Genomic DNA, 57,671 nt, shown 5'->3' on the forward strand with positions numbered 1-57,671 from the left:
ACTATTTCCTCACATTTGTCGGAGCTTGACTCCCTGAGCGCCGACACCACCGCAGGCAAGATCGCTGAACTGAAGAGGCGTCGCGAAGCAGCGGCGCAGCCCATGGGCGAACAGGCCCACGAAAAAGTCCGCGCCCAGGGCCGCCTCACCGCCCGGGATCGCTTGGACTACCTCCTCGATGAAGGTTCCTTCGTCGAGACTGACATGCTCGCCGTGCACCGCACCACGGACTTCGGTATGGGCAAGAAGCGCCCGGTCACTGACGGCATCGTCACCGGCTGGGGCACCATCGACGGCCGCGAGGTCTGCATCTTCTCCCAGGACGGAACCGTCTTCGGAGGCGCCCTCGGCGAGGTCTACGGCGAGAAGATGATCAAGATCATGGAGCTGTCCATCACTACCGGTCGTCCACTCATCGGCCTGTACGAAGGTGCCGGCGCCCGAATCCAGGACGGTGCCGTCTCCCTGGACTGGATTGCCAAGACCTTCTACCAAAACGTCAAGGCCTCCGGCGTCGTCCCGCAGATCTCCGTCATCATGGGCGCCTGCGCCGGCGGCAACGCCTACTCCCCTGCGCTGACCGACTTCGTCGTGATGGTGGATGAGAAGTCCAAGATGTTCGTCACCGGGCCCGACGTCATCAAGACCGTCACCGGCGAGGAGATCTCCCAAGAGGAACTCGGCGGCGCCGGAGTCCACATGCACAAGTCGGGCACCTCGCACTACACCGCTTCTAGCGACGAGGAAGCACTGGATTGGGTCCACGACCTGCTGACCTACCTGCCTTCCAATAACCGCCAGCTGACACCGGCTGAGCCCTACGAGGAGCTGGGCGAAGAGACTGCCAATGACCTCCTGCTGGATGAAATCATCCCGGACTCCCCGAACCAGCCCTATGACGTCAAGGAAGTCATCGAAACCCTCACCGATGACGGCGATTACCTGGAGATCCAGGCTGATCGCGCCGATAACGTGGTGACCGCCTTCGGCCGCATCGAGGGCCAGACCGTGGGCTTTGTGGCCAACCAACCGCAGGTTTTCGCCGGCTGCCTCGACATTGATTCCTCCGAGAAAGCCGCCCGCTTCGTGCGCACCTGCGATGCCTTTAACATCCCGATCATCATGCTGGTCGACGTTCCCGGCTTCCTCCCCGGCGCCGATCAGGAACACGATGGCATCCTGCGCCGCGGCGCCAAGCTTCTCTACGCCTACGCCGAGGCCACGGTTCCGAAGATCACCGTCACCCTGCGCAAGGCCTACGGTGGTGCCTACTGCGTGATGGGTTCCAAGGGCCTCGGCGCGGACGTCAACCTGGCGTGGCCCACCGCCCAGATCGCCGTCATGGGCGCAGCCGGCGCCGTCGGCTTCATCTACCGCAAGGAGATCAAGGCAGCCCACGAAAAGGGCCTCGACGTGGCTGAGCTGACCAAGTCCTTCGAGCGCGAGTATGAAGACCACATGCTCAACCCGTATAAGGCAGCGGAGCGCGGGCTTATCGACGCCGTCATTCTCCCCTCCGAAACCCGCAGTGCAATTGCCAAAAACTTGCGCTTCTTCGCCGACAAGAACGTCGCGCGCCCGGCGCGTAAGCACGGCAACATCCCGCTCTAACGCGCACTCGGATCGGCACAGATTAGTACAGAAGACGCACTGTATTACACTAGTGTCCCATGACTGACTTGAAGACGACCGCTGGCAAGATCGAGGACCTCAGCGCCAAGCTCACCGAGTCCCGTGCGCCGCAGGGAGAGGTCCCTGCGGCTCGCAGCGCCATCGAGGCGCTCTTCGATGCCGGATCCTTCGTAGAGACCGACGCGCTTGCTCGCCACCGCTCCACCGAGTTCGGCCGCGAGCACGTCCGGCCCTACACCGACGGTGTCGTCACCGGTTTCGGCACCGTGGACGGCCGCAAGGTCTGCGCTTATGCGCAGGACGCCTCGCTGTTCGACGGCACCATGGGCGAGGTCTACGGCGAAAAGGTCACCAAGCTCTACGACCTCGCCATTAAGACCGGCGTGCCCATCGTCGCACTCGTCGCCAGCGACAAGCCCCGCGCCCAGGAAGGCATTGTCTCCTCCGCCATGCAGGCCCGCATCCTTGCCCGCGCCACCACTGCTTCCGGCCTCATCCCGCAGGTCACAGCGGTCTACGCGGACTCGAAGGAGGCCTCGCTCGTGGCTGCGTTGTCCGATGTCGTTATCGCTCCGGACGGTGACCTGCAGGCGGATGGGGAGCACGAGGTGAGCGTCGCCAAGCGCGTGCTCTCCTACCTGCCCTCGAATAACCGTGCCGCCGCTCCCCGCACCGAGGCCACCATCGTTGCGGGCTCTGTGGAGGAGAACATCACCGACGCCGACCATGTCCTCGATACCCTCGTGGGCGATGACGGCGCCGTCGATCTCGCCGACGTGGTCACCGCCACCTGTGAGGATGTCTTTGAACTCGGCGCCCAGGTGCGCGGTGTCTTCACTGGTTTCGGTCGCGTCGAGGGACGCACGGTGGGCATCATCGCCAACCGCGACACCCTCGATGCGGAAGCTGCCGCTAAGGCCGCGCGTTTCATCCGACTGTGCGATGCCTTCAATACTCCCATCATCGAGTTCGTCGATACTCCGGCACTGGACGTGGAGAAGGCGGCGCTGGCCAAGCTGGTGCACGCCTACTCCGCGGCGAGCGTGGGCAAGATCAGCGTCATCGTCCGCCGCGCGCACGGTACCGGATACATCGCCTTCGGCTCCAAGGAGCTCGGCGCGGATCTGTCCTATGCGTGGCCGACGGCCGAGATCGCCGTGGCCGATGCCCCCGCACTGGCCTCCGAGCTAGAGCTGAGCGAGGAGGAGGCCGCCGCCTACCTGACCCCGTACCAGGCCGCTGAGCGCGGTCTCGTCGATTCCGTTATTACCCCGGCAGCCACGCGTGGCTCCCTCATTGAGGGCCTGCGCCTGCTGGATCGCAAGATTATTCCGACCCTGCCGAAGAAGCACGGCAATATCGTTTTGTAGAGGTGTCCAATGACCGCTTCCCTGTTTACCGTTCTGCGCGGCAACCCCACCGACGCTGAGGTGGCGGCCCTATCCACGGTGCTCAGCCAGCTCGACTCTGAGGCGCGCGCCAAGGCCGCCGATACCCGCTCTGAGCGCGACCTGTGGGGACAGCCGGGTGACGTATTCAACCCGTCCGCCTTCCGCAACGTCCGCTACTACTAAGCGCATGCGCCTGGTTCTGGCCTCCCAGTCCCCCTCCCGCCTGTCCATCCTGCGGGGTGCGGGCGTGGAACCCGTCATCGCCCCGGCTCACGTGGACGAGCGCGCCATCGAGGAGCGCCTGGCGGGTGCTGAGCCCGCCGAGATCGTCTGCGCCTTGGCTGCTGCGAAGGCGGAGGCCATTGCTGCCGACTATCCCGAGGACGTCGTGGTGGGTGGGGATTCAATGCTGCTTCTCGACGGCTCCCTCCAAGGCAAACCCCACACCCCCGAGGCCACCGTGGAGCGCTGGCACGCGCAGGCCGGCCGCGCTGCGGAGCTCATCACCGGTCACTGCGTGCTCTACGGCGAGGAGCGCTTCGTTGAAGCCTCGCGCACGACGGTGCACTTTGCCCAGGCCTCGGACGCCGATATCGAGGCCTACGCCCGCACCGGCGAGCCGCTGGAATGCGCCGGCGCCTTTACCTTGGAAGCCCTCGGCGGCTGGTTCATCGACCGCATTGAGGGCGATCCTTCCTCCGTCATCGGGCTTTCGCTGCCGGTGCTGCGCCGCGCGCTGTATTCCTTTGGGCTCAACGTTTCCGGCTTCTGGGTTTAATCAAACCTATTGACTGGATTTTTAATCACCGATATTATGTGATTCACATTTCACTGCATGCGAGAGAGCGGAATTAGATCCTGCAATCTGCAGGTTTTAAATCGCTTCAGGAACTCGCACAGAGCTTAAGTAAGGAACTTGGAGCACACCATGTCCTCATTGCTGCATCAGTAATTTCTATTTGACACACCGCTGCTTTCGACGGGTCAATATTTCACCGCCGAAAGAATTGTCTACCCCGAAAATCCGACGCTGGGTTCATGCTGCGCGCATGAGTTTCCAGTCGCGGTTGTCAAAACATAGAGAGAACCGATGCAAGATCACAATACTACTGGTGGAAATTTTTGGACTATTGTACGCAAGCGTCATCCCGATTACTTACGGTGGTTCTTCGCCGACACAACAAGCGCTTTGGGTTCATCCCTCATTGCCATCCCCGTTTCGCTTGCGAGCTTCCACCTCACTGGAAGTCTAAGCCAAGCAGGTCTCATCGGAGCAGCAAGCTCAGCTGGCTCCTTGATCATGACCATCCCAGCCGGAATGATCATTGATCGCGTCGATAAGAAGAATCTGCTTCTCCTTTACGGCCTGAGTCAGATTGCTATCTGGTCTTCCTTTTCCCTACTCCTCTGCCTGGGTAAATTCGCCTTCATCTCCTTATTCTTCTTCAGCGTTTTTGCTGGGATGATTACAGGCACCTTCGGAGGGCTAACCAATGCCATTCTGAGATTCATCATCCCAGAGAATTTACTTGTCCAAGCACAAGGCCGTAACCAAACTCGAGACAACATTATCTGGATGGTTGGATTACCCTTAGGAGGCCTACTTTACGGACTGGCGCCGGTTATTCCTTTTATCGCACAATCCCTGTCAGGGCTTGGTCCCGTATATGCTTCAAGGAGCATCAATGCAAACCTAGGTGAAACAATCAGTGACCAGAAGTATTCATTTACAGAGTTCTGGTCCGATACCAAATATTCTTTGGCTTGGATTTGGAAATATCCGGTGCTCCGGGCAATTTTCAGCATCGATTTATGCTCGAATTTTGCCAATTTTTTCCTCATCGCGTCCATAGATCTATGGTTGGCCTATCTTAAAGTTGATGGCTGGATAATCGGCTTAACTTCAACCATGTTTACCCTAGGCATGATTGTTGGAGGATTTTTTCAGGACCACCTCATCAAGCGATTACCTGGAAGAAACATAATCCGAGCAACCATGCTCTGGGAATTAATGTGGTACATATTTCTTCTCGTGTTTTCCCATTATTGGCCGCTTATCGCAGTCGCAGCATTTTTCATCGTCATTCCCTCGATCGCATGTAACTCGTACTCTGGTGGACTACTTGCGTTATCTGCACCCCCTGAAAAGATAGGTAAGTGCTCGGCAGGAGCACGCCTAATGATGGGACTACTTCCAATCATCGCCTCCACCAGCGCAGGCGTTCTTCTTTCTGCAATTGGTTTTCAGGCAAGCATGGCACTATGTGTTCTGTGCTCGGTTATCTCTTGCTTGATAGTGGCGGGTTCAGTCTTACGCGCACTACCTAAAGCAGCCGAGTTCAATTCCCTCCCAGTTCTCGAGTAACCCTTATGACGTATACGAACGCTTCAAAGCCTTCGCGGCGCCAGTCGGACCTCAGCCTTAGCCTCGACTAGTCGTATCCAAGCTCGCCCCCTCTGGTGGCCTCACTGCCACATGGCTAGAGTGGGGCGGCATGGAAATGAAAGACATGCTCGCTCCCCCACCCATCAATCTGCCCGCCGATCCGGGTGCTGACAGCACCGCTGATCTCACCGCGGGAATTGTCGCCCACCCGGATTCCCCGCTGCTGTGGGCGCTGCTGGCGGAGCAGGAGCTGAAGAAGCACGCGGGCGCTGAGCCCACCGCCTTCATCACCGCCTACGCCTACGCGCGCACCGGCTACCACCGCAGCCTCGACCGCCTGCGCGGCAATGGTTGGAAGGGCTGGGGCCCTGTCCCCTTCTCCCACGAACCCAACCAGGGCGTTCTGCGCGCCATTGCCGCGCTTGGCCACGCCGCGAAGGCCATCGGTGAGGACGCGGAGTATGACCGCATCCGCCAGATGCTCTCCGACGCCGACCCCGAGTGCGTCGCTACGCTACTAGATTAAGCACATGGTTCTAGTCACCTGGTTCTACTCAAAAGGTTTAGTTGGGGGAAAGTAAACCACCTAGGAGGCCACAGATGGTTTGTTTGGGGCACATGAACCATCTGACCTGAACCATATGACTGAAACCAACTGTGGTGGCTACCGGAATTCTCAGACAGGCAGCCCCTCCTCCATGTAAAAATCCCGCGGACCTCACATTTGAGGCCGCGGGATTAGCGTGTCTGCGAAAAGCGCAGCTCGTGAGACTACCTATTCCTTATCGCTATCGCTATCCGCCTGAGAGACAAGGTCTCCGGTGTTCTGCGCGGTGCGGATGTTCGCCACGAAGAACTCCAAGATCAAGCGGAACTGAATGACGTAGAAAAGGAACGCGATTCCGCCACCGATGACAGCGCCAAGGAACGTCAAGAATCCGATGAGAAAGCTGTCCGCGAAAGCAAAGAAGGAGAAGAGGATCATTCCCGCCCATGCTGCCCCTGCCACGATGACGAGCAGCAGGTAGATGAAGGAGGAGAACTTCAGGGTGACGAAGTCATTGAAGGAGAAGTCAAACAACGCCTTGAAGAAGCCAGCGCCCTTGGAGGGGCTGCCGCCCTGTGAATTCTGCTGTGGGTAGTCCTGCTGCGGGGAGGCGGCAAAGGGCGAGTTGTTTTGCTGACCAAAGCCCTGCTGATCCTGCGTGCCGAAAGCCTGCTGCTCTTGGGCGCCGAAACCTTGCTGGCCTTGTGCCCCAAAGCCTTGGTTCTGTTGGGGGTAACCACCAAAGCCGGAGTTGGAGTGGGAAGCCGGGGTTCCAAAGCCCTCTCCCGACTGCTGCCCAAAGCCATGGTCTTGGTGCGACTCCGACGGGGTGCCGTAGCCATAACCCTGGTTAGAAAATCCCTGACTGCCATAACCTTGGTTGTCGCCATACCCTTGGTTGTCATAGCCCTGATTACCGTAGTTCTGGCCGCCATAGCTCTGGTTCGAGTTCACGGAGTCCGCAGCGTGATCAGCGCCAGCGTTGTGATCGGTGCCAGCATTGTGATCGGCCCCAGAGTTATGCTCGGCGCTGGAGTTCTGCGCACCCGCGTCGCTGTCGGCATTGTAGGAGCCGTAGGAAGCGCCAAAGGTACCGTGAGAGGCTTGGGAATCTTGCCCGCCGAAGGTTTCGGAAGCAGGGACAGAGGAGCTGGAAGGGTGCTCGGTGCCAGACTCCGTGCTGTTCTTCGCCGAATCATAGGCCGAGTCCGCGGCGGAATCGGAGGACGCATTAAAGCCCGAACCGGACGCGTCAAAGCCGCGATTCTCAGCATCCGGCTGCGCACCCTGGGGAGCGGAATAACCGAATCCAGACGAGTCGGCGGAGCCCTCGGAGTAGTCGCCATATCCTGCCTGGCCACCCCAGCCGAAACCGGAGTTCGATGCCTGGCTACCCCACGCGGACGCAGCGTCATCGTTGCCTGACTGGGAGCTATCGTAACCGCCGAAGCTGCTGTAACCGTTGTTCCCGGCGTTCTCACCGTTGGACCCGTTGACGTGGTTATCGCTGTTATCGCCGTTCTCACCAAACTGGTTGGGGTTCGTCATTTTTTCGTTAGACCTTTCGGAGAATCATCGAAATTCGCAGCGCGCTACAGCACTACAATGGCGTAATTTTTACCCCTCCGAACGTACCTGAGATCTCGCTCACCGGCAGCGCGGCTTGGGGAACACGCCCCAGAAAACGACAGTTCCCCCGCCGCAGGCGGGGGAACAATCACAAGCTTGTGCTCAAAGGCTAGTGCACAGCAACACGCTTAGGCGTGCTTGGCCTCCACGCGCTTGATGGCCTCAGCAGCCACCTTCTCCTGGATGCCCATGTCCAGCTCAGAGGTGAAGCCCACGCAGGAGCAGTTAATCTCACCAAGGACGTAGGTGTCCTCACCATTCTCACCATCAGCCAGCATGAAGTCCGCAGTCCAGATCAGCGGGATGTTGTCGCCACCGAGCTTCTCAGCGATGACCGGGCGGACGTCAGCGAACATGTCGACCAGCTCCTGCCACTCCTCCGGCTTCTGGTAGGTGTACTTGGCACCGGAGAACAGGGTGGCGGAGAAGGCGTCGCCGCCCTCGGCCGGCTTCTTGTGCACCACGAAGACCGGATCTGGGCCCACGAGAAGAATGCGGATCTCGCCTTCGACGATGCGCGGCATGAAGCGCATGTCCACGAGCATGCCGTTGTCACCCACGATGTACTGGTCGCAGAAGTCCATGAACTCGCCGAGCTCGCGCTCCTCAGTGTGGTTGTCCACAGCCTCGGTGCACTTGATCTTGGTGTCGAGCGGCAGTGCGGTGCCCGGCTCGACGGACTCGGCCAGTTTCTCGTCGGCAAGGCGCACGCGCCAGATGCCGGAGCCGGTGGAGCCACGGTTCTGCTTGAGCACGCGCTCGCCGTAGGACAGCGAGGTCGGGAAGGTCTTGTGGAAGGACTCGACGTCGTAGTAGGCGGCGGTGTCAGCCGGAACCAGGTCCGTGTCATTGAGCTTGACCAGGGCGTCCTTGGCACCATAGGCCATCATCTCGTACGGGGTGGACATGCCGACCAGTCCGGCCTCGGACAGCTTGGTGAGCAGATCGAAGTAGCCCTTCTCACCGCCCGGGATGTTGCCCGGGTTCACGCGGGAGATGTAGGCATCGAAGTTCTCCGATACATACTCGAAGAGCTTCTCGGACCACTCAGGGCGGTAGAACACGACCTCGGCGTGCCAACCTGCATCCTTGATGCAGTCGACGATCGGCATGGTGTCCTTACGGTGTCCGTTGATCTGCTTATCGGATCCGCCCTCAACCTCGAAGACGACGATTGCTTTGTGCACAGTGATTCCCTTCCACTAGGGGGTTAGTGAGTGTCACTTCTTAAAATAACCCAGGTTGGACCCTCGCGCTCACCTAGAAAAGCACCCCCGAAAAGGCATAAAAAGCAAGCGTACCGCACTTTTTGGCCGCTGACCTGCACGCTTGTTATAACCAGTGAACGTGCAGCAGCGCTAACTGCAGAAGAAATGTATCCAACACCACAAATACGCCTCCCCCGTGACCACATGTCCGCCCAGCACGCTAGAGTTGAACCGAACGTTCCCCCTCAACGAGAAAGGCAGGTGGACCGTGGCCGAATTCGACCCGAATCCCCCTTTCCAGGAATACGCGCACCCTGAGCGCCTCGTGTCCGCACCGTGGCTGTCCGCGCGACTGGGCATCAACGGCCTCCACGTCATCGAGGTTGATGAGGACTCACTCCTCTACGACATCGGCCACATCCCCACCGCGATCCGCATCAACGTCCAAACTGAGCTGCTCGACAGCACAGCGAGGGACATTATCAGCGCAGAGGATTTCACCGCACTCCTCCGCTCCAAGGGTATTGAGCGCGACGACACCGTCGTCCTCTACGGCGACAAGTCCAACTGGTGGGCTGCTTTCGCGCTGTGGGTCTTCGAGCTCTACGGCCACGAGGACGTGCGGCTTCTCGACGGTGGACGGGACGCCTGGATGTCCGAAGAACGCGACACCTCCTTCATGGTCCCCGAGCCTTCTGCTTCCTCCTACCCGGAGGTTTCCCGCGAGGAATCCTCGCGCATTTTCGTCGACGAGCTGCGTGACTCCTCCGCCACGGTGGTTGACACCCGCAGCCCAGAGGAGTTCTGTGGCGAGGCCGCCCACAAGGCTGGAGCCGGCGAGTCCGCCTACGGCACCACAATGACCCACGGCCACATTCCCGGCGCCATCAACCTCGAGTGGGACCGCGCGATTTACCCGAACGGCTGCTTCCGCGCGCTCAGCGAGCTGAAGGTCAACTACGGCGAGCTCGAACCGGCAACGGAAACCGTCCTCTACTCCCACGTCGGAGCCCAAGCCGCGCACACATGGTTCGTCCTCAAGTACCTGCTCGGATTCGAGGCACCCCGTGTCTACGACGGCTCGTGGGCAGAATGGGGCAACATGGTTCGCATGCCCGTTGAGCGCTAGCAACACGCCGATATAAGCCCGCATCCGCGCTGGTGCGGGTTTATTTTTTGACACGAAACCAAGATGTGAAGGTATCCTCATGTTTTGGTGTGCAAGAATAGTACGCAGTCCTATCACAAATCATGGAGGAGGGTTCCTGCCGTGGCAGTTGAAACCAAGAACATCACCAAGGTCCTCGTGGCCAACCGCGGTGAGATTGCGGTCCGCGTTATCCGCGCGGCTCGCGACGCCAACATTGCATCCGTAGCGGTCTACGCCGAGCCCGATGCCGATGCCCCATTCGTCACGCTTGCCGACGAAGCCTTTGCACTCGGCGGCCAGACTTCCGCGGAGTCATACCTCGACTTCGGCAAGATTCTCGACGCCGCCTCCAAATCCGGCGCCGACGCCATCCACCCCGGCTACGGCTTCCTCTCCGAGAACGCCGAGTTTGCTCAGGCCGTCATCGACGCCGGCCTGATCTGGATCGGCCCATCCCCGGAATCCATCGCGGAACTGGGTGACAAGGTCACCGCCCGCCACATCGCCGAGCGCGCTGACGCTCCTATGGCACCGGGCACCAAGGATCCCGTCGCCAGCGCAGAAGAAGTCGAAGCCTTCGCCGATGAGCACGGCCTCCCCGTTGCCATCAAGGCCGCCTTCGGCGGCGGTGGCCGCGGCATGAAGGTCGCGCACACCCGCGAGGAGATCAAGGACCTCTTCGAATCCGCCACCCGCGAGGCCGTTACCGCTTTCGGCCGCGGAGAGTGCTTCGTCGAGCGCTACCTGGATAAGGCCCGCCACGTCGAGGCCCAGGTCCTCGCCGACCAGCACGGCAACGTCGTCGTCATGGGCACCCGTGACTGCTCCCTGCAGCGCCGCTTCCAGAAGCTCGTCGAGGAGGCCCCTGCCCCCTTCCTTACCGATGAGCAGCGCGCCTCCATCCACGAGTCGGCCAAGCGCATCTGCCGCGAGGCCGGCTACTACGGTGCCGGCACCGTGGAATACCTCGTCGGTTCTGACGGACTCATCTCCTTCCTCGAGGTCAACACCCGCCTCCAGGTGGAGCACCCCGTTACCGAGGAGACCACCGGCTTCGACCTGGTGCGCGAGCAGTTCCGCATTGCTGAGGGCCGTGAGCTCTCTATCTCCGAGGATCCCGCCCCGCGCGGCCACGCCATCGAGTTCCGCATCAACGGCGAAGACGCCGCCGCGGGCTTCATGCCGGCGCCCGGCACGGTTGTCACCTACTCCGAGCCTTCCGGCCCGGGCGTGCGCATGGACTCCGGTGTACGTGAAGGCTCCGTCATCGGCGGCCAGTTCGACTCCATGCTGGCCAAGCTCATCGTCTGGGGTCCGGATCGTGCCACCGCCATCGCGCGCGCACGCCGCGCCCTGGCCGAGTACCGCATCGAGGGTCTTCCCACCGTTATCCCCTTCCACCAGGCCATCCTCACCGATCCCGCTTTCACCGCCGAGGACGGCAACTTCACGGTCTACACCAAGTGGATCGAGGAAGAGTGGGTTAACGAGCTCCCCGCATACGTCGACCCCGCCGAAGCGCCCGAGGACGAAGAGCAGGAGGCTGCCCAGAAGTTCGTCGTCGAGGTGGGCGGCCGCCGCATCGAGGTGGCCCTGCCGGGCAACCTGCTCTTGGGCGGTGGTAGCAAGCGCAAGAAGTCGAAGAAGCGTCGTGGCAAGGGGGCGTCGGCAAGCGTGTCCGGTGACACCGTGACCGCACCGATGCAGGGCAGCGTCATCAAGGTCGCCGTCGAGGAAGGCCAGGAAGTGGAAGAGGGCGAGGTCGTCGTCGTCCTCGAAGCCATGAAGATGGAGAACCCCGTCAAGGCCCACAAGTCCGGCACCGTGACCGACCTCAAGGTATCCACCGGCACGCAGATCAACAAGGGCGAGCCGATTCTGGAGATCAAGTAATTTGCCGGTGCTTCCTTGCGGCCAGGGAGCACTGCAATAACCTTGCTTCAGTCAGCAACGTTACGTACTCTCTGTCCGTGATACCCCGGTGGAGCTCTGCTCCGGGTCACTGGCCCGCTGAGTACTACTTACCGGGGTGCTGACTTGTCGCTCTGGGGGGGATGCAACAGTGGCGCATCAGGATAGCGCCACCCACGCCCCCTCGAGTCACTCTGTGAGTAGCTAAATTCAGAGATCAAGTAGCCTCGAAAGGCATGAGCGTTAACGATTCCGAGTTCGGCGTACGGTTGGCCAAGGAGCACGACCGTACCTACCTCTCCCGCCTTCTTTTCCTCGCCGATGTCCTCGGTGACGAGGACGCCCATATCGGGGATTTCCACACACCTGACGTAGGGCTGTACATCGATGAATGGTCTCCCCATGTCGACGGCGGCGTCATCGCAGTCTCCAGCCACCGCGTTCCCGTCGGTGGTGCGTGGCTGCGCTACTACACCACTGAAGCGAAGGGTGCCGCCTACACCGGCAACCCCGAGGCAGATCCTTTTGATGAGTCCCAGTGGGCCACCGACCTAGATCCGGAGGAAATCCCCGAGCTCTTCATTGCTGTGGAGTCCCGCTACAGGGGCCTCGGCGCTGGACGACGCCTCCTGCGCAACACCTGCGACCTGGCCGAAGCCCAAGAGGCTCCTGCGGTATCGCTGTGGATTGAGCCGGAGAACAGCGGTGCCCGCAAGCTATATGAATCCGAAGGCTTCGTCGACATCGACATCCCGGGCCGCCCGGATGCCCACGTGATGCTCAAGCGCTTCTAGTACCGCAAGCCGACAAAGGGTGTCGACTATACTCGACACCTTCGTCGGCGCGCCGACGGCAGCGCCAAGAGCGACGTTGCTCACCCGCCTATAACCTAGGTCGGGTCACAACGACCGTTTCCGTAGAACGCTGCACGTATCTTCGCGAAACGCGACTAGCTTCTTCGCTCCCCTAACAACGCGCAACGTCTGCATGCCTCCATCGAGATGCTGGAGACATCTGACAAAAGGCGCCTGGCAAAAGGCATCAGTCAAAAGGCGTTTTCACGGTTAAAAACGCCTTTCACTCAGGGCAGATGGCGTTTTTAGACCCAAAGATGCCTTCTACCAGATGCCTTTTGCGAGACACTCTCCTGACTTAGGCCAATGCAGTGCGGAAAAATCCCACCCCACCGCAGAAACCACCGGTGAGCAGCGCCAAGAATGACGCTGCTCACCCATCCACGACCTAAGTCGACTTTTAGTTGATAACGGCGATGAGGTCGCCGCCCTCAACCTTGGTGGCGGCGCCGATGGCGACGCGCTCGATGGTGCCATCCTTGGTGGCGGAGATGGAGGCTTCCATCTTCATGGCCTCGATGACGGCGATCTGGTCGCCGGCCTTGACCTCGTCGCCAGGCTTGGCGGTCGGGTTCACCACGCCGGCAAACGGTGCGGCCACGTGGCCTTCGTTGGACGGGTCAGCCTTTTCCACGGTGGCGACGGTGGACTCGACGTTGTTGTCGCGCACCTTGAGCGGGCGGATCTGGCCGTTGACGTTGAGCACGACGTTGCGGATGCCCTTCTCGTCCGGCTCACCCATTGCGTCAAGACGCAAGGTGATGGGCTTGAGGTCCGCGCGGTCGTTGGAGCCCTCCGGGAAGTGGTGAACAATGTAGTCCTTACCTTCTTCCAGACCGTAGAAGAAGACGGTGTCCGTCAGTGCCTCGGTGTTGCCGTAGGTGCGGCGGAACTCGTTGAACTCCTCGAACTGCTTCGGGAAGAGCAGACGGTTGAGGGAAGCGCGGCGCTCAGTGGAATCATCCGAAGTCAGGTGTGCCTTCTCCTCTTCGGGGACGGGCTTGACGGTGACGTCGCCAGGCGCACGGCCTTCCAGGACCTTGTCGCGCAGCGGCGGCCAACCACCCGGAGGCGTACCGAGCTCACCGCGCAGGAAGGCGATGACGGAATCCGGGATGTCGTACTTGGTGGGGTTGGCCTCGAAGTCAGCCGGGTCTACGCCAGCGCCCACAAGGTGCAGGGCGAGGTCACCGACCACCTTGGAGGACGGGGTCACCTTGGTCGGGCGGCCGAGCATCTCATTCACCGCAGCGTAGGTGTCCTCGATGATCTCGAAGCGGTCCTCCAAGCCCAGGGCGGTAGCCTGCGCGCGCAGGTTGGACAGCTGGCCACCTGGAATCTCGTGGCGGTAGACGCGGCCGGTCGGTCCAGGAATACCCTTCTCGAAGGGCTGGTAGAGCTGGCGGACGGCCTCCCAGTACGGCTCCAGATCGGAGACTGCCTTGAGGGAGATGCCGGTATCACGCGAGGAGTTCGAGAACGCCGCGATGATGGCGGACAGCGAAGGCTGGGAGGTAGTTCCCGCCAGCGGTGCGGAGGCACCATCCACGATGTCGGCGCCAGACAGCGCTGCCGCGTAGTAGGTAGCCAGCTGGCCGCCTGCGGTATCGTGCGTGTGCACGTGAACCGGCAGGTCGAACTCCTTGCGCAGAGCCATAACCAGCTTGGATGCAGACTCCGGACGCAGCAGGCCCGCCATGTCCTTAATCGCCAGGACGTGGGCACCGGTGTTGACGATCTCTTCGGCCAGCTTGAGGTAGTAATCCAGCGTGTAGAGCTTCTCATCCGGGGAGCACATGTCACCGGAGTAGGCCATGGCAACCTCGGCCACGGTGGTGTTGGTCTCCAGGACGGCGTCGATAGCCGGGCGCATCTGGCTGACGTCGTTCAGCGCGTCAAAGATGCGGAAGACATCCACGCCGGACTTGGCAGCCTCCTGCACGAAGCCGGTGCACACGTCGTTAGAGTACGGCGAGTAGCCCACGGTGTTGCGGCCGCGCAGCAGCATCTGGATGTTCTGGTTCGGCATGGCCTCACGCAGCAGATCCAGGCGGACCCAGGGGTCCTCCTTGAGGAAGCGCATGGCCACGTCGTAGGTGGCGCCACCCCATGCCTCCACGGAATAGAGCTCAGGGGTCATGCGGGCCACGGCTTCCGCCGCGGTGACCAGAGCAGTGCCGCGTACGCGGGTGGCCAGCAGGGACTGGTGAGCATCGCGGAAAGTGGTATCGGTGACCGCCAGAGCGTCCTGCTTGCGGATCTTCTCCGCCCACTTCTTCGGGCCCAGCTCCAGCAAGTCGTCGCGGGAACCGCGCGGCAGATCGGAGTTAAAGTCCAGATCCGGCAGCTTATCGAAGGGGCGCAGGGTGGTCGGGCGCTCGCCATTCGGCTTGTTGACGGTCACGTCAGCGATGTAATCGATGATGCGGCCAGATTCGTCCACGGCCGGCGGGGCCTTCAGCAGGTCCGGGTGCTCCGGAATGAAGCTGGTGTCCACGCGGGTGTTGACGAAGTCCGGCTCGCGCAGCAGAGCGCGCAAGAAACCGATGTTGGTGGCCACGCCGGCCACGGTGAACTCGTTGAGCGCGCGCTGCGCACGGGCCACGGCTTGTTCAAAGTTGACACCGCGGCAGGTCATCTTCACCAGCAGGGAGTCGAAGTTCGGCGAGATCTCCGCACCGACGGCCGTTGCACCGTCGAGACGCACGCCCGCGCCGCCCGGCGAGCGGTACTGGGTCAGCGTGCCGGTATCCGGGCGGAAGCCGTTGGAGGGGTCCTCAGTGGTGATACGGCACTGCAGCGCCGCACCGGTGATGTGGATATCCTCCTGCTTGAGGCCCAGCTCCTCTAGGGAGAGGCCCGCGGCAATCTGCATCTGGGACTTCACGATGTCAACGCCCGTGACCTCCTCGGTCACGGTGTGCTCGACCTGCACGCGCGGGTTCATCTCGATGAAGACGTGGTTGCCCTTTTCATCGACGAGGAACTCGACGGTACCGGCGCCTTCGTAGTTAATGTGCTCGCAGAACTTCACGGCGTCGGCGCAGATGCGGTCACGCAGCTCCGGGTCCAGCGTCGGCGCCGGAGCGATCTCCACGACCTTCTGGTGGCGGCGCTGCACGGAGCAGTCGCGCTCATACAGGTGCATGACGTTGCCCTGGGAGTCAGCCAGAATCTGCACCTCGATGTGCTGCGGGCGAATGACCGCGGTCTCAAGGTAGACGTGGCCGTCACCGAAGGCGGCCTCTGCCTCGCGCGACGCCTCAGCGCACTTGGTCTTCAGCTCGGCCTCGTTCTCGATGAAGCGCATGCCGCGGCCACCGCCGCCGGCCACTGCCTTCACGAAGACGGGGAACTCAAAGTCCTTGGCGTATTCCGCCAGTTCGTCGACGTCCGTCGAGGGCTTCGAGTCCTTCAGAGTCGGCAAACCCGCCTCCTCGGCCGCAGCCACTGCCGCGGCCTTATCACCGGTCAGGTCCAAGGTCTCCGCAGTGGGGCCGATGAATTTAATGCCGTTGTCACGGCACGCGCGGGCCAAATCAGCGCGCTCCGAGAGGAAGCCATAACCCGGGTAAATGGCATCCGCACCGGACTTCTTGGCGGCGCGAATAACCTCGTCGATATCGAGATAAGCCTTAACCGGCTGCCCCTCAGTACCAATGCGCACGGCCTCGTCCGCGAAGGCGCGGTGGAAGGAGTTGCGGTCTTCCTTGGGGTAAATTGCAACGGTCTTGGAACCGACCTCAAAGGCGGCGCGGAAGGCACGCACGGCAATCTCACCGCGGTTGGCCACCAAGATCTTAGAGAAGGACTTGTGGGCGGTATCAGACACTAGGAGTGATCCTTTCAGATAGGAACAATACGAAGACAAGGATAGTGTCCGAGGCGACAACGCGGGCGGAAATCGACATATCGGTCAACAGATTTCGAATAGGTTCTCGCCAGACTCCTAGGCACACCCCTAGAAGACTCACCCCTTCATGAACAGCTCCCCTCCCCCCTTTAAACATGCAGCGGCCAAATAGGAGAAGAGTTACTTCGCTTTTAAAAAAATATAAACCTATTGACATGTTCTACCCTCCGTTTCTATCCTTCAATCAGGTTCATAAGAACCAACTTCATCCTTCACTTCCAAAGACCGCACGGTGAAGACAGAAAAGAGCTTATGAACTCAGTCACCATTTCTAACGTCCACAAGTATTTAGGCGAAGGCGCCCAGCGCACGCATGTTCTCAAAGGCGCAAGCCTAGAAGCTGGTGAAGGCGAGTTTCTCGGCATTTCAGGAAAGAGCGGCTCCGGTAAAACAACTCTCCTGCGCGCGGTTGCAGGTCTTCTACCTATCGATGAAGGCTCAATCTCGGTCTTCGATACCTGTGTATCCACCGCTGCTCCCAAGGAACTACTCGCCTTGCGCCGCAACACAATCGGCTTCGTCTATCAAGACGACCTGTTGATGAATGAACTCACAGCGCTCGAAAATGTCATGCTTGTGCTTGCTGCAGCGGGATTCGATGAGACGACGGCACACGACAAGGCTTGCGAGGCCTTAACCCAGGTAGGACTTGCAGAACTCGCTCAACGATTTCCCGCAGAGATGTCGCGCGGCCAATGCCAAAGAGTAGGAATCGCCCGAGCACTGTCTGGGAAACGGCGAATTCTCTTGGCTGATGAGCCGTCTGCTGCGCTCGATTCTGAAAACTCGCACGGCATTTTTCGACTCTTCAAGAAGCTGGCATCAACTGGCACAACCGTGATAGCGACCAGTCACGATCCCATCATGCTCGACTATTGCAGCACGGCCTACACGCTGATCGACGGCCAGCTTGGGAAAGCAGCCCCGAATGCTCAATGAACTAATCACGAAAGTCGTGCATTCTTCGAAACGGTATCGTTTCGGCGCAGCGGCAATCGCAGTGTGCTTAGGATTATTCGCATTTGCTGTCTCGGCTGATCTCTTCATGATGTTGTCCCCGCAGCAGAAGGCGCAGTCAGAATTGGGAAACAACGCCGTGCGGGTGGACGTGCCTGTGTACACGCGGGCGGGCGTGGTTGAACAGACGCTGCCGCAACTTGATTCCCCAGAGAGGGGCTTTACTACCCAACTCGAGACTTACGATCTCTATGTCGATAGCAATCCATCAGCTTCCCTTGTCTACAAGGAGTCTCACTGGGAAGAGCAAGCTCCCGATTTTGGGTTGGCATTGGTTCAGGGCCATTGGCCAAGCGCCCCCGGGGAAGTAATCGTCACTGAGGACGTTAACCTTAGCCTCGGAGAGAACACAACTGCATTCAACGGCACGCTACCGCTCCGCATCGTTGGCGTTGTATCGAATTCCTTCCACAGCCAGGAGAAAGCGGTGTACGGCGCATCGGGAACATGGAACACCATCGACGCCGACGCTTATTCCATGACCTCCGCTTCGGTCCGGCCGATTGTGTTCGGTTCCGAAGGAACGACTCCTGCCGAGCTCACCGACTTCATTAGCAGTCAGCTCGAAACTACAAACCTCGTCGATCACGCCGCGCTTGACGACGCCTTTTCGACCTCACTCCTCACCCGCGAAAGCCTGCTCGCAACGCCGCCTTCAGGATTCGCCGATAGCTATTCCTTCTTCTTCGGCCTGTTTGCCGTTGTCATACCGTGTGCTTTGATCCTCTTTTTGTGGCGAGTCACGTACCTAGTTCTTCACCCGTTGAACCGGCGGTTCTTCGAGCTAGGGATCTCCCCCTTCCTGTTGTGGAAGTCCAGCACATCCACCCTGCTTCGTTCAGCCCTGATGTACTCCGTCTTAGGCCTCGTTGTAGGTGCAGGCCTGGCGCAATGCGTGCGCCCTTTCATTTCGGGACTTGCAGGGTTGCCTGATCCTGGAGTCCTCATTCCGTGGAAATGGTTAGTGCTTCTTCTCGCTAGCTCGCTAGCAGCACTCCTGATTGGCGGTATTGCCACCGCGCCGTCGACCCAGCCGCATCCGTTCTGGAAAGACATCCCGCTGCCGGCCTTATCGGCATCATTCTTGCGTTGGAGTGCGATTGCTATTGTCCTTGTGGCCGCACTCTTCACGGTCGCTTCAGCACTGCTGGGGCCCGACGTGTTCGAAACCTGGGCGCCATTGCCAACCGTGGCATTGTGCATCGTCTTTTCCCTTCTTCTCGCACAATGTCCGCGAACCAGTCGGCCCTACACTCCAGCAGGCGTGGCTCTTAGATTTGCCGAGAAACACCGTCAACTCATTGGTACGGGTCTGGCGTTGTTGGTCCTGTGCATGGGAACCGCAGTGTTCAGTAGTTCAATGTCGGCCAGTTTTACAGCCAGTGAAAACGACAGCTTGACGTCAACAATCGCCCCAAACCAGGCACATGTTCTAGAAAAAACAGATGACGGCCTAGCCACAAACGCTGATTCCGTTCAGCACGTGGCCCACGCGTTGGGCGTTCCCGCCCCAGTTCGAGTCTCTTATGTCCAGGCCACGCTAGACATGCCCACAGAGATGTCGGGAACCTTTGGCGTACTGACCGTCGAATCCGTTCATGACGTAGAGCAGCTCTTAGGCCGAGAGCTCACGGACCATGAAAAAGATGTTCTTAAGACCGGAGCTTTGGTCCGCGATAACCGATTCATCAACCATGAGCACGTTTCAATCGGCACAAGCGGAAACTCGGACCCTACATCACTTCCAGCGCTGAGCACGGATTTCGGACCTCACTGGGAGAAACTAGCTGGAGGGTTTATCCTCGAATCCACGGCGCAGAAACTCAACGCACCGGCACGTGGGACACAGTGGGTCTTTACGGGGCTCAAAGAAGACGAAGAAAAGCGCTTTCTTGATAGCGCTGCACGAGCCCATATCCCCCACGAGCTCGTACTACTGCCACTGGTTCAAACCTCTTCGACACCGCGGGCATTCTACATCAGCTTGGCGGCCGCGCTGCTCAGCGCGTTAGCCGTAACCTTTGTTTTCTCGCGGCAACTTGCTCGCGCTACCGAAGCAATCGAGACCACCTTCAAAGTACTAGGCCTCGATTCTTCCTGGCACCTAAGAATCGTTGTACTCACGACGGCCACACTGACATGTGTTGCGATCATTTCTGGCTGTCTCGCTGGAATCCTCCCACTCGCCGGAATGGTTTACGCAATGGGAGATGGCCTCACATTCGCCATCGATTGGAAGGCTCTTCTTGTTGCCGCAGGCGCAATAACACTGGGCGCTGCAAGTGGCGTTGGCATGACATGCCTTCGCTACGTGCAGCGCCCAGCGTCAAGCGCAACCGCTAATTAAATCTGCTTCGGCGGAACGGAGCGCTGCTCCTTGCCGTTGTAGGCAGACAGCGGGCGAATGAGGGAGTTGCTCTCATTCTGCTCCACGATGTGTGCGGTCCAGCCGGTGATGCGGGCCATCACGAAGATCGGGGTGAAGAACTCGATGTCGAAGCCCAGGATGTGGTAGGCGGGGCCAGCCGGGAAGTCCAAGTTCGGCTGGATCTTGATGGAGGTGTTCTCATACATGGTTTTAGCCATCTTCTCGTACATCTCCACCCACTGCTCCTGGCCGTGGTCCTTGGCGAGCTCGCGGAAGGCGGCCTCCATGGTCGGAACGCGGGAGTCGCCGTTCTTGTACACGCGGTGGCCGAAGCCCATGACGAGCTCCTTGTTCTTGAGCTTGTTCAGCGTCCACTCCTCTACCTTGGCGGGGTCACCGACCTCGAGGAAGTTCTTCATCACGGCCTCGTTCGCACCACCGTGCAGCGGGCCCTTGAGCGCGCCGATAGCCGCGGTAACAGCGGAGTAAGTATCCGACATCGTGGAGGTCACCACGCGGGCAGCGAAGGTGGAGGCATTGAAGGAGTGCTCGGCGTAGAGGATGAGGGACTTATCAAAGGCCTCGATATCGGAGCGCGACAGGGCCGGCGAGCCTTCCTCTTCGCCAAAGACCATCCACAGGAAGTTCTCCGCAAAGCCCTTCTTGCGGGAAGGCTCGATGTACCCCTCACCGCGGCGACGGCGGATGTCGAGTGCAACGATGGTCGGCAGCTTCGCCATGAGCTCCAGCGCGGTGCGACGGATGTGCTCGGAATCCTTGGTGTACTCCTCCGGGTCCTGGGAGCCGATGAAGGAGACCGCGGTGCGCAGAACGTCCATCGGGTGGCAGGACTTCGGCATGGAGGTGATCAGGTCGATGAGGTGGCGGTCCAGGTGGCGCAGCGCCTTCTCACGAGCGGAGAAGCGGACCAGCTCATCCTGGGTCGGCAGCTCGCCGTTCCACAGCAGGTAAGCAACCTCCTCGAAGGAGCAGTAGCGGGCCAGCTCCTGCACCGGGTAGCCACGGTAGGTCAGGGAGTTGGTCTCCGGGACAACCTTGGACACGGCGGTCTCGTCGACGACAACGCCGTACAGGCCCTTGCGGATCTCTGGGGTTTCAGACATGGTGTTTTTCTCCTTTTATAGGGGTCTAGATTGAGTTCTAGGCCGTGGGGTTTAGTCAAAGGTGGGCTTGTAGCTGTCCTTGGAGTACGTGAACACGCTCTGGTCGAAGGCGTTGTACTCGTCGTAGCGCACCAGCTCATAGAGGCGGGAGCGGTGCTGCATGCGCTCGAGCCACTCTTCGGATTGCAGTCCGGTTTCCTGCATGTCGCGCAGGAATTCCTCAGTAGCGCCCATGGCCACGCGCAGGGTGGACACCGGCCAGATGACGGCGTTATAGCCCAAGTCTTCAATGCGCTTAGCCGACAGCAGCTCGGTCTTGCCGAACTCGGTCATGTTGGCCAGCAGTGGGGTATCCACGGCGGCGCGGAACTTTTCGAAGTCCTCGGGCGAGTACAGGGCCTCGGTGAAGATGAGGTCTGCACCGGCGTCGGCGTAGGCCTTGGCGCGCTCGATGGCCTCATCGATGCCGTGGATGCCGGCGGCATCGGTGCGGGCACAGATGATGAAGTTCTCATCGCGGCGCTCGTTGACCGCGGCAGTGATGCGGCGGACCATGAGATCCGTCGGCACCACTTCCTTGCCATCGAGGTGGCCGCAGCGCTTCGGGTTGACCTGGTCTTCGAGGTGACAGCCGGCCAGGCCGGCATCCTCCAGTGCGGCGACGGTGCGGGCGGCGGACATGGGTTCGCCGAAGCCGGTGTCAGCGTCGACAAGCACCGGCAAGTCCGTGGCGCGAGCGATGTGCCCGGCGCGCTGCGCTACCTCGGTGAGCGTGGTCAGGCCGATGTCGGGCAGGCCCAGGTCATTGGCCAGCACCGCGCCGGAGACGTAGACGCCGCCGAAGCCACCGATGTCCTGAATAAGGCGCGCAGTCAGCGGGTTGAAAGCACCCGGCAGCGTGGTGATTTCCGGTGCGTTCAGCGCCTCGCGGAAGCTCTTGCGCTTGTCGGCATTGCTGATAGTGGAGCCAAATAGGCCAGCCATTTAGAACAGTCCCTTCGGGGTCTCGGGTGCGGTGGAGATGGCCTCGACGGTGAGGCGAACGTTGAGCTCGCTCAGGTCGGTGAGGTTTTCCAGGTTCTGGGCGGCAGCGAGGAAGCGCTCCTGCTCCTCCTCCGACACCTTGCCGGCGGCGAGCTTCTTGAACTTGTTGATGTACTCCTCGCGGCCGAAGGGGCGGGCGCCGAGCGGGTGGGCGTCGGCCACCGCGCGCTCATCCTCAATTACGGTGCCGTCCTTGAAGGTGATGACGGCCTTGCCGCCGAAAGCCTTCTCCTCCAGGTCGTTGGAGTGGTAGCGGCGGGTCCATTCCGGGTCCTCGACGGTGGAAATCTTGTGCCACAGGTCGATGGTGTCCTGGCGGTGCTTGCGCTCGTCAGAGTAGGAGGTCTCGTAGTCCCACTCGCCGTCCTGGAGGGCCACGGCGAAGATGTACATGATGGAGTGGTCCAGGGTCTCGCGGGAGGCGTTCGGATCCATCTTCTGCGGGTCGTTGGCGCCGGTACCGATGACGTAGTGGGTGTGGTGCGAGGTGTGGAGGACGATGGACTCGATGTCCTCCGTCTTCAGGCCCTTCTCTGCGAGGGTCTTCTTGAGGGCAAAGGCCATGTCGATCGGGGCCTGCGCCTGGTATTCCGCGGAGTGCTCCTTGGTGTAGGTGTCCAGGATGGCGCGCTTTTCCTCACCCTCCGCCGGCAGCGGGACGGTGTAGGTGCGCTCCGGGGAGTGCAGCATCCACGCAATGAAGCCGTCCTCACCTTCCCAAATCGGGGCCGGGGCGCCCTCGCCGCGCATGGAGCGATCCACTGCCTCGATGCCCATCTTGCCGGCAAAGGCCGGTGCATAAGCCTTCCAGGAGGAGATGAGGCCCTTGCGGGACTGGCGGGTAGCGGTGGTGGTGTGCAGCGCCTGGCCGATGGCCTGGTAGATGGTCTCGACGTCGAGGTTCAGCATGGTGCCGAGGCCCGCGGCGACGGAGGGGCCGAGGTGCGCCACGTGGTCGATCTTCCACTCGTGGAGGCAGATGCCCTTAACCAGGTTGACCTGGATTTCATAGCCGGTAGCCAGGCCGCGGATGAGGTCCTTGCCGGTCAGCCCCTTGTGCTGTGCCACGGCCAGAATCGGCGGGATGTTATCGCCCGGGTGGGAGTAATCGGCGGCGAGGAAAGTGTCATGGTAGTCCAGCTCGCGCACGGCAGTGCCGTTGGCTAGGGCTGCCCACTCTGCGGAATAAGCGCCGTCCACACCGAAGATGGTGGCGCCGCCTTCCTGCACCGGGTGAGCCTGCGCAATGACGCGGGCGGAGGTAACCGGGCGGCGGGTGGCGGAAGCGACGGCCACGGAGGCGTTATCGATGATGCGGTTGATGATCATCTCGGTGGTCTCGGCCGGAACCTCGACGGGATCGGCGGCTACCTTGGCGATCTTGTAGGCGAGGTGCTCTTCGATGGGGAAGTTCTCGGCTGACTTGTGGGTACGTACTTCGTGGTTAATCAAAGGGGTTCTCCTCCTAGACAAGAACAACGATTGCGATAGGCATCACACTAACCCCAGCCCATGCGCCCTGCCACATGTGTAAACTGTGACTATCTGTTGCAGGGATTTGCGTTACTTGCAAAACTTGTGGAATCCCCAGGCAGGAAGGCTTTTTAGGAGGAAACAGACGGTGACCAAGCACTACGCGGGGGCGAGAATCCACGCATTACGCAAGGAACGCCACCTCACGCAAGCCGCCATGGCGAAGCAGCTGGGGCTATCCACCAGCTATCTCAATCAGTTGGAAAATGACCAGCGCCCGCTCACCGTCACCGTCCTCATGCAGCTGACCCAACGCTTCGGCGTTGATGCCACCTACTTCGCTGGGGACCGTGACCTGCGTGCGCTCGCCGAGCTGCGCCAACTCTTCCCCGAAGCATCTGAGGCAACTCTTACCGATCTCAGCGGGCGCTTCCCCGAACTTCTGCCCCGGCTTGTCGACGCCGCCGCGCACACCCCCGCCGAACCCGGCCCTTTCGAAGCGGTCCGCGACTTCTTTTACGACGCGCACAACTACGTCCACAGTCTCGACATCGCTGCCGAGGAGCTTTCCGATTCGCTCGGGGACCGAGTTCTGCGCCGCGGGCGCTTGGCTTCCGTCCTGCAAGACGAGTTCGGTGTTACGACGCGATTTTCCTCCTCGTCCCCGCGCCGACGCACCTTCCACAACCGGGAGCTGCACCTGCGCGCGGGCCTTACGGAATCCCAGCTGGTTTTTGAGATGGCGCTCCAGTACTGCCTGCTGGCCTACTCGGAGCACTGCGGGGAACTCGTCGCAGAATTGCCGGGCGAGGAAGCGCAGACCATTGGCACTCTGGGCCTCGCGCAGTATTTTGCCGCCGCCGTGACCATGCCTTATACCCAGTTCCTCGCCACCGCAGAGGAAACGCGCTATGACATCGACGTCATCGCGACGGCCTTTGGCACTGGTTTCGAAACCACCGCGCAGCGCTTGGCGACGTTACAGCGACCCGGCCACCAAGGTGTTCCCTTCTCCTTCATCCGCACCGACCGCGCGGGCAATATCTCCAAGCGCCAGTCCTCCACCGCTTTCCACTTCGCCCGCAGCGGCGGCTCCTGCCCATTGTGGGTGGTGCACCGCGCGTTTGAAACGCCCAACCGCATCACGCGCCAGGTGGCCTCGATGCCCGATGACCACACCTACTTATGGATCGCGCGCTTCGTCCAAGGACAAGCTCAGGCTTGGGGCACGCCGCGCAAGGAATTCGTCGTGGGTTTAGGCTGCGATATCGCACAAGCGGATCGCGTGGTCTACGCGGACGCGCTCAACCTCTCCCCTTCCGAGGCGACCCCCATCGGCCCCGGCTGCGCCGCCTGCCCGCGCCCGGCGTGCCCGCAGCGCGCCTTCCCGCAGGCGGGCCGGCCCGTCAGCCTCGACCTCAATGCCACGCCGGTGACGGCATACGCCACCTCGTAGTTCTCTCATTTTCGCCTAGGCTTTCGAATCTCTTGCGGCGATGTCCGGTGGGCTTGCCACTATAGGACGTGTTCGGCACCACGCCGAGTTCTCTTCACTCACCTATGCAGGAGGTTCTCTCTCATGTCCAACCCTTATGCAGCTCCCCAGTTCTCTCCGGAACCAACCTCAGGGCAGGCAGCACCGAAGAAAAAGAAGAAAGGCGGCTGCCTCAAGTGGGGCGCGGGGGCAATCGCGGTATTGGTGCTCGGCAGCGTCGCCCTCAATGCGGGTTCTGACGGCGATGACCCGACCAACACCGCCGCACCGGAGCCAAGCACAAGCATCACGGCCGTCGATATCAACAATGCCGCAGCTGACGTGGAATCCACTGCAAGCGATACTGGCAGCGATGACAACGCCGTACCCACAGAGCACAAGAATGCTCTGCGCGCGGCGAAGCGCTATGTGGACTTTTCTGCCTTCTCTGAGGCTAAGCTCTATGACCAGCTCACGAGCGAATACGGCTCGCAATTCTCCCCGGAGGCGGCGCAGTACGCCATGGATCAGCTCGATGTGGATTGGAATGCCGAGGCTCTCGAGTCCGCCGAACACTACGTGGATTTCGCCGCCTTTTCCAAGGCCAAGCTCTATGACCAGCTGACCTCCGAGTACGGAGAGAAGTTCACACCGGAACAGGCACAGTACGCCGTGGACACGGCAAATGCTGATTGGATGGCCGAAGCCGTCGAGGCAGCGGAAAACTACCAAGAGATGATGCCGATGTCCGGCCCGGCGCTGCTCGATCAGCTCACCAGCGAGTACGGCGAGAAGTTCACCATGGAAGAAGCCCAGCATGCCGTGAGCACACTGGGCTTATAAATCCGAGCCGAAGCTAAACCAGAGCCAGGTCTGATTTACTCGCGGTCGCTATTCAAGGTCGTCGTGGGCGACAAGGCGGCGGGCCGCCTCCGTGATGGTGCCCGACAGGGACGGGTAGACCGCGAAGGAATCCGCCAGCTGGTTCACCGTGAGCTGGTTGGTCACCGCCACGGCGATGGGCAGGATGAGTTCGGAGGCGGTCGGCGCGACGATAACGCCGCCGATGACACGGCCGGAGGTAGCGCGGCAGAAGAGCTTAACGAAGCCATGCTGCAGGGAGCGCATCTTGGCACGTGGGTTGGTGTTCAGCGGCATCATGACGGTGCGGGCAGCGACCTCACCGGCCTCAATCTCTGCCTGGGTGAAGCCCACGGCAGCGATCTCTGGGCGGGTAAACACGGCGGTTGCCACAGTCTTCAAGCGCAGCGGGGACACACCCTCACCCAGGGAGTGGTACATGGCGATGCGGCCCTGCATCGCAGCAACGGAAGCCAACGGGAACAGATCGGAGCAATCGCCGGCGGCATAGATGCCGGCCACGTTGGTGCGGGAGACGCGGTCAACCTCAATGTGACCGGACGGCGTGGTGGCCACACCAACGTGCTCCAAGCCGAGGTTTTTGGTGTTCGGGATGGAACCAATGGACATGATGACGTGGGAACCGTGGATCTCGCGGCCATCCTGAGTCTTGACCACGACGTTGCCGTCTTCTGTGCGGGAGACCGTCTCCACGCGGCAGTTCTTCTCCAGCTCCACGCCACGCTCAGCCAGGACGGTCTCGAGGACGTCGGCAGCGTCAGCATCATCGTGCGGCAGAATGCGGTCGCGGGACGCCACCATGGTCACGCGCACTCCCATCTCCGCGAAAGCAGAAACGAACTCCGCACCGGTCACACCGGAACCCACCACGATGAGGTGCTCCGGCTCCTCCTTGAGGTCATAGACCTGCTGCCAGGTGAGGATGCGCTCGCCGTCCGGCTGCGCGCCCGGCAGGATGCGCGGGGTGGCACCGGTAGCAACGAGGACGAGGTCCGCGTCGAGGATCTCAGTGGTGCCATCTTTGTGGGTGACGTCGATCTTGTGCGCTGCCCCCTTCACACCGTGCTGATCCTCGGAGAAGGCAGCGCGCCCATCGATGACCTTGACGCCGATCTTCTCTAGGCCCGCACGGACGTCACGGGACTGGTTAGCAGCCAGCGCCTGCACGCGGCCGTTGAGGGCCTCCAGGCTCAGCTGCAGCGAGCCGAGCTGGTGGTTCAGACCCATATCATCCGCGCGGCGGAAGTCGGTGCGAATGTTGGCGCCAGCGATGAAAGACTTCGAGGGCACGCAGTCCAAGAGAACGGAGGAGCCACCCGGGCCCTGTTCCTCAACCAACGTAATGTGCGCGCCGTACTTGGCGCCGGCGGTCGCAGCCTCGTAGCCTGCGGGGCCACCGCCGATAATTACGATGCGGGGGGCTTCCTGTGACACTGTCGCTCCTTTTTTAAAATTCTGCCTATAAGAACTCTGGGAAATCCTTGTCACAGTGTAGTGCTTAGGCGCTTAATCCTCCACGTTGGCGAACTGTTCTGCTACGGAACCAAAGAGTTTGACACCCACGCCGATAGCCCGCTCATCAGGCGCCAAATCCCCCATGTGGAGATCGTGCTGCTCTCCTTCACCAGACCAGCAGCCCAAACGGGCCATGGAGCCGGGGACCTTCTCTAGGTACCACGAGAAGTCTTCGCCGCCCGAGGACTGCGGGGCCTGAACCACGGCTTGCGGGTCGATGGCCTGGGCAGCGCTGGCGAGGAGGGCGGTGGAGACGTCGTCGTTAAGCACGGGCGGAACCCCACGGTGATAGACCATCTCGTGCTCGACCCCCAAGGGAGCGAGAACCTGCTCGACGAGCTCGGAGAAGAGCTGCTGCATGTCGCGCCAAATGCCAATGTCCGCCGTGCGCATCGTGCCGGACACAGAACCGGTCTCGGGAATCGCGTTCGGGGCATAACCCGAATTCACCTGGCCAAACACCAAAACGGTGCCGGTGCGCGGATCGACGCGGCGCGAGAGCAAGCCCGGCAGATCCGTCAGCAGCTTGCCCAGGGCATAGACGACGTCTGCCGACAAGTGCGGGCGTGACGTGTGCCCGCCCGGGCCAGAGACGTTAATTTCCACAACATCGGTGGCCGAGGTGATCGCCCCGGCGCGGACGCCGATGCGCCCGACGCGCAGCTTCGGTTCCACGTGGACGGCAAAGATAGAGTTCACCCCGTCGAGCGCACCCCATTCAATGACGTCGGTGGCACCGCCCACCCACACCTCTTCAGCGGGCTGGAAGATGACGCGGACGCCGAAGTCCAGTGGGTGCTCGCGGTTGAGGTCCGCCAAGGCGCAGGCCGTAGCAAGGGCGATGGTGGTGTGCATGTCGTGCCCACACGCATGCATGACGCCGGGCACCTCGGAGGTGTATTCGAGGCCGGTGACCTCGGTGACAGGAAGCGCGTCGATGTCGGCGCGGAAGGCCAGGCGCCCGAGTTCCGTATCGGGACCGATGTCCACCATGAGGCCGGTTTCGGGGAAAAGCTGCGGCTCCAAACCGTACTCGCGCAGGGTGCGGGACAGGAAGCGGGTGGTTTCCACCTCGTTATTGGAGGTCTCCGGGTGGCGGTGGATATGGCGGCGCCACGCGATGACCTCCGCGCGGTGGTTACTGAACCACTCACTGACGTAGTCCGAGATCACTGCTTCCTCCTCCGTGGTTTCCTACTGGGAAGAGTCTACAACTAGACCATGCGGTTCAGTTAGTCGGGCAGGTCACGCGCCAGATATACTGAGCGGTCTGCCCTGTCCGACGGTTTCGCTACAGGTCGATATTGCGGGGACCGTAAAGGCGATCGCCGGCATCGCCAAGGCCCGGGACGATGTAGGCGTCCTCGTTGAGGGAGGGATCAATCGCTGCGGTGACCAAGCGGACTGGCAGCCCCGAGTTGGCCAGCGCATCAACGCCCGGCTGCGCGGAGACCATGCAGATTGCCGTGATGTCGGTAGCGCCGCGATCTGCCAGGAGCTTCAGGGAGTGCAGGAGGGAACCACCCGTGGCCAGCATTGGATCAACCACGAAGACACTCCGACCGCTGAGATCCTCCGGCAGGGCTTCCAGGTAAGGCACCGGCTCGTGGGTTTCTTCATCGCGCGCCATGCCAATGAAGCCCACCTGGGCATCCGGGATCATGGACAGTGCCGGATCAATCATGCCCAGGCCAGCGCGGATAATGGGCACGATGATCGGCGGATCCTGCAGGCGAGTACCGTCGGCCGTGGCGACGGGTGTGACGCACTCAAAGTGTTCAACGGGCAGGTCGCGCGCCGCCTCATAAACAAGCATGGTGCCCAGATCTCGCAAGGCAGCGCGGAAGGCGGCGTTGTCGCTGCGGGCATCGCGCATGAGGGTCAGCCGGGACGTGGCGAGGGGGTGGTCTACTACGTGGATATCCATGTCCTTCACTGTATAAGAATTGGTCGGGAACCGATCAGCGGGCGGTGAAGTCTAATAAGGCATGACTAGCTTCGATACTTTCACCATTGATACTGAACACACTCGCCGCTTAGCCCACGAACTTGCCACTGTCTCTCAGGCCTCTCCCGCTCCTTCTCCCGAGCTACCGATAGAGCCGGTCGTGGACGGCTTTAGCAGTGCGTTCAACGCCGCCATGGAGAATCTCACAGCACGCCTTGCCCAGGTCAGAGCCGATGCCGGGGCGGTGGCAGAGTCCAGCTTCCGCATGGCGCGGGAAGCCGAGGAGACCGATAGTGCCCTCGCGAGCGCGTGTGGAGGTCTGTGATGTTGGAATCAGCGATAGCTCAGATTGCGCGGATGCAGCCGGCGCAGCTTCCCGACGTCTCCCTGCCCACTGTGCCCGATCTCACTGCCGCGGGACCCCTCGCGGAGATAGCGCACGGTGATCCGCGAGCGCTGTTGGACACCGCCCGCCAAGCCACTGAGGATCTTTCCACGGCCCGCTCAGCTCTGGCTTCCGCGCGCGGGCTGATTTCAGCGGCCGTCAGGGAACTCATCGGACTGGGCTTCGAGCTACTCCAGCGCGGGTTACCTATAGCTCTGGGGCTGCTCATTCCGAACCCGGCGGCACAGGCCGCGGCACGCTCAGCTTTGCAGGCTCTCGCTATGGAGTACGTTGGCAAGGCACTGCAGCGCTTGAAGCACTTAGCCGGCGAACTCCTGCAGGCGGCGGCTCCCCTCGTTCCCATCGGCCAGCGCGCGGTCCAACCTTCGGTGCGCGGCCCCCAGGAGGAAAGCACGGCGCGCCACGCGCTCGTCGCCCCGGCGGCGGAGAACGGGGCAACCACGCAGGGACAGGCCGCAGCACAAGCAGCGCTATCCCAGGTGGGGACTCCTTATGGCTGGGGCGGAACCGGCAACGGTAGTTTCGACTGCTCAGGACTCACCCAATGGGCCTGGCGCCAGGCCGGCGTGGAACTGCCGCGCACCGCTGAAAGCCAGACCGTGGGCCGACAGGTCAGCGCGGAGGAGCTGCAACCCGGTGACCTCATCGTGTGGGATGGGCACGTGGCTATGTACTCCGGCGACGGGCAGATGGTGGAGGCCGGAAGCCCCGTGCAAACCAATCCATTGCGCACCAACAACATGGGGATGGCTTTCAAAGGCTTCTGGAGGCCCACAGGGTAGACTGTTTCCCCATGAACACCCGCGCTATTGTCCCTATCCAACTCTCCCTTTCCGAGGGCGATTTTTATACCCTATGGGCGCCAAAGTGGCGCCAGAACGGCTCCGAGTGGCAGGCCTTTCTCGGTGATGACGAGTCTGTCCTGCTCTTTAAAACGGAAGCCGAGATGCTGTGCTTCCTCGAGTCGGGGACGAAGCATGACTTGCTCGATCACCCCAAGTGGGAAGTGTTCAACTCCCAAGCGGCGGACCGCGTGGTTCCTGAAAAGAAGCACGTGTACGACCTCGTCGGCATGCCGAAGTACCTCGCTGGCCGCCCGAGCCACGAGAACGTCTCCACGGTCGCGCGTTGCTTGGAGATTGCGCACTCGCTGGCAGAGGTCAGCGGCGCCGAGCACACCGTCATCTTCTTCGCTTCGCACTCCATCCTGCGCAACCCTGCCCGCGGTGCAGATCACTACGCCGGCGACCAGGGCATGAGCGAGTGGTCCGGCGTGGGCCGCGTTATCCACAGCAACTGGCGCGCAGTGATCGAAGACCTCGACAAGGTGGTCAAGGTCGTTCCTTCTTCTGATTTCACCCAGGATGCAACCACGAGCGCCGCCACCCGCATTTCCTCCGCCACCGAAGCGGCGGAGGAAGCACGCAAAAAGGCCGAAGAAGAGCGCAAGGCCGCCGCACAATCGGCAGATCCTTATGACAGCTCCCCGTGGGCAGCCGCAGGCATCGACCCGGTAAAGATCACCGCCGACCAAAGGACTGTCTACACCCTGCGCACCTACCTCGACGGCAAGCCAGTGTTCCTGGGCAAGTGGGGCGAGATCTTCACCTTCCCCAGCTCCAAGGTGCTCGTGCGCTGGATCATGGAAAATGACGACCACGACTTGGCCAAGGTCTCCACCTGGGAGGAGGTCGTTGCCGCAGCGAACGCCGGTGAGCTGGAGGTCACGGTTCACCCGGATAACCAGTACAACTTCAACGGCATCGTGCGTGACATTGAGAAGGGCCCGGAGGCGGTCGATACGGATCAGATGGGTCGCTGCTACGAAGTCTGCGCCGATGCTGCCGACTGGTCCGGGGATGACTCCATCAACTCCTACATGCTGCAGAACCCGCGATTCCAGGACTACCTGGGCTACATGCTCGGCTCCACCGAGCACGCAGGCTACGTTCCCTCCAAGCCCTACACCGAGCACGCGGAGTCCTGGAAGGGCCTGGAGGAGATGCTGACGAAGCGCTTCTCCCGCTTTTAGTTTCTAGTCGGAGGACTCAGTCTCTTCTTCCGCTTCTTCTGTCTCGGAAGCGTCCTCCGCGAATTCCGGATCCGCCAGCTCCTCGTACGCGGGCAGAATCTTCTGCTCGATGAGGCGCTGGCGGTCCTCTTCGCTGGCAAAAGAGTTCTCAATCGCCTTGATGGTGAGGTCGAAGAACTCCTCCAGCCCATAGCCAAAGGTCTCGCTCAGGGCCAAGAAGACGTCGCTGAGCTTCTCCCCCGCCACCGTGCAGGTAAAGCCGAGCTGCTGCAGCAGCGGCAGAGGGTGATCAGCCAACTCCTCTGCGGGCAGCTCCTCCAGCGGCGCGAAGGTCAGCGCGATGCGGCGATCCCGCACCCACGCAGAGGCCTTGCCTGGGCGAACGCCGTCGAGATCCGCGCTGAAGTCATCGACAAGATCAGTAGCGTGCACCAAGCGCGTGGCACCCGCCTGCACTGCAGCCACGGCATCCTCATAAGAATCGACATCGCGCTCCCACGGGATGAAATCCGCGCGGAGCTTCTCAGCCGCGGACAGCTCGGTCAGCGCCACGCCAACCGCGGCCTCGCTGGCATCGTCCTCGACGATAAGCCGGGCATCGATTCCAGGAACGTCCAGTCCTTCCTGCACGGCGGCGAGGGCCTCGGCCGCGTCGAAGGGGAAGACGCTGGGGCGCAGGCGGAGCTCGGCGTAGACCACGTGGTCGTCGGCAAGCGCCTGCACAACAGCGTGCGTGGCCGCGCGGAGCTCCTCTGGGGTGGAAGCATCCGTGGGCAACGGCGCGAAGAGAGTCACCTTGGGCAGGCCGACGAAAATCTCGGCGCCGGAGTCTTTATTTTCGGGGCTAATCAGAGGTGCGTCATGCATGACGATCATCCTAGGACGCGGTCTAGGATTAAGCACGCTATGAAACATGTCCCCGCGATCCTCACTGCCCTCGCCCTAGCCGCCACCCCGCCGGCGTTCGCAGAGGAGGAAGAGTCAACGTCGCCCACGCGCACCACCGCGCCGGATACCGACTCCTGCCCGCACTCCCTCGTTCCCGAGGAACCGACGACCACCTCGGAGCGGTTGGCTCCCGGCCAGGCAGCACCCACTCCCCTTCCCGCGGTTGAGGGTGCTGCGTGCGGCGTGACCGCTCCGCGCGGTTTTCGGGTCAATAAGGACGTGGTGGCGTCGGCGTGGATGGTCAGTGACCTGGACACCGGCGAAATCATCGCCATGAAGGATCCCAATGGGCGCTACCGCCCGGCCTCCATCATCAAGGCGCTGCTAGCGCTCGTGGTCATCGAGGAGCTACCCCTCGACCAGCGCATCACCGCCACGCTTGACGACGCCTCCGTCGAAGGCTCCGCCGTCGGCCTTGGCCCCGATGGGGTCTACACCGTGAAGCAGCTTCTGCAGGGTTTGCTCATGGCTTCCGGCAACGACGCCGCGCATGCCCTCGCGCAGGCTGTTGGCGGGGATGAGGAGGCGCTGGAGAAGGTCAACGCGAAGGCACAGGAGATTGGCACGCGCTCGACGGTGGCGGCGAGCTACTCGGGGCTGGACGCGGCAGGCATGTCGACGTCCGCGGCGGATATCTCGCTGATTTACCGCACGGCTTTTGCCAACGACACCTTCGCGCGCATCGTCGACACCGAGCACGTGGAGTTTCCCGGCTGGGGTGACATGCCCGGCTATGAGCTGTGGAACGACAATGGGCTGTTCCTCAACGACCCGGATGGCATCGGCGGCAAGACGGGCTATACCGAGGACGCACACCATACCTTCGTCGGCGCTATCGACCGCGATGGGCGCCGCCTCCAGGCGGTTCTCCTCGATACGACCGTCGAGCATGGGTTCCGCGCCTGGGAGCAGGCGCAGATGCTTCTCGACGAAGCCTCCGACGTCCGCGCCGGCGATGGCGTCGGGCACCTAGATGACTTCGCAGCCGGAAAGGAAGAGCCCGCGGAGTCTGCGGTTACGAGCCCGGCTCCCACCACCCCGGCTGCGCCCGCCACCGCGGAGGTGGCTGCGGAGTCTTCGTCCTTCGAAGGCTCGCAGGGCTGGATTGGCTGGATGGTGGCGGGGCTCGTCGCGCTCCTCGTCGTAGTGGTTGCTACTTTTTCACTACTTCGGCGTTAGCCATGATGTCGTGCTGGCCGCGCAGCTGGTTCTTGGCCCCAATCGTGGTCACCACGTAGAGGGCACCAAAAAAGGCGATCAGCGGCCCAATGAGCGGCACGAGGGAGGCCACGCGCCACCAGTTGCGCCTAATGCTCTGCTGCCAGGTGAGCTTCTCGTGCGTCGTGACATCACGCACGGTGTACCCGCCGATGAGCTTCGCGGGTGTTGCGCCAGCGAGGACCTCGAAACAGATGTAGTAAGCCACCGTGAAGATGCTGGAGATGCTGACGATCCACACCGAATTATCATCCGGGTTGGTAAAGCCAAAGCCGACGATGAAGGACACCACGAGGGCCGCGAGAAAGTAGTCAATGACGGCCATAAGCACGCGGTTGCCAGGAGAGGCGCGCCGCGCATCATCGCGGGGCGGAGTTGACGTTGGGGCGTGCGCGCTCTCACCCCACCGGCCGGTAGTCGCGTAATCCTCCAGCTGCGCCCACGTGAGCTGGGCGCCGGACTCGACCTTTTGGTCATAGCTGGCGCGGGAGGAAGGCTCGCATAGAATGCGGGAGGCAACGGCAAGCTCCTCGCGCTCTGGGGCTTCGGGGAGGTAGCCGAGGCCTTCGAGGTGAGCGTCGGCAGCCGCCAACTGCACGCCCAGTTCTCGTGAGGTCGCGCGTGAATCGAGGCTGAAGTGCTCGTACAGGTTCGGGGCAAAAGACGCTGGTAGCATCCCCACCCTACTTTCGGCGCAGCAGGGCCCAGGCACCAGCTGCGGCTGCGCCCAGGGCGGCACCGGCGCCCAGGGTCACGCCCGGGTTCGGGCCCTGGCGGATCTCGTTGCGGACGCGGATGACAGCCTGGTCTGGGACGGGCGGCACGAGCAGCTCGAGGGATTCCTCGGTGGTGGCCGTCCATGCGGAGACGTACAGGACGACGCGCCAGACCAAGTACATGACCACCATGAGGACGATTACGGGGCCGAACACGGCGCCTGCCGGGTTGCCCGCCGCGGAGGACATGATGACGGTGGACAGCTGCTTGATTACCTCAAAGAGCACCGCACCAATGGCCGCGCCCATCAGTCCCGACTTGGTGGGAACCTTCGTGCGCGGCAGGAAGGCCACCATCCACCAGAAGACGAGGAAGTTGGCGATAAGGCCGATGACGATACCGGCCACAACCAGCACTGCGCCCATGCCAGGGAAAGACTCAATACCGACCCACTCGAAAATCTTTTGGGTCAGTCCGGAAGAACCCGCCGCCGTCACGCCGAAGGCGATAACCATGGCCACGAGCAGGCCGATGAGCCCCAGCAGATCGCTGAGCTTCTTGGTCACAAAGTTGCCCGGGGCGTCAGTCGGATCCTGCATCCACATCGCCGAAATGCCAATGCGCAGGTTGTTCATCCAGCCCAGCCCGGACCACAGGGTAGTCAGGCCACCGATGCCGTACATCGCGCCGCGCTGTTCAATCGCGGTATGCAGAATCTGCGTAATCGAATCCCCCAGATCGCCAGACACGGAGTTCGCGATCTGCTCCTCCAGTTGCTGCATGAGATCGGGGCGATTGGCCAACACGGTGGCGATGGCTGCCACCGTGAGCATGAAGATGGGGAAGATAGCCAGAACCGAGAAATACGTAATTCCGGCCGCGAACTGGTTTCCGCCCTGGCTGCCGTAGCGGTCCAGCATCTTCATGATGTGGTCGATAAAACCGGACTTCTCGCGGACTTTATCTACCGCGCCCGGCTCATCGGCATTAGCACGCTCGATGCCGTAGTCATCGGTCTTCTTCTCATCGGGTTGAGTCGTTGGCGCCACAGGCTTTCCCCTTTTTATGAAATACAGAAATAAGTTACAGAGTCCTCTACACAGTCTTCATCATGCTAACCAACTCAGCCGCGGCGCGCGGGGAGGAAGCCCACCGCCTCGTAGACCTTGTCCACGAGCGGGGAGGCGATCTCCGTGGCGCGCTCGGCGCCCTGGGCCAAGATGCGCTCGAGCTCGCCGCGGTCTTCCATGAGCTCGTCGTAGCGTGCCTTCAGCGGAGTGGTGAAGGCCTCCAGCGCTTCTGCTGTGTCCACCTTCAGGTGGCCATAGCCCTGGCCCGCGTACTTGTCCACGAGGTTCGGGATGCTCTCACCGGTCAGCGCAGACTGGATAGCCAGCAGGTTGGACACGCCGGGCTGCTTCTCGCGGTCGAAGGCCACCACGCCGAGGTCATCGGTCACCGCGGACTTAATGCGCTTAGCGGAGGTCTTAGGAGCATCGAGCAGGTTCACGATGCCCTTCGGGTTAGCGCCCGACTTCGACATCTTGGACGTCGGCTCCTGCAGGTCATAAATCTTGGCTGAGCCCTCCGGAATGAAGGCCTCTGGCACGCGGAAGACCTCGCCGTATTTGTTGTTGAAGCGCTCCGCCAGGTTGCGAGTGAGCTCGAGGTGCTGGCGCTGGTCCTCCCCCACCGGCACATAGTGCGGGGAATACAGGAGGATGTCCGCGGCCATCAGGACGGGGTAGGTAAACAGTCCCACGGACGTGCGGTCCTGGCCTTGCTTGAGGGACTTGTCCTTGAACTGGGTCATGCGGGAGGCCTCACCGAAGCCGGTCAGGCACTGCAAAACCCACGTCAGCTCCGCGTGCGCGGGGACGTGGGATTGTACGAAGAGGGTCGATTTCGCCGGATCGATGCCCAATGCGATGAGCTGCGCGGCGCCCGCCACGGTGCGGTGGCGCAGCTCCTCCGGGTTCTGCTCCACCGTGATGGCGTGCAGGTCCGGGATGAAGTAAAAGGCCTCGTGCGAGTCTTGCAGGTCAATCCACTGCTTGAGCGCACCGAGGTAGTTACCGAGGTGGTAGGAGTCCGCCGTGGGTTGAATACCAGAGAGGACTCGAGAAGCGGAGGTCGATGCAGAAGTGGAGTCAGTCATGGTTGACTACTCTACTCTGCCGCCTCCGGCGGGGAGGCGGTGCGTCGATTAAATCTTGCGGGAGGTCGGGCTAATGACGTCCATCATGACGGCGAAACCGGCCACCATGAACGCGCCGCCAACGCCCTGGAGGACGATCGGGCCAAGGAAGGCAAAGGACGGTCCGACGATGGTCCACCACCAGATACCCAGGGCAAGCAGAATAGCGCCGAGGACAAAGTAGATGATTGCGCGGGTCATGAGCATCTCCTGCGAAATAGAAAAGGACGTTAAGACGGGATTATCGTACCACTACTTGGATTCGGCTACTTGTACTCCACCAGAAGAGGAGAGTGATCGGACCAGCGCTCCTCCACCGTCGGCGCCTTCTCCACCCACGTGCGCTGCGCGCGCTCCAGCATAGACTTCGTGGCCGCTTGATAATCGATGCGCCACCCAGCGTCGTTATTGAAAGCCTGGCCGCGGTAGGTCCACCAGGTATAGGGCCCCTCAGCCTCCGGGTGCAGGCGCCTGGCGACGTCAAACCACTGCGGGTCCGCGGCCGCTTCCCAGGCGGTCTTGGTCTCATAATCCACCACGCCGAGCCAATCCCCGAACCCCTTCTTCTCCTGCGGCTGCGCATCCGGGAAGGAGCCAAAGACGCGATCCATGAAAGCGCGCTCCTCCGGCAGGTGGCCGGACTTCTTCTCGTTGGGCTTGTTGTTCTTCAAGTCCTGGGCGCGGTGGCAAATATTCCAGTCACCACCGATAACAGCCTCCGGGTAGGTCGCAGCCATCTCATCCAAGACTGAAGAAAACTCGTCCAGGAAGAGGTACTTCTCATCCTGCTTCGGCGAATCCACATCGCCGGAGGGCAGATACAAAGAGGCCACGCGCACGCCTTCCACGGTGGCGGCAATGAAGCGGCCGGATTCGGCGAAGGAGCCGAAGCCCACGGAGACGTCGCCAAGCGCATGCTTCGATAAGATGCCCACGCCCGCGCGGCCCTTGGCGGCGGATTCGGCCTGCACCAGGTTCCATCCGGCCTCCAGAGCCGGGGCCAGGGCCTTCTGGGTCTGCTCGGGATTGGCGCGCACCTCCTGCATGAGGACGACATCGGCCGGCGTGGTATCCAACCACGCGTTCATCCCCGGGTTGTTCTCATTGCGCTGTTTGCAGGCCGCGCGGATGCCATTGACGTTGACAGAGGCGATGGTGAAACTCATGCCGGTCAGTCTAACTGCGTTCAATAATCTTCACGGAAGGGCCCCGGCGGCGCTTGTCCCACATGGTGATAACCCAGGTGATGCAGCCGGCCACCGCCAGGCCCGCACCGGCCAGCGCGGTGGAATTATAGGAGTAGCCCGCGCCCACGACTGCGCCGCCGATGGCCGCGCCCGCCGCATTGGCGATGTTGAGGGCCGACTGATTCAAGGCCGCCGCGAGGCTCTGCGCATCCCCCGCCACGTTGACCAGGCGAAGCTGCAGGGAGGGCACGAGAATGGAGCCGAAGAAGGCCAAGACACCAAAGGCAATCGTGCCCGCCCATGCGTTGTGCGCCACGAAGTAGAAGGTCACTGACACTCCGACCATGCAGACGAGAGCAAAGATGATGCCGAATTCCAGGTTTCGGTCCGCCAGCGCACCGCCGGCGACGTTGCCGACAGTCATACCGATGCCATAGGCCATGAGCACAATCCACGTGTGGCTCGGGTCCATGCCGGCGACCTCCGTCATGGTCCACGTGATGTAGGTGTAGACGGCAAACATGCCGCCAAAGCCGACGGTGCCGAGGAAGACGGTGAGCAGAACCTGGCTGTTCTTCAGGGCGCCGAGCTCGGTGAACATATCCGTTTCCGGCATGCGCGTCATGTGCGGGAAGAGGACAAAGAGCAGGACCATCGTGAGCCCCGCAATGGCCACGACCAAAAAGTACGCCGCATGCCAGCCCAATCCTTGGCCTAGGGCCTGGGCCGCGGGCACGCCGATCACGGTGGCGATGGAGAGGCCCATGCCCACCATCGACATGGCAAATCCTTGCTTGCCCGGTGGCGCCATCGATGCCGCAGCCAGATTTGCTACGGAGAAGTATGCGCCATGCGGCAGGCCTGCGATGAAGCGCGCCACCAGCAGGACGCCGTAGTTCGGGGCCAAGGCCGTGAGCAGGTTGCCCACGAGCAAGAAGCCAATGAGCAGGATAATGAGGCGGCGGCGTGGGAGCTTGCCCGTGAGTGCTGCGATGACCGGCGCGCCCACGACGACGCCGAGCGCGTAGACGGAGATGACTACCGACGCCGTGTCTTCCGTAATACCGAAATCATCCGCGATGAGCGGCAGCAGGCCCATGGAGGTGAACTCTGTGGTGCCGATGGCAAAAGCGCCCAGCGCCATGGCGATCATCACGATGGTGCGGCGCGTCGCGGAGATTTCCGTCTGGCGCGGGACGGGGCGGCGTTGGATACGGGTATTCATCGGTTTCACGTGGGCAGACCTTAGTACTTCCCCTCCCGAGCTCGTAAGTCCAGTCGGAAAGGTTGTGCCAAGTACACAGACTTCCCCCGCTGGTGGTGCGAGTCACAGGGGGACCGGCACCGCGAGAAAATAAGACAGGTATCCTGTGAGGTTGAACAGTTTTCAACTTCTTTAGGAGAACCATGGCAAAGATTATCTGGACCCGTACCGACGAGGCGCCGTTGCTGGCGACCTACTCCTTCAAGCCCGTCGTGGAGGCCTTCGCTTCCACCGCAGGCATCGAGGTGGAAACCCGCGACATTTCCCTGGCCGGCCGCATCCTGGCCCAGTTCCCGGAGCGCCTTGGTGACAAGAAGGTCTCCGATGCCCTGGCTGAGCTCGGCGAGCTGGCCAAGACCCCGGAAGCTAACATCATTAAGCTGCCGAACATCTCCGCTTCCCTGGTGCAGCTGAAGAAGGCTATTGCTGAGCTGCAGGCCGCCGGCTACGACCTTCCGGAGTACGAAGAGGCTCAGGAGAAGTACGACGCCGTCAAGGGCTCCGCTGTGAACCCGGTTCTGCGTGAGGGCAACTCCGACCGCCGCGCCCCGATTGCGGTCAAGAACTTTGCTAAGAAGAACCCGCACAAGATGGGCGCGTGGTCCGCTGATTCCAAGACCAACGTGGCCACCATGGACGCTAACGACTTCCGCCACAACGAGAAGTCCGTCATCATGCCGGAGGAGGACACCCTCTCCATCGTTCTGAAGACCGCCGAGGGCGAGCAGACCCTGCTGGAGAAGCTGCCGGTCCTCAAGGGTGAGGTCATCGACGGCACCTTCATGTCTGCCAAGGCACTCGATGAGTTCCTCAAGGCGCAGGTTGCCCGCGCTAAGGAAGAGGGCGTTCTCTTCTCCGCTCACCTCAAGGCCACCATGATGAAGGTCTCTGATCCCATCATCTTCGGCCACGTGGTGCGCGCTTTCTTCGCTGATGTCTTTGAGAAGTACGGCGAGGAGCTCGAGGCCGCTGGCCTCAACGGCGAGAACGGCCTGGGCGCTATCTACGAGGGCCTGGACAAGCTGGAGAAGGGCGCTGAGATCAAGGCCGCTTTCGACGCCGCGCTGGCCGCGGGTCCGGACCTCGCCATGGTCAACTCCCACAAGGGCATTACCAACCTGCACGTTCCGTCCGACGTCATTATCGACGCCTCCATGCCGGCCATGATCCGCACCTCCGGCCACATGTGGAACAAGAACGACGAGGAGCAGGACACCCTCGCCGTCATCCCGGATTCCTCCTACGCCGGTGTCTACCAGGCCGTGATCGAGGACTGCAAGGCCAACGGCGCCTACGACCCGACCACCATGGGTACTGTCCCGAACGTCGGCCTCATGGCACAGAAGGCTGAGGAGTACGGCTCCCACAACAAGACCTTCAAGGTGCCGGCAGCCGGCACCGTTGAGGTCCGCAACTCCAAGGGCGAGGCTCTCATCTCCCACGACGTGGAGGAGGGTGACATCTGGCGCGCCTGCCAGACCAAGGACGCCCCGATCCAGGACTGGGTCAAGCTGGCTGTCAACCGTGCTCGCCTGTCCGGCATGAAGGCTATCTTCTGGCTCGACCCGGAGCGCGGCCACGACGCCAACCTCATCGAGCTGGTCAAGAAGTACCTGCAGGATCACGACACCGAGGGCCTCGACATCTCCATCGAGGATCCGGTCACCGCGACCAAGATCTCCGTCGAGCGCATCCGCAAGGGCGAGGACACCATCTCCGTGACCGGTAACGTCCTGCGTGACTACAACACCGACCTCTTCCCCATCCTCGAGCTCGGCACCTCCGCCAAGATGCTGTCCGTGGTTCCGCTCATGGCTGGCGGCGGCCTGTTCGAGACCGGTGCCGGCGGCTCCGCTCCGAAGCACGTCCAGCAGGTCCAGGAGGAGAACCACCTGCGCTGGGATTCCCTCGGTGAGTTCCTGGCCCTGGCTGAGTCCTTCCGCCACGAGCACAACACCAACGGCAACGCCAAGGCTGGCGTGCTGGCCGCTGCACTGGACAAGGCCACCGAGACCCTGCTGGATGAGGGCAAGTCCCCGTCCCGCAAGGTGGGCGAGAACGACAACCGCGGCTCCCACTTCTTCCTGACCCTCAACTGGGCCAAGGAGCTGGCTGCGCAGACTGACGACGCCGAGCTGGCCGAGGCCTTCAAGCCGGTTGCTGAGGCCCTCGAGGCCAAGGCAGGCGAGATTGAGCAGGCGCTTCTCGACGTCCAGGGCTCCCCCGTCGACCTCGGCGGCTACTACGCCCCGAACGAGGAGAAGCTCAACCAGACCATGCGCCCGGTCGCTGCCTTCAACGAGATCATTGATGGCCTGAAGAAGTAATTCTTCGTAGCATCATGTTTCCGACCGCCGCGCGTATCCTCTCAGTAGTGGAGCGCGCGGCGCCGTCGTTTTCCTACGAGGATGTACTCAACCACGAGGTCACCTTCGATGCCGCTGCGTGACGCGAGACATGGTCCCACCTCACGCTCTACCGGCGGTGTAACACCCCCTCCTCCTCCGATGCCATTGGGCAATTTCTCCGCTGCCTAAAATCAGGTGACTAGCGTCCCGTACAACCATGGGAGCATCAGCTACGGTCGATGCCATCCACTTTTTGAATCTGGCGCTTCTTAGAAATGAAATAGGCTGATACCCAGAGAATCGTCGTAAGTAGGGCCGTCCGGACTACCCACATCAAGTCAGCAGAGGAATACCCCACCATAAGTACCGCGCCTATCGACAAAATCCAACCAGCCAAAAATGATTTCATGCTCTCAACACCTCTACTTAGCGAGAATTGCATCCCAGTCGCAACTGGCGTAACCGTTTAGGCCACCCGCTACAACTCCGGTCGCAATTGCCTTAAGCATTCCTTGCACCGCCCGGCCCGCAGGAACACCAGCAACGGTCATCGCCACTAAGCATCTGTTCCATGCCTCCTGCTTCTCGGGAGATGCACCAGTTGCCACTCCTTCTGGCAATTTGCACGTAGCCGGATTGTTCGCACAGTCTTGGATGTAAGAGTCGGAGGGTTCAGTGGGAAACGGATTGTTGTAGTTTTGCGCATGCGCAGTTGGAATCTTCACAAAGCCTGCCAGCATTACGCCAGCAATGACTACCGCGGTAGTCTTATGTTGTCGTGCAGGGGGGGGCAGATCTTCATAATGCTCATGTGCTCAGGCTATCAATATGAGATTAGCCTCGCTATCCCTATTGGCAGATCTCTGTAGCCGACCATCAATTGAAGTCCGACAACGGCTTATGCAAACCCCTAACCTCATCAAAGGTTGTAAAAGCTACACCGCACAGCAAAAGAGAGAGTTTTTCAATCCACGGGAACCAAGCAACCACCGCCTCCGACTAGTAGTGCAGTTGATATCAGCGCCTGTCCATCGCCCGTCTTGAGTGCCCGAAAGCATTCACCCTCAGGCACCCACTACGGGCCCTACCTGTACACACTGAAAAGAGCACTACATATGAGTCGGACGGCTCTGCGATCCTTCATTCAACGCATCCACTTTTATGGCGGCATGTTCGTCGGCCCCTTCATCCTCGTTGCGGCATTGACTGGCTGTCTCTATGCCATGGCGCCCACCCTGGAGAAGGTGGTGTACCGCGACGTCATGACCGTTCCGGCGGTCGAGCACCCCGTAAGCTTGGAAGAACAAATCCAGGCCGCACAGCAGGGGCACCCCGACATGCCCGTGTCCCAAGTCTGGCCGGCAACCAGCCCCACGGATTCGACGCGCGTGCTGGTTTCCGATGACAGCATCGACGAAAGCCTCCAGCGCACCGTCTTCATCAATCCTGCCAACGCCGAGGTCATCGGGGACTACCCCACCTACTCGGGCCTGGGTGAGATGCCGCTGCGCCGCTGGATTTCCTCCCTGCACGAAAGCTTCCACCTGGGCAAGGTCGGCGAACTCTACTCGGAGCTAGCCGCCTCCTGGCTGTGGGTCATGGCCTGCGGCGGTCTTTATATGTGGTGGATTCGCCGCCGCCCGAAGAACAAGGCAACCGCGAACGCAGCGCAGCAGCAGCCCAAGCGCTCTGCCCGCTGGAAGGCCACCCGCCTGCATTCCACTGTTGGCGCCTGGATATTCATCGGGCTTCTCGGCTTGTCTGCCACCGGTATTACCTGGTCAGGTCTGGCCGGCGACAACGTCGATTCCCTCGTCGAGCGCATGAACTGGAAGGCCACCCCCATCGAGACTGCCCTCCCCGGCACCACCGCTGAAACGCATGAGCACACCGGCCATGAAGGACATGAAGGTCATGGGGTTGGAGGGGCGTGGTCAAGCGTGAACGTAGCTGCCGAGGCCGAGCGCGTCCTCGCCACCGGCCGCACCGAGGGACTGACCGGGCCACTGCGCCTGTACCCGCCGGAGGACGCCAACTCCGCCTGGCAGGTCAGCGAACGCTGGGTGGAATGGCGCACCACCTCCGACGCGGTCTCCGTCGACGGCGCTACCGGAGAGGTCATCGACCGCCAGCCTTTCTCCAGCCTGCCGCTGTTTAGCAAGCTCAGCAGTTGGGGCATCTACCTGCACATGGGCATCATGTTCGGCCTTCCACTGCAGATTGCGCTGCTCGCACTGGGTCTCGCCACCGCCGCTCTCGTAGTACTGGGGTACTACATGTGGTGGAAACGTCGCCCACGCTTCCTCCCGACTGCCCACTTCTCCTGGGCCGCCACAGGGTTGGGCGCGCTATTCGCCGCCACCGTGGGCGTCTTCCTGCCGCTCTTAGGAATCACCTTGGCGGCGCTCTTGGTTCTCGATGCCATCCTCATCCACACGCCACGACAGAAGAAAGTAGTGAATGCCATCACATAGAGCAGGAGGCATAGGTACGGTAGTTTCTTATGACTAACCCACTGCTAACTCCCTCCACGCTGCCCTACCAGCTCCCGCCGTTTGGGAGATCAAGGTCGAGCACTACCGCCCCGCCTTCGACGAAGCACTCGCGCTTCACGACGCCGAAATCGCCTCCATCACCGACAACCCCACCACGCCTACGTGGGAAAACACCGTGGAGGCGCTCGAGCGCTCCGGGCAGGACCTCGACCGCGTCATGGCGGTCTTTGGCAACCTCTCCGGCACCGACGTCACCGATGAAATGGAGGAGATCGCCGCCGACATCTACCCGCGCCTGTCCGCGCACTATGACGCGATCTACCAGAACGAGGTGCTCTACGCGCGCATCAAGGAGGCCACGCCGCCTGCCGACGACGCGGAAGGCCAGCGCCTCCACGAGCACCTCCTGCGCACCTTTGCCCGCAAGGGTGCCGACCTCGACGCGGCCGGCAAGGCCCGCCTGTCCGAGATCAACCAGCGCCTCTCCGCGCTCTCTGAAGAATTCGGCCGCAACCTCATGGCGTCTACCCGCGAGCGCGCGGTCTCCTTCACCGAGGAAGAACTCGAGGGCCTGCCCGCCGAACGCATCGCCTCCGCCAAGGCCGATGCCGAAGCACTAGGCCGCGAGGGCTTCGTCATCCCGCTGGAGTTGCCGACCGTGCAGTCCGAGCTGAGCCGTCTGGCGCGGGAGGATGCGAGGGGGAGGCTGTATGGGGCGTCGACAAGCAGGGGCTCCGAGAACAACATCCCGGGGCTCATCGAGGCCGTGCAGCTGCGCGCCGAGCGAGCCGAGCTGCTGGGCTTTGCCACGCATGCCGACTACGTCATCGCCGAAGAAACCGCCGCGACTGCCGACGCCGCCCGCACCATGCTCTTCGACCTCGCCCCCGCCGCCGCGGCCAACGCCGAAGGCGAGCAGAAGCTCCTCACGGAGGAAGCAACGCTCAACGGCCAGGGTTTCAGCGCCGCGGACTGGCCTTATTGGGAATCCAAGGTCCGCGCCCGCGACTTCTCTCTCGATGAGGAGGAGCTGCGCAAGTACTTCCCGCTGGACCAGGTCCTGGAGAAGGGCGTCTTCGCCGCCGCCGAGCGCCTCTACGGCATCACCGTTATCCCCCGCGATGACCTCGAGGGCTACGCGGAGGGGGTTCGCGTCTGGGAGGTGATTGACGGAGACGTCAATCACGGAGATAAAGGAATCGGTCTTCTTCTTACCGACTACTTCGGGCGTCCCACCAAGCGCGGCGGCGCATGGATGAGCGAGTTCGTGGGCCAGTCCCGGCTGCTGGAGCGCAAGCCGGTCATCGTCAACGTCATGGGCATCACCAAGCCAGCCGACGGCTCCCAACCGCTGCTCAGCATGGACGAGGTCCGCACCGTCTTCCACGAATTCGGTCACGCCCTGCACGGCCTGCTATCCGACGTCCGCTACCCCACCTTCGCCGGCACCAACGTACCGCGCGACTGGGTGGAGTTCCCCTCGCAGATCAACGAGAACTGGGCGCTCGATGAGAGACTGGTCAAGGAATACGCCCGCCACGTGGAGACGGGCGAACCTATTCCGGACGAGCTTCTCGACGCCATCTCCGCCGCCTCCGAATTCGGCCAGGGTTTCGCTACCTCGGAGTATCTGGGAGCGTCGATCATCGACCTCGCGTGGCATTCCCTGAGTGCTGCCGAGGCCGCCAAGTTGGAGGCTACCCCGGAGGCCGTCGCCGAATTTGAGGCCGAAGCCCTGCGCGCGGCCGGGCTGGATAACGAGCTCATCGCGCCGCGCTATCGCTCGACTTACTTTAACCACATCTTCGCCGGTGGCTACTCCGCGGGCTACTACTCCTACCTGTGGGCCGAAGCGCTCGACGCCGATGGTTTCGAGTGGTTCAAAGAGCAAACCGACCTTCGCGAGGCCGGTCAAAAGTTCCGCGATGTCATCCTGTCGAAGGGCGCGTCTCGCGACTTCACGGAGGCTTACCGCGAGTTCCGCGGCCGCGACAAGGACGTTGCGCCGCTGCTCAAGCGCCGCGGCCTCGCCGGCGCCTAAAGCCGAGTGCCGACTAGTTATCCACAGATTTCATCGGATGGCTAGTTCGGGGCTTGGAGGTGGGGTGGGGTGCTTTTAGGCTGCGGGGTATGAGATTACAGACGTTCTTCGCCGCCCTCGGCCGCGCCATTGACCTGGTGGCCGAGTGCGCGGGCCTGTCTGAATCTGATTTGGTGGCCCTCGGCGCCACGCCTGCCGACGCCACCGTGTTCCTCTCCCTCCACCACACCTACTTCGGGCACACATCCTCGACGAAGAAGCAGCGCACGGCAGTGGAAGCCGCGCGCCGGCGCGGGCACGGGCTGGTGACCTTGCAGCTTATCGAGCACTTCGTGACCAAAATTCGGGACCACCACAAAGCGTGGGATTTGCGTGTGGAGCTATGCCAGACCAGCGCGGAGCTGGTGGAAAAGGTAGCGCGCAAAAGGCTGCGCCAGATGCGCAAGCCCCGCACGTATGCCGAGCGCGCCAAGCTCACCCAGCATGGCAACGGTCTGGCCACGCTCACGGTCACCGCGGACTCGTTGCAGCTTACCGGCGTCTTCGAAGGCATCGACCAGGAACGCCCCGGTGAAAGCTTCCTGGAGAATCTAGACGGTGGCGGTGTCAAGACTGAGGTTGCCACCATGGCGGTCCTGCAGCTTGATGACTACGCCGAGCTGCTCAAGGGCAATACCGACAAGGACGGCGAAGAGTTCATCGTCCGCACCACCAGTGGCGCGACCATGACCGGCTCGCAGCTGGTGGAGCGCGCTTTGCTAGACAAGGGAGTCATCGTGGCGGTCAGCCGCGAGCATGGCCCGCTCGATGTGTTCCGCTTCCAGCGCTTCGCCACCGCCAAGCAGCGCCTCGCCTTGGCAGCAGAGAATCCTTGCTGCGCCTGGGAAGGCTGCAAGGTTCCCTTTGAGAAGTGCCAGATCCACCACATCAAGGCCTGGGCCCGCGGCGGGCCCACCAACATCCTCAACCTGGTGCCACTGTGCCCCTACCATAATGGCGTCAACGACGATGACCCCGATGCCCCGCCCTCACGCGGCCACATGGATCGCATCGGCGGGCGGGTGGCATGGATCCCGCCATACGACGCCGCGCCGGTCTTCACCAGCGCCTTCAACTAACGCTTCAACAAACCTCAAGGTCATCTTGCGCACCAGTGTGCCCCGCTCCGCCAGGGCACTCTTCCAGCACTGTTTGGTCGTACCCCGCAGGAAATCACTTCCTCGCGGGGCATTCGGCGTGCCGGCTTAACTCACGGAACTGGTCATGCGCTCAAGCCTGTCCCGCAGGAATGTGGGCCGTGCGGGTTGAACGGACGTGGGGGTTGACGGGCGGGCGGATTAGCCGGCGTTGCGCAGCGCGGTGGCCAACCCGTTCATCGTGACCTGGATGGTCTTGGACACCAGGAATTGGTCGTCGCCCTTACGGTAGCGACGCAGCAACTCTAACTGGATGGCGTTAAGCGGAAGCAGGTACGGGTAGCGACGCTTGAGCGACCGCGCCTGGCGTTGGTTCTCACTAACCAACTCCGCGTTGCCGGTGACCTTAAGGTAGACCTCGCGGGTGCGCTCAAACTCCTCGGAAATCAGGCCGAAGATACGGTCCGCGATTTCTTTGTCGTCGACCAAGTTGGCATACAGGCGCGCCAGCTGCATCTCCGCCTTAGCCATGACCTGCGCCATGTTCGCGAACACAGAACGGAAGAAGGGCCACGTGCGGTACAGCTCGCGCAGCTCTTCCCAGCGCTTCTCTTCGTCTGCTGGGGCAGTGTTTATTCCGTCGGTGTTTACTGCGCCGTTGACAGCTGTCGATCCTCCGGAGGCTTGCTTCACCCACGCCGTCACCGCACTGCCCACGCCGAACCAGCCCGGGATGTTGGTGCGGGACTGCGACCACGACAGCACCCAGGGAATCGCTCGCAAATCCGTAATCGCGGTGGTCTGCTTACGCGAGGTCGGGCGCGAACCCAGGTTGAGATCACCAATCTCGTGCAGCGGGGTGGACTGGGTGAAGTAGGCGATGAACCCGGGGTCGTCGACAAGCTGGCGGTAGGCCACGCCACTCAACGCCGCCAGCTCGCGCATGATGTCGTAGGCGCGCTCCGGATCCGTAATGGGCTCGGTATCCAACAACGATGCCTCCAGCGCTCCGGAAACAAACGCCTCCAAGTGGCGGCGCGCAGTCTCCGGCGCACCATACTTCGCAGAAATCACCTCTCCCTGCTCGGTGATACGCACCGAACCTGATACCGCGCCCTTCGGCTGCGCCAAAATCGCATCATAGGTCGGGCCACCGCCGCGGCCTACCGCACCGCCGCGACCATGCGCCAGTCGCAACTCCACGCCGTGGCGCGCGCAGAGCTCAACGAGAGCCAGTTCGGCGTCGTACAGCGCCCAGTTTGCCTGCAGGTAGCCGCCATCCTTGTTGGAATCCGAGTACCCCAACATGACTTCTTGGATATCCCCGCGCGAGCGCAGATGCTCGCGGTACACGGGCACCTGCCACAGCTTCTCCAGAATGCCGGCGCCGGCCTTCAAGTCCTCGATGGTCTCAAACAGCGGCACCACATCGACCTCGCTCAGTCCCACCTCCTTGAGCAGCACCATCGGCTCCAAGATATCGGAGACGGTGCCGGTCATGGAGATAATGCAGTGCGACACCGACTTCGGCCCAAAGTCCTGCACGGCGCGCGCCGCCGCACGGAAAATCCCCGGCTCCTTCGAGGTATCCTCGCTGAACTCCCGCTCGGAGCCGGGGAAGAGCAGCGGACGGTTGGTCTGCAGCTCGCGCACGAGCAGGGTGACCTTCTCCTCCTCCCCCAGCGCGCTGTAGTCCGGGGTGATGGTGGCCGCGGCGAAAATCTCGGTGAGAACGTTCTCAAAGGACTCCGAATTCTGGCGCATATCCAGCGTCGAAAGGTGGAAGCCAAACGTCGTCACCGCCGAGCGCAATCGGGCAAGGCGGTCATCGGCGATGATGTCATCGTTGAACTGGCGCAGCGAGCGGTCGATCACGTCCAGGTCACGTTTGAGCTCCTCCGGCGACGCATACGCGCTTGGCGACGCCTCCCCCTCCAACCTCGCCAGCACCTTCTTCCGGATGCCGAAGATGGCCCGGCGATAGGGCTCGTCGACGCGGGATTTTTCGTCGTTGTGGGCGGCGTCGGCAAGCGCGCCCAGTTCCTTGGAACTGGAGGAATATCGATCCGACAGGGAGAGCTCGCGCTCCAACTCGCCGAGCTCGTCGGCGTAGTACTGCAGCACCGTCGCCGCGGCCTTGCGGGTGGCGTAGGTCAAGGTGTGCTCGTTAACAAAGGGGTTGCCGTCATGGTCGCCACCAATCCAGGAGCCGGGGCGGACGACGGGGGAATCGGGAAGCTGCTGGCCAAAGGTCTCACGCATGGCGTGGCGAATGGCGCGGTTGAGGGCGGGAACCTGGTCGAGCAGTGAAAGCTTGTAGTAGCGCAAGCCGACGTCAATCTCGTCTTCGAGGGTAGGGCGGGCAATACGAATCAGCGCGGTCTGCCACAACAGAGTCATGCGCAGGTACATTTCCTTCTCGATCGCCGCCATGTCGCCGCCGCGGTGAGCTTCCTTGAGGAGATTCTTGATGCGGGTCTGGGTATCGAAGACGGTGCGGCGGCGGGTTTCGGTGGGGTGCGCGGTGAGAACGGGGGCGACGTGAGCGCCTCGGATGACGGAGGCGGCATCGGCGGGCGCGACGCCTTCTTCTTTGAGCTTGGCGAATGTCTTGCGCAGGGAAACCGGCGCCTCGACGGACTCGTCATCCAAGTCCTCCGCTAGATTCGCGATGAGCGCGAAATAGCTGAACGCTCGCGCCACGAGGTTGACTTTGGTGATGTCGAGGTCGCGGAAGATAGCGACGAGGTCTTCCGGCTTGGCATCGCCGTGGGCGATGTCGAAGGCCATGCGGCGGGTGGATTCGACGAGCTCAAAAACGTCCTCGCCTTCCTGCTGCGCGATGACCCGGCCGAGCACCCGGCCGAGGAAACGGATGTCTTCGCGGACTTGTTCTGGGGCAGGTGTGCTCACGGCGAGGAGCCTTTCTGGGAGTGATGTGTTCAGCTAGCACATCTCAATGTAGCCCAGAGCACTATCGGGCGATAGTTATTTAGCAAAAGAAGCGAGCCACGCGGCGTGGAGGCGCGAGTCGCCGTTTTCTTCCGGATGGAAGCTCAGCGCTGTGACCCGGCCCTGGCGCACGCCCACAATTGCTTCGTGCCCCGCGGCGGGATGAGTTAGCTCCCCGTCATATTCGGCGCTATCTTTGCACGCAGCGCTATCTTCGCCAGCCGCACCACTGGCTACGCTGTCGGGTGCAGGGGCAGGCACGGTGGCGATGACCTCGACACCTTCGCCCACGCGGGTAACGATGGGCGCGCGGATGAAGCTCGCCTCAATGTCGAGTGTGATGCTTCGGGCCCCTGTGTCATGAGCCTCGGCGTCGTCATGAGCCTCGGCGTCCCGGCGCCGCGCCCCAACCTCTGAGGTCTCTGCATCGGGTCGCTGACCTTGCAGCGCGACGGGAACGATGCGCTCCTCGGAGAAGCGTTGGTTGCCGAAGGCGTTGCGGCGCACGGCGACGTCGATAAGCCCCAGTGTCTGCTGGCCCGGCGCGGGGTTCTCCAGCTCGCGAGCGCTGTAGATGAGCCCCGCGCAGGTGGCCAGGACCGGCAGCCCTCCCTCGACGGCGCGGCGCAGCGGCTCCGCAACGCCGAAGGAGCGCGCCAGCTTATCGATGGTGCTCGACTCTCCGCCGGGCAGAATGATTCCGTCCAGCCCGTCGAGATCCTGCGGCAGGCGCACCCGGCGCGTTTCAGCGCCGAGGCTCTCCAACACGGCGAGGTGTTCCTCCACCCCGCCCTGCAGCGCGAGCACGCCGACGAGTGGTCGCACCGCGTTTACCAACCGCGCTCAGCCAGGCGGTGCGGGGCGGGGATATCGTTGACGTTGATGCCCACCATGGCCTCACCCAGGCCGCGGCTGATCTTGGCCAGCTCGGCCGGCTGGTCGTAGAGGGTGGCCGCCTTAACGATGGCCTCCGCGCGCTTCGCAGGCTCGCCGGACTTGAAGATTCCGGAGCCAACGAAGACGCCTTCGGCGCCCATCTGGCGGACGAGGGCGGCGTCGGCAGGCGTGGCCACGCCACCAGCGACGAACAGCACGACCGGCAGCTTGCCGGTCTCCGCAACCTCAGCAACCAGGTCATACGGCGCCTGCAACTCCTTGGCTGCGACGTAGAGCTCATCGCGATCCAGGTTCTGGAGGCGCGCGATTTCACCCTTGATGGTGCGCAGGTGCTTGACGGCCTCGGAGACGTCGCCAGTGCCGGCCTCACCCTTGGAGCGGATCATGGCCGCACCCTCGGTGATGCGGCGCAAGGCCTCGCCCAAGTTGGTTGCGCCGCACACGAACGGCACGTCGAAGTCCCACTTGTTGATGTGGTTGACGTAGTCGGCCGGGCTGAGCACCTCGGACTCGTCGATGAAATCTACGCCCAGCTCGCCGAGAATCTGCGCCTCCACGAAGTGGCCGATGCGGGCCTTCGCCATCACCGGAATGTCCACAGCGTTGACGATGCCCTCGATGAGGTCCGGGTCAGACATGCGGGCCACGCCGCCCTGGGCGCGGATATCGGCCGGCACGCGCTCGAGCGCCATGACGGCGGACGCACCTGCGTCCTCAGCAATTCGGGCCTGCTCCGGGGTGACTACATCCATGATGACGCCGCCCTTGAGCATGTCAGCCAGTCCACGCTTGACGCGCGTGGTGGCGCGCCCCTGTTCAATCTTCTGTTCAGTCATGGCTCACATAGTGGCCCAGAAAATTGGTCCAAGACAAGAGCCATTTTCCGAGTGTCGAATTAGACCACTTATGATGGGGTCGTGTCTTTCCGCCTCGATCCATCTGATACGCGCGCGTTGCCGGTGCAGATTGCCGAAGCCCTCCGCACCCAAGTCGCGGCGGGCATTTTGCTGCCCGGCGAGCAGGTGCCGTCGACGCGTTCACTGGCGCGCGATCTGGGCATTTCCCGAGGCAGCGTGGTTACCGCCTACGAGCAGCTCACCGCCGAGGGCTACCTCACCGCGTCGGTTGGCTCGGGCACAGTCATCAACCCGCACCTGCCCCATGGGCGCACCCCACAGCCTCACCCCGCGCCGCGGCCCAGCTCTGCCCCACCGCGCGTGGAGTTGACCCCCGGTTTGCCCGATACGGCCGGAATCATCACCCCCGAATGGAGGGCGGCGTGGCGCAAGGCCGCCGTGGATCCTTCCGGAGATCTCCCCCGCGAGGTGGCCGCGCACCTGCGCCACATGCGCGGGCTGACGGTCGACCCCGCGTATGTCGTCATCACCGCTGGCGCCCGCGACGGGCTGTCGGTGCTGCTGCGCGCGCTGGGCGGCCACTTGCGCGTGGGCGTGGAGTCCCCCGGCTACCCCAGCCTGCGCCGCATCCCCCAGGCCTTGGGGCACACGCTTGTCGACGTCCCCACCGACGCCCACGGCGTCACCGTCCCCACCGTTGGCCTCGACGTTCTCATCGTCACCCCCTCCCACCAGCACCCCTATGGCGGTTCGCTGCCGGCTGCCCGGCGCGCGGAGCTCGTCGAGTGGGCGCGCGGCAATGACGTGCTCATCATCGAGGATGATTTCGATTCCGAGCTGCGCTACGTCGGCCAGCCCTTGCCCGCGCTGACCGCGCTCGCTCCGGAACACACGGTGTTGCTGGGCACGTTTTCCTCGGTGATTTCGCCGTCGATTGCCTGCGGCTACCTGGTGTTGCCCCCGAGCTTACGCACGGCGGTGGATCGGGTGCGGGAGGTCTTCGGCCAGCCTGTCGGCGCCATTCCCCAAGCGGCACTGGCGAACTACCTGGCCAGCGGTGCGCTGCGGCGGCATACCGGGCGAATGCGCCGCGCCTACAAGCGCCGCCGCGACCTCGTCCAAGCCGCGCTGGAAGACGCCCCCGCTACCCTTCTGCCCATCCACGGCGGGCTCCATGCGGTGTTGCTGTGCGATAACGCCGTGGTCGACCGCGCCGCCTCCCTAGGGCTAACGCTCACCCCGCTCAGCGACTACTGGGGCGGCGTGGCCGCCGAGGAAGGCGTGGTCTTGGGCTTTGGGCATTTGAGCGACGTCGAACTCGCCGCCGCGCTGGAGCTGGTCAAGCAGGCTTTAGCGGACTGAGCCCTAGCCGGCGCTGGCCAAAGTAACGGTGGCGAGGGTACGGCCCGTCGGTTGCATGCTGCCGCCTGCAGGTTCCTCGGTGACCATGACTTTGACCGCGGCACCGTCGAAGGGCATCCACACCCCATCGTGTGGGTCCTGACCGATAACCCCGGCTGAGGCCATCTCACCATCTGCACTGACTGCCCACACCTGGGCGCCCATGCCGTCGGCCAGTTGCGGCTGGCCATCGACCATCGCGCCGGATTTCGCCATCGAGGCGGAGGAAACGATATCCAGTTGCGCTCCCGAGGCATCCGCATTGCCCTGCATAAGGTCCTCTGCGCCCATGATGTCGTGCATGGATTTTTCGCCCGGCGATTCAGCCTCTACTTGCGCGCTATCCGGTGCATCTTGCTGACCCAACTGCAAGAGCTGCGGCGCGGCTACCACGCCTGCGACGAGCACTGCGGCGGCAGCCGGCACCGCTACGAAGGCCCGCCAGCGGCGGCGTGGAAGCTCGATGACCTCAGCAGCTTCGCCACCGTCAACTTCCGCAAAGACAGCATCTTTCATTCGCGCTGGCGGATGCACGTCTGGGAGGGAATCGAGGAAGTCGTCGAAAGTCTCATCAGAAAACTCATGCGTATTGCTCATCTTCCCTCCTTTCCGAGAATCGCTTTTAGCTTCTTAACGCCGTCGCGCACGCGCGTCTTCGCCGTACCCAGCGGTACTCCCGTTGATTCTGCCAGTTCAGCATGCGTCAAGCCATTGAAAAATGCGAGGGCTACCGCGGTGGAATGCGGCTCCCCAATCTCGTCGATGGCCCAGCGCAGGCGCTGCGCTTCGACATGTCCTAGGGCCTCATCTTCAAGAGGCTCGGTGTAGGTAGCCTGGTCCAACAGCGCGTCGCGGTCATCACGTTGCACTGCAGCAACGTGGCTACGCAGCTTATCGACGGCCCTCCCATGCGCCAACCTGCCCACCCACGACCGCGCGTTTCCCCGCTGCGGGTCAAATTTCGCAGCGGAAGTCCACACCTCAACGAAGACATCTTGGGCAACCTCTTCGGCTAAGGCAGGATTGCGCAGAACGCTCAGGCACACGCTGTACACGGTGGGCGCGAGGGCGTCGTATAGCGCGCTGAAGGCATGCTTGTCTGCCGCAGCGGTCTGAACGAGCAGGTCGTTCAGCCGCGCATGTTCATCAGGTGACATCGCAGACACGGGTGTAGAGCTTACCTCCAGCAGCGGGGCGGACATGGCACTTTTACTTGGTCATTTCTTCGCTTGGCGCCATCATCTCATCGCTCTTCATTTCCCCTGTCATCATGGAATCCGACTCCATGGCGTCCGAGCTCGGGGCCATCATCTCGGAGCTGGGCTTCATGTCCACCTCTTCCTTCTTGTCGTTGCAGGCAACCAGCCCACTGGCGGCAATGGCAAGTGCAGCGGCGGCGGTAACAAGCTTCTTCATTTCGGTACTCCTTCTTCAGGTCCTCGGGTCCGGCCTTCCGGACCCTGTATCTGACCATTCGGAGCCACCCTGCGATGCGGATTGGATGGATTTAAAAGCAATCCGCTTTTCACTCGTGTTCCGAACTAGTTGCATACGCACACCGCATCACAAGCGAAGGAGCACAGGATGTTATCTACGCTATTCATCGGGTTTACCGGTGGTCTTATCACCGGCATCTCGCCCTGCATCTTGCCGGTCTTGCCGCTGGTCCTCGCAGTCAGCGGCGGCTCACGGTGGCGCCCCTGGCAGGTCGTCGGCGGGCTGGTGACGAGTTTTAGCCTCGTCACTCTTTTCGCCACAACGCTGCTCAATGCCCTGGGCCTGCCCGCCGACATCCTGTGGAAAGTGGGAATCGCGCTGCTCGTTCTCGTGGGCCTGGGAATGGTGTTCCCTCGCGTGCAGGAAGCCCTCGAGTGGCCTTTCCAGAAGCTGCCGAAAGCTGGCGGCTTGCAAGCCACAGCCCGCGACAAGAGTGGCTTCATTGTCGGCCTAGCCATGGGGGCTGTCTTCGTTCCCTGCGCGGGCCCAGCACTGGCCGCAATCTCCGTGGCGGGCGCCACCGGGACTGTCGACGCCCACATCCTCCTCCTCTGTCTCTCCTTCGCCCTCGGCGTGGCGATCCCGCTGCTGGCTTTCGCCTTAGGCGGCAACGAGGTGGGCAAACGCGTCGATGCTTTCCGCTCCCACCAACGCGAGGTACGCGTCACCGCGGGAATTGTGGTGATCGCCATGGCCGGCGCCATCTCACTCGGCGCGCCCGCGTGGCTGCAGCAGAAACTCCCCAGCATCAACGCCGGCGCCACGCCCGTTGAACAGGCCACCCGCACAGCGGAAGGAACCCCTGTCCCCGAATTTGCAGGATTGACCGGCTGGTTCAACACGGATGCGCCCGTCGATCCGCGCACCTCCGGCAAGGTCACGCTCATCGATTTTTGGGCTTATACCTGCATCAACTGCCAGCGCAACAACACGCACCTGACCAAGCTCTATGCGCATTACAAGGACTACGGCTTCGACATCATCGGAATCCATGCACCGGAGTACGCTTTCGAGCACGAGGCCGACAACGTGCGCCGTGCGGCCCGCGAGCAGGGAATCGAGTATCCAGTGGCACAGGATAATGACTTCGCCACGTGGAAGAACTTTGGGAATCGGTACTGGCCGGCGCACTATCTCGTCGACAAGCACGGCATGTTGCGCCAATCCCACCACGGCGAGGGCGACTACGCCGAGACCGAGCGCCTCATTCGTGAGCTTCTCCTCGAGCGCGACCCCAGCATAGAACTGCCTGAGCCCATTGAAGCCGCCGATGCTCACAGCGCTCCGCGCTCGCCGGAGACCTACCTCGGCACCGCACGCGCACAGTATTTCACCAACCCCGATTACCACGACGGCACGCACCAGTTCACCACGAGCGAGCCGCCGTTAGGTCAGTATTCGCTGGGCGGGACGTGGACTTTGGCCGACCAGCCCATCACCGCCGGACCTAACGCGCGGCTGCGACTGAATTATCGCGCCGCCTGGGTACAGCTCGTGGCATCAGGGCAAGGAACGGTTCGCGTGCACCGCGCGAATGGTTCGGTCCGCACCTTCGACATCACCGAGGACGGCACGGTGGATCTCGTCAGGGAACCGGACAATCACACCGAAACAATCGAGCTGGAAGTAAGCGAAGGCCTCTCGCTGTATTCCTTTACTTTTGGCTAGCGTGGGGATCATGAAGGTTTCTCTGCATGGGCAATCCGCCGTGGCTGTCGAGGCTCCCCAGGGGCGCATCGTCATCGACCCCGGCCCCCTTTCAGACCTCAGCTGCCTGGAAGGCGCTGAGGCGGTGCTGCTCACGCACGCGCACGGCGATCACCTCGACGTCGATGCCGTGCGTGCAAGCGGCCTGCCAGTGTGGGGAACGCAGGAAGCCATCGACGCCCTCGGCTCCGGCACCATCGTGCATGCTGGAGAGACGTTCACGGTTCTGGGCCTTGAGATTCACGCGGTGGGCGGGCTTCACGAGGAAATCCACCCCAATATCCCGCGCCCGGAGAACCTAGGTTATTTCTTTAATGGTGTGCTGCACCCCGGCGACCAATGGTGCGTCCCGAAGGGACGCACGGTAAATGTCCTCCTGCTCCCCATCGCCGGCCCGTGGGTGCGCGGGGCGGACGCCGCGGATTACGCCATGCGCATCGGCGCGCGGCTGACGGTGCCCATCCATGACGCCGTACTGTCCGACGCCGGCAAGCACATCACCGACGGCATGCTCCAGCGCGCCGGGGTGACCGGCTACCAGCGCCTGCATGTTGGGGAAAGCATCGACATCCAACAGCGGCCTTGAGCCTTCGCGCTGCAGGGAGGTCTACAGCACACACGGGCCTCCAAACCAACCGCTCGGTCTATTTTTATTCTCGGGCTTGCCTGCGGTTTCCAGAAAGCCACTAACAGCACTGAACCGCTTGGTCTAGCCTTTGTGGCATGAGCACCAAATACGATAATTCCGAAGTCAACGAGTGGTCGTTCGCGACCCGCGCCCTCCACGCCGGACAGAACCTGGACGGCTCCACCAACGCACGCAACGTTCCGATTTACCAAACCACCTCGTATGTCTTCAACGACGCCGAGCACGCCGCCAACCGCTTCAACCTCTCGGATGCCGG

The 57,671-nt window shown here is 62.1% G+C and carries 47 protein-coding genes and 1 pseudogene (1 of these 48 running past the window's edge); 25 read left to right on the forward strand and 23 right to left on the reverse strand.

What is annotated here, in order from left to right:
* From HMPREF2565_RS10745 to HMPREF2565_RS10770, 6 genes are all read left to right on the forward strand, one after another.
* A partial coding sequence (locus HMPREF2565_RS10745; protein ID WP_246819148.1) for an acyl-CoA carboxylase subunit beta occupies positions 1 to 1,611 on the forward strand: 1,611 nt, incomplete at its 5' end.
* A gap of 59 nt (positions 1,612 to 1,670) precedes the next feature.
* The gene (locus HMPREF2565_RS10750; protein ID WP_046647023.1) at positions 1,671 to 3,002 is read left to right on the forward strand and encodes a carboxyl transferase domain-containing protein; all 1,332 of its coding nucleotides are present in this window, start codon (positions 1,671 to 1,673) and stop codon (positions 3,000 to 3,002) included.
* Positions 3,003 to 3,011: 9 nt separating this feature from the next.
* Positions 3,012 to 3,206: an acyl-CoA carboxylase subunit epsilon gene (locus HMPREF2565_RS10755; RefSeq protein ID WP_046647024.1), complete on the forward strand. Its 195-nt coding sequence runs from the start codon at positions 3,012 to 3,014 to the stop codon at positions 3,204 to 3,206.
* Between the two features lie 4 nt (positions 3,207 to 3,210).
* The gene (locus HMPREF2565_RS10760) at positions 3,211 to 3,801 is read left to right on the forward strand and encodes a Maf family protein (RefSeq protein ID WP_046647025.1); all 591 of its coding nucleotides are present in this window, start codon (positions 3,211 to 3,213) and stop codon (positions 3,799 to 3,801) included.
* 312 nt (positions 3,802 to 4,113) lie between these two features.
* Positions 4,114 to 5,388, forward strand: coding sequence for an MFS transporter (locus tag HMPREF2565_RS10765; RefSeq protein ID WP_071407343.1), 1,275 nt, complete (start codon positions 4,114 to 4,116; stop codon positions 5,386 to 5,388).
* 130 nt (positions 5,389 to 5,518) lie between these two features.
* A complete protein-coding gene (locus tag HMPREF2565_RS10770) occupies positions 5,519 to 5,935 on the forward strand; it encodes a DUF3151 domain-containing protein (protein WP_071407344.1) in 417 nt (138 codons plus the stop codon).
* A gap of 249 nt (positions 5,936 to 6,184) precedes the next feature.
* On the opposite strand, the gene HMPREF2565_RS10775 is transcribed toward HMPREF2565_RS10770, so the two are convergent.
* Positions 6,185 to 7,504 (reverse strand): DUF4282 domain-containing protein, encoded by a 1,320-nt coding sequence (locus tag HMPREF2565_RS10775; protein ID WP_046648350.1) that lies wholly within the window; start codon positions 7,502 to 7,504, stop codon positions 6,185 to 6,187.
* A 209-nt stretch (positions 7,505 to 7,713) separates the two neighbouring features.
* Entirely contained in the window at positions 7,714 to 8,772 is a 1,059-nt protein-coding gene (locus tag HMPREF2565_RS10780) for a Cj0069 family protein (RefSeq protein WP_071407345.1), read from the reverse strand.
* 289 nt (positions 8,773 to 9,061) lie between these two features.
* Here HMPREF2565_RS10780 and HMPREF2565_RS10785 point away from each other — a divergent pair, with 289 nt between their 5' ends.
* The 3 genes from HMPREF2565_RS10785 to HMPREF2565_RS10795 all read left to right on the forward strand — a co-directional run bounded on the left by HMPREF2565_RS10785 (position 9,062) and on the right by HMPREF2565_RS10795 (position 12,648).
* Positions 9,062 to 9,922 carry a sulfurtransferase gene (locus HMPREF2565_RS10785; protein ID WP_046648352.1) on the forward strand — a complete coding sequence of 287 codons (861 nt, stop codon included), beginning with the start codon at positions 9,062 to 9,064 and terminating at the stop codon, positions 9,920 to 9,922.
* Between the two features lie 141 nt (positions 9,923 to 10,063).
* Positions 10,064 to 11,836 carry an ATP-binding protein gene (locus HMPREF2565_RS10790; RefSeq protein ID WP_046648353.1) on the forward strand — a complete coding sequence of 591 codons (1,773 nt, stop codon included), beginning with the start codon at positions 10,064 to 10,066 and terminating at the stop codon, positions 11,834 to 11,836.
* Positions 11,837 to 12,090: 254 nt separating this feature from the next.
* The gene (locus HMPREF2565_RS10795) at positions 12,091 to 12,648 is read left to right on the forward strand and encodes a GNAT family N-acetyltransferase (protein ID WP_049154352.1); all 558 of its coding nucleotides are present in this window, start codon (positions 12,091 to 12,093) and stop codon (positions 12,646 to 12,648) included.
* Positions 12,649 to 13,108: 460 nt separating this feature from the next.
* Here the strand turns inward: HMPREF2565_RS10795 and HMPREF2565_RS10800 are convergent, their stop codons facing one another.
* A complete protein-coding gene (locus HMPREF2565_RS10800; RefSeq protein WP_071407346.1) occupies positions 13,109 to 16,540 on the reverse strand; it encodes a pyruvate carboxylase in 3,432 nt (1,143 codons plus the stop codon).
* Positions 16,541 to 16,873: 333 nt separating this feature from the next.
* On the opposite strand from HMPREF2565_RS10800, the gene HMPREF2565_RS10805 reads away from it, so the two are divergent.
* Both HMPREF2565_RS10805 and HMPREF2565_RS10810 read left to right on the forward strand, forming a co-directional pair.
* Positions 16,874 to 17,560: an ABC transporter ATP-binding protein gene (locus tag HMPREF2565_RS10805; RefSeq protein ID WP_010189375.1), complete on the forward strand. Its 687-nt coding sequence runs from the start codon at positions 16,874 to 16,876 to the stop codon at positions 17,558 to 17,560.
* On the forward strand, positions 17,550 to 19,985 hold the full coding sequence (locus HMPREF2565_RS10810; RefSeq protein WP_071407347.1) for a hypothetical protein: 2,436 nt from the start codon (positions 17,550 to 17,552) through the stop codon (positions 19,983 to 19,985). The genes HMPREF2565_RS10805 and HMPREF2565_RS10810 overlap by 11 nt, the downstream gene beginning before the upstream one ends.
* Here HMPREF2565_RS10810 and HMPREF2565_RS10815 read toward each other — a convergent pair.
* From HMPREF2565_RS10815 to prpD, 3 genes are read right to left on the reverse strand one after another with little or no spacing between them, the layout of a single operon-like run.
* Complete coding sequence (locus tag HMPREF2565_RS10815; RefSeq protein WP_071407348.1) at positions 19,982 to 21,130, reverse strand: bifunctional 2-methylcitrate synthase/citrate synthase; 1,149 nt, start codon at positions 21,128 to 21,130, stop codon at positions 19,982 to 19,984. The two genes, HMPREF2565_RS10810 and HMPREF2565_RS10815, sit on opposite strands and share 4 nt — an antisense overlap.
* Positions 21,131 to 21,181: 51 nt before the next feature.
* Positions 21,182 to 22,114, reverse strand: coding sequence for a methylisocitrate lyase (gene prpB / locus HMPREF2565_RS10820; RefSeq protein ID WP_071407349.1), 933 nt, complete (start codon positions 22,112 to 22,114; stop codon positions 21,182 to 21,184).
* Positions 22,115 to 23,626, reverse strand: a complete 1,512-nt coding sequence (gene prpD, locus HMPREF2565_RS10825; RefSeq protein WP_071407350.1) for a 2-methylcitrate dehydratase PrpD — start codon at positions 23,624 to 23,626, stop codon at positions 22,115 to 22,117.
* Positions 23,627 to 23,795: 169 nt separating this feature from the next.
* Between prpD and HMPREF2565_RS10830 the strand changes: the two genes are divergently transcribed.
* Both HMPREF2565_RS10830 and HMPREF2565_RS10835 read left to right on the forward strand, forming a co-directional pair.
* On the forward strand, positions 23,796 to 25,103 hold the full coding sequence (locus HMPREF2565_RS10830; RefSeq protein WP_071407351.1) for a short-chain fatty acyl-CoA regulator family protein: 1,308 nt from the start codon (positions 23,796 to 23,798) through the stop codon (positions 25,101 to 25,103).
* A 123-nt stretch (positions 25,104 to 25,226) separates the two neighbouring features.
* Positions 25,227 to 25,964, forward strand: coding sequence for an Ltp family lipoprotein (locus HMPREF2565_RS10835; RefSeq protein WP_070546012.1), 738 nt, complete (start codon positions 25,227 to 25,229; stop codon positions 25,962 to 25,964).
* 48 nt (positions 25,965 to 26,012) lie between these two features.
* Here HMPREF2565_RS10835 and HMPREF2565_RS10840 read toward each other — a convergent pair whose 3' ends face one another.
* The 3 genes from HMPREF2565_RS10840 to upp all read right to left on the reverse strand — a co-directional run bounded on the left by HMPREF2565_RS10840 (position 26,013) and on the right by upp (position 29,445).
* Positions 26,013 to 27,437 (reverse strand): NAD(P)H-quinone dehydrogenase, encoded by a 1,425-nt coding sequence (locus tag HMPREF2565_RS10840; protein WP_049157263.1) that lies wholly within the window; start codon positions 27,435 to 27,437, stop codon positions 26,013 to 26,015.
* 72 nt (positions 27,438 to 27,509) lie between these two features.
* On the reverse strand, positions 27,510 to 28,691 hold the full coding sequence (locus HMPREF2565_RS10845) for a M20 family metallopeptidase (RefSeq protein ID WP_071407352.1): 1,182 nt from the start codon (positions 28,689 to 28,691) through the stop codon (positions 27,510 to 27,512).
* A gap of 118 nt (positions 28,692 to 28,809) precedes the next feature.
* Positions 28,810 to 29,445: a uracil phosphoribosyltransferase gene (upp, locus tag HMPREF2565_RS10850; RefSeq protein ID WP_046648363.1), complete on the reverse strand. Its 636-nt coding sequence runs from the start codon at positions 29,443 to 29,445 to the stop codon at positions 28,810 to 28,812.
* A 61-nt stretch (positions 29,446 to 29,506) separates the two neighbouring features.
* Between upp and HMPREF2565_RS10855 the strand changes: the two genes are divergently transcribed.
* The 3 genes from HMPREF2565_RS10855 to HMPREF2565_RS10865 are packed head-to-tail and all read left to right on the forward strand — an operon-like array spanning position 29,507 to position 31,904.
* On the forward strand, positions 29,507 to 29,791 hold the full coding sequence (locus tag HMPREF2565_RS10855; RefSeq protein ID WP_070680438.1) for a hypothetical protein: 285 nt from the start codon (positions 29,507 to 29,509) through the stop codon (positions 29,789 to 29,791).
* The gene (locus HMPREF2565_RS10860; RefSeq protein ID WP_070516020.1) at positions 29,791 to 30,654 is read left to right on the forward strand and encodes a C40 family peptidase; all 864 of its coding nucleotides are present in this window, start codon (positions 29,791 to 29,793) and stop codon (positions 30,652 to 30,654) included. The genes HMPREF2565_RS10855 and HMPREF2565_RS10860 overlap by 1 nt, the downstream gene beginning before the upstream one ends.
* A gap of 11 nt (positions 30,655 to 30,665) precedes the next feature.
* Positions 30,666 to 31,904: a hypothetical protein gene (locus tag HMPREF2565_RS10865; protein ID WP_049157259.1), complete on the forward strand. Its 1,239-nt coding sequence runs from the start codon at positions 30,666 to 30,668 to the stop codon at positions 31,902 to 31,904.
* A gap of 3 nt (positions 31,905 to 31,907) precedes the next feature.
* On the opposite strand, the gene HMPREF2565_RS10870 is transcribed toward HMPREF2565_RS10865, so the two are convergent.
* The gene (locus HMPREF2565_RS10870; protein ID WP_083306490.1) at positions 31,908 to 32,771 is read right to left on the reverse strand and encodes an amidohydrolase family protein; all 864 of its coding nucleotides are present in this window, start codon (positions 32,769 to 32,771) and stop codon (positions 31,908 to 31,910) included.
* A gap of 39 nt (positions 32,772 to 32,810) precedes the next feature.
* Here HMPREF2565_RS10870 and HMPREF2565_RS10875 point away from each other — a divergent pair, with 39 nt between their 5' ends.
* Positions 32,811 to 34,031, forward strand: a complete 1,221-nt coding sequence (locus tag HMPREF2565_RS10875; RefSeq protein ID WP_071407353.1) for a D-alanyl-D-alanine carboxypeptidase family protein — start codon at positions 32,811 to 32,813, stop codon at positions 34,029 to 34,031.
* On the opposite strand, the gene HMPREF2565_RS10880 is transcribed toward HMPREF2565_RS10875, so the two are convergent.
* From HMPREF2565_RS10880 to HMPREF2565_RS10905, 6 genes are all read right to left on the reverse strand, one after another.
* Positions 34,006 to 34,746 (reverse strand): RDD family protein, encoded by a 741-nt coding sequence (locus HMPREF2565_RS10880; protein WP_071407354.1) that lies wholly within the window; start codon positions 34,744 to 34,746, stop codon positions 34,006 to 34,008. The genes HMPREF2565_RS10875 and HMPREF2565_RS10880 overlap by 26 nt on opposite strands.
* A 7-nt stretch (positions 34,747 to 34,753) precedes the next feature.
* A complete protein-coding gene (locus HMPREF2565_RS10885) occupies positions 34,754 to 35,836 on the reverse strand; it encodes a YhjD/YihY/BrkB family envelope integrity protein (RefSeq protein ID WP_049157256.1) in 1,083 nt (360 codons plus the stop codon).
* 74 nt (positions 35,837 to 35,910) lie between these two features.
* Positions 35,911 to 36,945, reverse strand: a complete 1,035-nt coding sequence (trpS, locus tag HMPREF2565_RS10890) for a tryptophan--tRNA ligase (protein WP_070511442.1) — start codon at positions 36,943 to 36,945, stop codon at positions 35,911 to 35,913.
* 48 nt (positions 36,946 to 36,993) lie between these two features.
* On the reverse strand, positions 36,994 to 37,185 hold the full coding sequence (locus HMPREF2565_RS10895) for a hypothetical protein (RefSeq protein ID WP_049157254.1): 192 nt from the start codon (positions 37,183 to 37,185) through the stop codon (positions 36,994 to 36,996).
* A 65-nt stretch (positions 37,186 to 37,250) separates the two neighbouring features.
* Positions 37,251 to 38,150, reverse strand: coding sequence for an exodeoxyribonuclease III (locus tag HMPREF2565_RS10900; protein WP_071407355.1), 900 nt, complete (start codon positions 38,148 to 38,150; stop codon positions 37,251 to 37,253).
* A gap of 10 nt (positions 38,151 to 38,160) precedes the next feature.
* On the reverse strand, positions 38,161 to 39,396 hold the full coding sequence (locus tag HMPREF2565_RS10905; protein WP_210385907.1) for an MFS transporter: 1,236 nt from the start codon (positions 39,394 to 39,396) through the stop codon (positions 38,161 to 38,163).
* A gap of 182 nt (positions 39,397 to 39,578) precedes the next feature.
* Between HMPREF2565_RS10905 and HMPREF2565_RS10910 the strand changes: the two genes are divergently transcribed.
* A complete protein-coding gene (locus HMPREF2565_RS10910) occupies positions 39,579 to 41,762 on the forward strand; it encodes an NADP-dependent isocitrate dehydrogenase (RefSeq protein ID WP_071407357.1) in 2,184 nt (727 codons plus the stop codon).
* Positions 41,763 to 42,009: 247 nt separating this feature from the next.
* On the opposite strand, the gene HMPREF2565_RS10915 is transcribed toward HMPREF2565_RS10910, so the two are convergent.
* Entirely contained in the window at positions 42,010 to 42,192 is a 183-nt protein-coding gene (locus tag HMPREF2565_RS10915) for a hypothetical protein (protein WP_046648373.1), read from the reverse strand.
* Between the two features lie 706 nt (positions 42,193 to 42,898).
* On the opposite strand from HMPREF2565_RS10915, the gene HMPREF2565_RS10920 reads away from it, so the two are divergent.
* From HMPREF2565_RS10920 to HMPREF2565_RS10930, 3 genes and pseudogenes are all read left to right on the forward strand, one after another.
* A complete protein-coding gene (locus HMPREF2565_RS10920; protein WP_071407358.1) occupies positions 42,899 to 44,257 on the forward strand; it encodes a PepSY-associated TM helix domain-containing protein in 1,359 nt (452 codons plus the stop codon).
* A 29-nt stretch (positions 44,258 to 44,286) separates the two neighbouring features.
* Positions 44,287 to 46,319, forward strand: a pseudogene (locus HMPREF2565_RS10925) (M3 family metallopeptidase).
* Positions 46,320 to 46,408: 89 nt separating this feature from the next.
* Positions 46,409 to 47,437 (forward strand): HNH endonuclease signature motif containing protein, encoded by a 1,029-nt coding sequence (locus HMPREF2565_RS10930; RefSeq protein WP_071407359.1) that lies wholly within the window; start codon positions 46,409 to 46,411, stop codon positions 47,435 to 47,437.
* A gap of 219 nt (positions 47,438 to 47,656) precedes the next feature.
* On the opposite strand, the gene ppc is transcribed toward HMPREF2565_RS10930, so the two are convergent.
* From ppc to pdxS, 3 genes are all read right to left on the reverse strand, one after another.
* On the reverse strand, positions 47,657 to 50,368 hold the full coding sequence (gene ppc, locus HMPREF2565_RS10935) for a phosphoenolpyruvate carboxylase (protein WP_071407360.1): 2,712 nt from the start codon (positions 50,366 to 50,368) through the stop codon (positions 47,657 to 47,659).
* Positions 50,369 to 50,443: 75 nt separating this feature from the next.
* Entirely contained in the window at positions 50,444 to 51,232 is a 789-nt protein-coding gene (pdxT, locus tag HMPREF2565_RS10940; RefSeq protein ID WP_071407361.1) for a pyridoxal 5'-phosphate synthase glutaminase subunit PdxT, read from the reverse strand.
* 5 nt (positions 51,233 to 51,237) lie between these two features.
* Complete coding sequence (gene pdxS / locus HMPREF2565_RS10945; RefSeq protein ID WP_049157099.1) at positions 51,238 to 52,140, reverse strand: pyridoxal 5'-phosphate synthase lyase subunit PdxS; 903 nt, start codon at positions 52,138 to 52,140, stop codon at positions 51,238 to 51,240.
* Positions 52,141 to 52,221: 81 nt separating this feature from the next.
* On the opposite strand from pdxS, the gene HMPREF2565_RS10950 reads away from it, so the two are divergent.
* On the forward strand, positions 52,222 to 53,523 hold the full coding sequence (locus tag HMPREF2565_RS10950; RefSeq protein ID WP_071407362.1) for a MocR-like pyridoxine biosynthesis transcription factor PdxR: 1,302 nt from the start codon (positions 52,222 to 52,224) through the stop codon (positions 53,521 to 53,523).
* 3 nt (positions 53,524 to 53,526) lie between these two features.
* Here HMPREF2565_RS10950 and HMPREF2565_RS10955 read toward each other — a convergent pair whose 3' ends face one another.
* From HMPREF2565_RS10955 to HMPREF2565_RS10965, 3 genes are read right to left on the reverse strand one after another with little or no spacing between them, the layout of a single operon-like run.
* Positions 53,527 to 54,159 (reverse strand): anti-sigma factor, encoded by a 633-nt coding sequence (locus HMPREF2565_RS10955; RefSeq protein ID WP_071407363.1) that lies wholly within the window; start codon positions 54,157 to 54,159, stop codon positions 53,527 to 53,529.
* Positions 54,156 to 54,764, reverse strand: a complete 609-nt coding sequence (locus HMPREF2565_RS10960; protein WP_046648380.1) for a sigma-70 family RNA polymerase sigma factor — start codon at positions 54,762 to 54,764, stop codon at positions 54,156 to 54,158. Before HMPREF2565_RS10960 ends, HMPREF2565_RS10955 begins: the two co-directional genes overlap by 4 nt.
* A gap of 7 nt (positions 54,765 to 54,771) precedes the next feature.
* Complete coding sequence (locus HMPREF2565_RS10965) at positions 54,772 to 54,978, reverse strand: hypothetical protein (protein ID WP_071407364.1); 207 nt, start codon at positions 54,976 to 54,978, stop codon at positions 54,772 to 54,774.
* A 168-nt stretch (positions 54,979 to 55,146) separates the two neighbouring features.
* Between HMPREF2565_RS10965 and HMPREF2565_RS10970 the strand changes: the two genes are divergently transcribed.
* The 3 genes from HMPREF2565_RS10970 to HMPREF2565_RS10980 all read left to right on the forward strand — a co-directional run.
* On the forward strand, positions 55,147 to 56,727 hold the full coding sequence (locus HMPREF2565_RS10970; protein ID WP_071407365.1) for a redoxin family protein: 1,581 nt from the start codon (positions 55,147 to 55,149) through the stop codon (positions 56,725 to 56,727).
* Positions 56,728 to 56,737: 10 nt separating this feature from the next.
* A complete protein-coding gene (locus HMPREF2565_RS10975) occupies positions 56,738 to 57,352 on the forward strand; it encodes an MBL fold metallo-hydrolase (RefSeq protein ID WP_071407406.1) in 615 nt (204 codons plus the stop codon).
* 137 nt (positions 57,353 to 57,489) lie between these two features.
* Positions 57,490 to 57,671: the 5' end (the start) of an O-acetylhomoserine/O-acetylserine sulfhydrylase gene (locus tag HMPREF2565_RS10980; protein ID WP_071407366.1), read on the forward strand. 1,138 nt of this gene lie beyond the right edge of the window; 182 of the gene's 1,320 nt are visible here — the first part of the coding sequence; the start codon lies at positions 57,490 to 57,492; the stop codon falls past the right edge of the window.

This window comes from Corynebacterium sp. HMSC072A04, from assembly GCF_001809235.1.
Lineage (GTDB): Bacteria > Actinomycetota > Actinomycetes > Mycobacteriales > Mycobacteriaceae > Corynebacterium > Corynebacterium hiratae.

Bases quoted from the DNA above. Each gene is read 5' to 3' on its own strand.
- HMPREF2565_RS10750 (WP_046647023.1), top strand. From the start codon at position 1,671: ATGACTGACTTGAAGACGACCGCTGGCAAGATCGAGGACCTCAGCGCC.
- HMPREF2565_RS10755 (WP_046647024.1), top strand. From the start codon at position 3,012: ATGACCGCTTCCCTGTTTACCGTTCTGCGCGGCAACCCCACCGACGCT.
- HMPREF2565_RS10760 (WP_046647025.1), top strand. From the start codon at position 3,211: ATGCGCCTGGTTCTGGCCTCCCAGTCCCCCTCCCGCCTGTCCATCCTG.
- HMPREF2565_RS10765 (WP_071407343.1), top strand. From the start codon at position 4,114: ATGCAAGATCACAATACTACTGGTGGAAATTTTTGGACTATTGTACGC.
- HMPREF2565_RS10770 (WP_071407344.1), top strand. From the start codon at position 5,519: ATGGAAATGAAAGACATGCTCGCTCCCCCACCCATCAATCTGCCCGCC.
- HMPREF2565_RS10775 (WP_046648350.1), bottom strand. From the start codon at position 7,504: ATGACGAACCCCAACCAGTTTGGTGAGAACGGCGATAACAGCGATAAC.
- HMPREF2565_RS10795 (WP_049154352.1), top strand. From the start codon at position 12,091: ATGAGCGTTAACGATTCCGAGTTCGGCGTACGGTTGGCCAAGGAGCAC.
- HMPREF2565_RS10805 (WP_010189375.1), top strand. From the start codon at position 16,874: ATGAACTCAGTCACCATTTCTAACGTCCACAAGTATTTAGGCGAAGGC.
- HMPREF2565_RS10810 (WP_071407347.1), top strand. From the start codon at position 17,550: ATGCTCAATGAACTAATCACGAAAGTCGTGCATTCTTCGAAACGGTAT.
- HMPREF2565_RS10815 (WP_071407348.1), bottom strand. From the start codon at position 21,130: ATGTCTGAAACCCCAGAGATCCGCAAGGGCCTGTACGGCGTTGTCGTC.
- prpB (WP_071407349.1), bottom strand. From the start codon at position 22,114: ATGGCTGGCCTATTTGGCTCCACTATCAGCAATGCCGACAAGCGCAAG.
- HMPREF2565_RS10835 (WP_070546012.1), top strand. From the start codon at position 25,227: ATGTCCAACCCTTATGCAGCTCCCCAGTTCTCTCCGGAACCAACCTCA.
- upp (WP_046648363.1), bottom strand. From the start codon at position 29,445: ATGGATATCCACGTAGTAGACCACCCCCTCGCCACGTCCCGGCTGACC.
- HMPREF2565_RS10855 (WP_070680438.1), top strand. From the start codon at position 29,507: ATGACTAGCTTCGATACTTTCACCATTGATACTGAACACACTCGCCGC.
- HMPREF2565_RS10860 (WP_070516020.1), top strand. From the start codon at position 29,791: ATGTTGGAATCAGCGATAGCTCAGATTGCGCGGATGCAGCCGGCGCAG.
- HMPREF2565_RS10865 (WP_049157259.1), top strand. From the start codon at position 30,666: ATGAACACCCGCGCTATTGTCCCTATCCAACTCTCCCTTTCCGAGGGC.
- HMPREF2565_RS10870 (WP_083306490.1), bottom strand. From the start codon at position 32,771: ATGCATGACGCACCTCTGATTAGCCCCGAAAATAAAGACTCCGGCGCC.
- HMPREF2565_RS10875 (WP_071407353.1), top strand. From the start codon at position 32,811: ATGAAACATGTCCCCGCGATCCTCACTGCCCTCGCCCTAGCCGCCACC.
- HMPREF2565_RS10880 (WP_071407354.1), bottom strand. From the start codon at position 34,746: ATGCTACCAGCGTCTTTTGCCCCGAACCTGTACGAGCACTTCAGCCTC.
- trpS (WP_070511442.1), bottom strand. From the start codon at position 36,945: ATGACTGACTCCACTTCTGCATCGACCTCCGCTTCTCGAGTCCTCTCT.
- HMPREF2565_RS10895 (WP_049157254.1), bottom strand. From the start codon at position 37,185: ATGACCCGCGCAATCATCTACTTTGTCCTCGGCGCTATTCTGCTTGCC.
- HMPREF2565_RS10900 (WP_071407355.1), bottom strand. From the start codon at position 38,150: ATGAGTTTCACCATCGCCTCTGTCAACGTCAATGGCATCCGCGCGGCC.
- HMPREF2565_RS10905 (WP_210385907.1), bottom strand. From the start codon at position 39,396: ATGAATACCCGTATCCAACGCCGCCCCGTCCCGCGCCAGACGGAAATC.
- HMPREF2565_RS10910 (WP_071407357.1), top strand. From the start codon at position 39,579: ATGGCAAAGATTATCTGGACCCGTACCGACGAGGCGCCGTTGCTGGCG.
- HMPREF2565_RS10915 (WP_046648373.1), bottom strand. From the start codon at position 42,192: ATGAAATCATTTTTGGCTGGTTGGATTTTGTCGATAGGCGCGGTACTT.
- HMPREF2565_RS10920 (WP_071407358.1), top strand. From the start codon at position 42,899: ATGAGTCGGACGGCTCTGCGATCCTTCATTCAACGCATCCACTTTTAT.
- HMPREF2565_RS10930 (WP_071407359.1), top strand. From the start codon at position 46,409: ATGAGATTACAGACGTTCTTCGCCGCCCTCGGCCGCGCCATTGACCTG.
- pdxS (WP_049157099.1), bottom strand. From the start codon at position 52,140: ATGACTGAACAGAAGATTGAACAGGGGCGCGCCACCACGCGCGTCAAG.
- HMPREF2565_RS10955 (WP_071407363.1), bottom strand. From the start codon at position 54,159: ATGAGCAATACGCATGAGTTTTCTGATGAGACTTTCGACGACTTCCTC.
- HMPREF2565_RS10960 (WP_046648380.1), bottom strand. From the start codon at position 54,764: ATGTCCGCCCCGCTGCTGGAGGTAAGCTCTACACCCGTGTCTGCGATG.
- HMPREF2565_RS10965 (WP_071407364.1), bottom strand. From the start codon at position 54,978: ATGAAGAAGCTTGTTACCGCCGCCGCTGCACTTGCCATTGCCGCCAGT.
- HMPREF2565_RS10970 (WP_071407365.1), top strand. From the start codon at position 55,147: ATGTTATCTACGCTATTCATCGGGTTTACCGGTGGTCTTATCACCGGC.
- HMPREF2565_RS10975 (WP_071407406.1), top strand. From the start codon at position 56,738: ATGAAGGTTTCTCTGCATGGGCAATCCGCCGTGGCTGTCGAGGCTCCC.